The organism is Roseateles sp. NT4 (assembly GCF_051857475.1).
Taxonomy (GTDB): domain Bacteria; phylum Pseudomonadota; class Gammaproteobacteria; order Burkholderiales; family Burkholderiaceae_C; genus Pelomonas.
Window position 1 is genome coordinate 1949751 of sequence record NZ_JBPZGZ010000002.1, and the last position, 52692, is coordinate 2002442.

The following is a 52692-nucleotide window of genomic DNA, read 5'->3' on the forward strand; positions in this document are numbered from 1 at the left end:
GGTGCCGGCGACGCCGGCTTGCGGAGGGTTGGCGTAAGCCTGCGGGTCGAGGCGATGCATTTCGCTCTCGATCCAGTCCTTGACCTCTTTCATCAGCTCGGCGGGTTCGCGGCCAACGGGGCTGATCTGCTTGCCGATGGAGATGTCGACGATGCCGGGGCGCAGCAGGAAGCTCTTGCGCGGCCAGCAGCGTGCGGCGGTGGCAGCGATGGGGACGACGGGCAGGCCGGCCTCGACGGCCAGGCGGGTGCCGCCGGTCTTGTACTCCCCGACCTGGCCGCGCGCGATGCGCGTGCCCTCGGGGAACATGATGATCCAGTTGCCCTGCGCGCCCAGCCGCTTGCCCTGGGCCAGCACCTTGTTCCAGGCCTCGGTGCGGCGGCTGCGGTCGATGTGGATCATGTCGATGCGGCCCATGGCCCAGCCGAAGAAGGGCACATACAGCAGCTCCTTCTTGAACACATAGGCCAGCGGGTGGCTGAACAGCGTCGGATAGGCAAAGGTCTCCCAGGTGCTCTGGTGCTTGGACAGCAGGATGACGCCCGCGGTGCGGTCTTCGGCCGGCGGCAGGTTCTCCATGCCCTGCACCCGCCATTTGATGCCGCAGATGATGCGCGCGCTCCAGATCGCGATCTTCAGCCAATTGGCGCAGGCCCAGTAGATGGGATCACCCCGACGGAAGATGGACAGGATGCAGACGCCCGTCCCCCAGGGGATGACGGTGACGATGAGGACGATGACGAAGATCAGCGAGCGGATGGCGCTCAACACAGTTGCCATCAGGATTTCCAAACGAGTTGCGGTGCGCTCATGGCGGCACCTGGATGCATGACCGAGCAGATGCCGCAGAACCGGCTTGGCCGGGCTGCAGGCGTCGCCCCCTTGAGGGGGCCGGCGTAGCCGGTAGGGGGTGGGCTCATCACTTCAGTGCAGGTCTCCGGCCTGGGTGTCGGGGGTCAAGGCCTGGCCGCGTGCTTCGGCCACGCGGCGGCGCTCTTCCTGGACGATGGTTTCGGCAAAGCTCGTCAGGTCGTCGTGCACCCTGGCATGCGGCACCTGCGCCAGCAGATTGGCCAGTTCGTCGGTGCCGAGGTTGCCGAAGGGCCCGGTCAGCACCAGATGCGGGATGCAGCCGGCGTTCTGGGCCGTCAGCAGGTCGGTCAGCGAGGCGCCCACCATGTGGACGTCCTTGAGCTCGACGTCGAAGCGCTCGCCGATCTGCTGGATCAGCCCCGGCAGGGGCTTGCGGCAGTCGCAGCCTTCCTCAGGCGTGTGCGGGCAGAAGAAGGCGGCATCCAGGCGCCCGCCTTTCTCGGCCAGCAGCTGGTTCAGGCGCAGATGCACGGCATTCAGCGAGGCCATGTCGAGCAGGCCGCGGCCGATGCCGGCCTGGTTGGTGGCCAGCACCGTGTGCCAGCCGGCGTGGTTGAGCCGCGCGACGGCCTCCATCGCGCCCGGCAGCGGGTCGAGCTCCTCTGGCGCCTTGACGTGGTCGTCGCGGTAGCGGTTGAGGGTGCCGTCCCGCCCGAGGATGACGAGCTTCATGCCGTGGGCGTGGTCGGCACGCATCTGGTTTTTAGGCAAGGCGTGACAGGTCGGCGACCCGGTTCATGGCGGCGTGCAGGCGACCCAGCAGGGCCAGGCGGTTGGCACGCAGGGCTGCGTCTTCGGCGTTGACCATCACATCGTCGAAGAAGGCGTCGACCGGTGCCTTCAGCGCGGCCAGGGCTTTCAGCGAGCCGGTGTAGTCATGCTGCTCGAACAGGGTGTCAGCTTGCGGCTGCACCTCGGCAATGGCGGCGGCCAGGGCCTGCTCGGCAGACTCCTTCAGCAGCTCGGCCTTGACCTCGGTGGGCAGCTCACCCTCGACCTTCTTCAGGATGTTGCCGACGCGCTTGTTGGCGGCGGCCAGCGAAGCGGCCTCGGCCAGGGCCGCGAAGGCGCGCACGGCCTCCAGGCGCTTGGGCACGTCGCCGAGTCGCGTGGGAGCCAGCGCCAGCACGGCGTCGACTTCCTGGGCGCTGTAGCCTTGGTCGCGCAGGCTCACGGCCAGGCGGTCGGCGAAGAAGCTCAGCAGGGCCTCGCGAGTGGCTTGCGGGTTCTCGATCAGCTCGCCGAAGGGCGGCAGGGCCGCCTCGATCATGGCGGGCAGGTCCAGCGGCAGGTTCTTCTCGACCAGGATGCGGATGATGCCCAGGGCATGGCGGCGCAGCGCGAAGGGGTCCTTGTCGCCGGTGGGCAACTGGCCGATGCCGAACAGGCCGACCAGGGTCTCGAGCTTGTCGGCCAGGGCCACGACGGTGCCGGTGTGGTTGCGCGGCAGCGCGTCGCCGGCGAAGCGCGGCTTGTAGTGGTCCTCGATGGCGATGGCGACGCCGTCGCGCAGGCCCTCGTGGCGAGCGTAGTAGCCGCCCATGATGCCCTGCAGCTCGGGGAACTCGCCGACCATGTCGGTCAGCAGGTCGCACTTGGCGAGCTGGGCGGCCTGCTTGACCTTGCTGTCCAGCACCTTGAACTCGTCGTCGGCGTCCACCGTGTAGGGCAGGGTGGCCATGCTGAGCTGGTTGACGATGGCGTGAGCTATTGCCGTGACGCGCTCGGCGCGCTCGCCTTGCGAGCCCAGCTTGCCGTGATAGACCACCTTGGCCAGGCCGGGCAGGCGGTCGGCCAGCTTCTTCTTGCGGTCCTGGTCGAAGAAGAACTTGGCGTCGGCCAGGCGCGGGCGCACGACACGCTCGTTGCCCTGCGTGACGGCGCTGGCGTCGGCTGGGGCGATGTTGCTGACGACCAGGAAATGGCGGGTCAGCTTGCCGTGGGAATCCAGCAGCGGGAAGTACTTCTGGTTGGCCTTCATCGTCAGGATGAGGCATTCCTGCGGCACGGCGAGGAACTCGGCTTCGAAGGCGCAGGTCAGCACATTAGGGCGCTCGACCAGGGCCGTCACTTCATCCAGCAGGGCTTCGTCGTCGATGGGCTTGAGGCTGAGGGCATCGGCCGCACCCTTGAGCTGGCGCGAGATCTCGGCGCGGCGCTCGGCAAAGCTGGCGATGACGGCGCCCTGCTCGAACAGCTGCTGGGCGTAGCTGTCGGCCGAGCGAATCGCAAAAGCTTGTACAGGCGATTCGAAGCGATGGCCTTCGGTCATGTTGCTTGCTTCAAGACCCAACGCCTTGACGCCAATGACCGTTTCGCCATGCAGTGCGATCAGTCGATGCGCGGGACGCACAAACTTCACGTCCGTCCAGCCATCGGCCAACTGGTAAGTCATCACCTTGGGGATGGGCAGCCGATGCAGCGCCAGATCGATGGCGCCCTGCAAGGCTATCGACAAATGGCTGCCTGCAGCTTGACCTGGGTCGTGCTTGATAACCCGCTTGCCACCCTCCTCGGCGACGAAGAGTCGGCCCTCGGAGAAGAAAGAGCCAACATCAACGCCTTCGTGATAACCGGCCTTCTGAAGCCGCTTCAATAGTGCCGGTGTCGGGGTACCTTCTTTGAGCCCCACGGCTTCAGGCATCAGCGTTTCCGGCGGCCTCGGCTTCGGCTCTGAAATGGCTCTTACTTTGGAGATGTGTACGCCAAGTCGCCGTGGCGAAGCGAACGACGTGGTCGCCGACTCAGCTTCCAAGAAATCGTTGAGATGCAGGTGTTCGGTGATCGAAGCGGCAAACGACTCGCCCAGCTTCTTCAGCGCCTTGGGCGGCAGTTCTTCGACAAACAGTTCAACGAGCAGGTTGGTCATCACGCGGCCGCCTTCTTGTTGTTCTTCAGTTCGATCTGCGCGACGACTTCATCGGCCCAGGCCTTGGGCGCCATCGGGAAGCCCAGGCGCGCGCGGCTGTCGACATAGCTCTGCGCGACGGCACGGGCCAGGTTGCGGATGCGGCCGATGTAGGCGGCGCGCTCGGTCACCGAGATGGCACCGCGGGCGTCCAGCAGGTTGAAGCTGTGGCCGGCCTTCAGCAACTGCTCGTAGGCGGGCAGGGCCAACTGGTGTTCCATCAGGCTCTTGGACTGCTTCTCATGCGCGGCGAAGGCGCCGAGCAGGAAGTCGACGTCGCTGTGCTCGAAGTTGTAGGTCGACTGCTCGACCTCGTTCTGGTGGAAGACATCGCCATAGGTCAGGCCGTCGGTGTAGACCAGGTCGTAGACCGATTCCTTGCCCTGCAGATACATGGCCAGGCGTTCCAGGCCGTAGGTGATCTCGCCGGTGATGGGCTTGCAGTCGATGCCGCCGACCTGCTGGAAGTAGGTGAACTGCGTCACTTCCATGCCGTTGAGCCAGACCTCCCAGCCCAGGCCCCAGCAGCCGAGGGTCGGGTTCTCCCAATCGTCCTCGACGAAGCGCACGTCGTTCTTCTTCAGATCGAAACCGAGGGCCTCCAGCGAGCCGAGATACAGCTCCAGGATATTGGCCGGTGCCGGCTTGAGCACCACCTGGTATTGGTAGTAGTGCTGCAGGCGGTTCGGGTTCTCGCCGTAGCGGCCGTCCTTGGGGCGGCGGCTGGGCTGCACATAGGCGGCCTTCCAGGGCTCGGGGCCCAAGGCGCGCAGGAAGGTGGCGGTGTGGCTGGTGCCGGCACCGACTTCCATGTCGTAGGGCTGGAGGAGCGCGCAGCCTTGCTTGGACCAATAGTCCTGCAGGGTCAGGATGATTTGCTGGAAGGTCAGCATGGGATCGGGCAGGTGAGGGGTGGTCGATTCTATTGGGCGGCCCTGCGCAGCGCCGTCAGGGCCAACAGGGACAAGATCCACAGCGGCCACAGGCCGACGGTGGCCAGCCAGCGCGCATAGGGCGTGGCGCCGGCGCGGCCTTCGACTTCGGCCTCGAGCACGCCGCGCACCAGCGGCGGCAGGCGCATCGTGACGCGGCCGTGGTGGTCGACGACGGCCGTGGCGCCGGTGTTGGTCGAGCGGGCGACCGGGCGCTGGAACTCCAGGGCCCGCATCTGCGAGAACTGCAGATGCTGGTCCTGGATCATGACGGTGCCGAACCAGGCCAGGTTGCTGACGTTGATGAACATCGTCGCGGCGTCCGGCCCGACGGCGCTCTGCACGACGTCCTCGCCGAACAAGTCCTCGTAGCAGATCAGCGGTCGCAGGCGCTGGCCGGCGACGGCCCAGGGACGCTGGTGGTCGCCGCGGGCCTGGTCGTCCAGCGGGATGTTCATGGCGTGCACGAACCAGCCCAGGCCGGGCGGGATGAATTCGCCGAAGGGCAGCAGGTGGCGCTTGCCGTAGTGGTAGTCGTTGCCGAGGGCGACGACGGAATTGACGAAGCCCTCGTCGGCATTGCCCAGGAAGCTGCCGAGCAGGGCCGGGTGATCGGGCCTGGACAGGCGGGCCAGCGTCGTGCGGTCCAGCTCGGCCAGCGGCAGGGGCACGACGGACTCGGGCGTGATGACGACCTGGCCGCGCGCCGACTCGATCTGCGTCGCCAGCAGGTCGAGGTTGGCCGCGAAGCGGGCCGGGTCGAACTTCTGGTCCTGCGGGATGCTGGGCTGCACCAGGGAGAGGGCCAGCTTGCCGGTGGAGGTCGTGAAGTCCTGCGGCAGCACGAAGCCGGCCAGCGGGATGGCCAGCGCCGGCGCGGCCCAGGCGAGGGCGCCGCGCTTCAGCCACACCAGCCCGGCCGCCGCCAGCGCCGCCAGCGCGCAGATGCCATAGACACCTACCCAGGGCGCCCAGCCCGCCAGCGGGCCGACGGTATGGGCATAGCCCGACGCAATCCAGGGGAAGCCGCTCAGCCAGGTGGCCCGCGCCAGTTCGGCCAGCAGCCAGGCCGGCACCAGGGCCAGCACCCGCCAGCGGCCGGGGGCGATCCAGCGCGCCGTCAGGCCCAGGGCCAGCGCGTAGTAGCCGCTGAGAAAGGCCGCCAGCAGGGCCACTGCGAGGGCGGCCAGCAGCCAGGGGATGCCGCCGAACTGGTGCATGCTGATGTGCAGCCACCACAGGCCCGAGGCCAGCCAGCTGAAGCCAAACAATGCGCCGCCAACGGCCGCCGCCCGGGGCGTGGCCTGCTCGACGACGGCGAACAGCAAGGCCAGCGAGATGAGCTGCAGATACCAGGCCCCCGTCGGGGCAAAGGCGCCGGTGTGCAGCAGGCCGGCGACCAGCGCGACGGCCGCCGCCCTCGCGCCCTTCACGCTTCGGACTCTTCTTCGGGCGCGCGAGTCACCTTGAACCAGCGCACGGCGCCGCCGCGGGTCAGCATGACGGCGAAGTTCAGCCCTTCAACCGTGACGACCTCGCCGCGGCGCGGTACGCGGCCGTGCTCGTGGGCGACCAGGCCGCCGATGGTGTCGAAGTCGTTGTCGGGCAGGGACAGGCCGAAGGCACCGTTGACGGCGGCGATGGTCGCGTCGCCGGCGACGCGCTGGCTGCCGTCGGCCAGGGTGTAGAGGCCGGATTCGCCGTCCTTCTCGTCGAACTCGTCCTCGATCTCGCCGACGATCTCCTCCAGCACGTCCTCGATCGTGATGAGGCCGGCCGTGTTGCCGAATTCGTCGATGACGATGGCGAGGTGGTTGCGGTTGGAGCGGAAGTCGCGCAGCAGCTCGTTGAGCCCCTTGCTCTCGGGCACGAAGACGGTGGGTCGCAGCAGGGCGCGCAGGTTCAGCTCGGGGGCGCGCTGCATCTTCAGCAGGTCCTTTGCGAGCAGGATGCCGATGATGTTGTCGCGCCTGCCTTCATAGACCGGGAAGCGCGAATGGCCGCTGTCGATGACCAGGCCCAGCAGCTCGTCGTAGGGGGCGTCGATGTCCAGCAGGTCCATGCGTGGTGCGGCCACCATGGCGTCGCCGGCCGACAGCTCGGCCATGCGCAGCACGCCTTCCAGCATCTGGCGCGATTCGGGCTCGATCAGCTCGCGCTGCTCGGCCTCGGCCAGGGTCTCGATCAGTTCGGTCTTGGAGTCGGGGCCGGGGTGCAGGAACTCCAGCATGCGCTCCAGCAGGCCGCGGGCCTCGGGCGGGTGTTTGGCGGCCCCGCGAACTGGGGGCCTGCCTGAATGCGGTTCGCTCAAGGGGCGCTGTCAGGGTATTGCGGAAGGGACAGAATAGCCGATTGGTTTGACAAAACTTGATCCGGGGCGCCCCGCCCCCATATCTGTTGCCTTCGAGAAAACGGTCCCCCATCATGTCCAAGCCCCAAGGCCTCATCCCCGCCACCATCCTGACCGGCTTCCTCGGCGCCGGAAAAACCACGCTGCTCAAGCGGGTGTTGACCGAGGCCCATGGCCAGAAGATCGCCGTCATCGAAAACGAGTTCGGCGAAGAGAACATTGACACCGACATCCTGGTGTCGGACACCAACGAGCAGATCATCCAGATGAGCAATGGCTGCGTCTGCTGCACCATCCGCGAGGACCTGCGCACGACGCTGAGCGATCTGGCCGCCAAGCGCCGCAAGGGTGAACTGGACTTCGACCGCGTCGTCATCGAGACCACCGGCCTGGCCGACCCCGGCCCCGTGGCCCAGACCTTCTTCATGGACGACGAGATCGCCGAGAGCTATCTGCTGGACTCCGTGCTGACCCTGGTGGACGCCAAGCACGCCGAGGAGCAGCTGAACACCCGCCAGGAAGCGCGCATGCAGGTGGGGTTTGCCGACCAGATCTTCGTCAGCAAGGCCGACCTGGTCGAGCCGGCGGCCGTCGAGGCCCTGGTGCACCGCGTCAAGCACATGAACCCGCGCGCACCCATCCAGACCGCCCATTTCGGCGAGGTGCCGCTGGCCAAGATCTTTGACCTGCGCGGCTTCAATCTGAACGCCAAGCTGGAGATCGACCCCGATTTCCTGAAGGCCGATTCACATGACCATCATCATCATGATCACGACCACCACGATCATGAGCATGGCGAGCATTGCGACCACCCCCATCACCACGCGCACGACGACGACGTGAAGAGCTTCGTCTTCCGCGCCGACAAGCCCTTCAACCCGGCCAAGCTGGAGGACTTCCTGGGCGCCATCGTGCAGGTCTACGGTCCCAAGATGCTCAGATACAAGGGTGTCCTACACATGAAAGGCACGGACAAGAAGGTCATCTTCCAGGGCGTGCATCAGATGATGGGGTCCGATCTGGGCCCGAAATGGATGCCTGGAGAGAAAAAGCAGAGCAAGATGGTGTTCATTGGCATCGACCTTCCCAAAGAGGTGTTGATGCAAGGCTTGGAAGGCTGCTTGGCGTGATGTTTTGACCTCCGGAGACACCGTTTCCGGGGGGCTACAGACTGTTGGTTCCGCATGGCTACAATCCGCCGCGCTCAAAATTGGGCTGCCGGCTCAAAAGCAGTGGGATCAAGGTCTGACACCGCGCCGATGCAAGCCCTGAGCGAGGAGAAGACTGTGAGCAAGACCCCGGCCTCAAAAACCACCGCCGCATCCAAGGGTGCGAAGAAAACCGATGCCGGCGCTGACGTCGCCACGTTGGAAGCGCCCGCGCCCGCGAATCGCTTTGCCGACCGCTTCGCCCCGCCCAAACCACCCGTGCGTGGTGCCAACCAGGCGGAGGAGACGCCGCGCATTGCCGCCAAGGGGGATCCCAAGCTGGCCAACGCCTGGAAAAGCAAATCGGGTGCCGAGCTGAGTGATGCCGAGGTCCTGGCCATGCCGGACTCGGAATACATGAATGCCAAGCAGATCGAGTTCTTCCGCGCCAAGCTGACCGAGCTGAAGGACGGCGTGCTGTCCAACGCGGGTGAGACGACCGAGCATCTGCGCGAGGACACGACCATCGTCCCCGACCCGGCCGACCGCGCCACCATCGAGGAAGAACACGCCCTGGAGCTGCGCACGCGGGACCGCGAACGCAAACTGCTCAAGAAGATCGTGCAATCCATCGCACGTTTGGACAGCGGCGACTATGGCTATTGCGACGAAACCGGCGAACCTATCGGTCTGGGCCGTTTGATTGCCCGCCCGACGGCGACGCTGTCGCTCGAAGCGCAACAGCGCCGCGAGCTCAAGCAGAAGATGTTCGGGGACTGATACCCTAGCCACGTGACCATGTCCGACTCCAAGCCCGCAGACCCGAAGGAAGGTGACAGCTTCTTCCGCAAGGTTGCGCGCTTCGTGGCCAACCCCACGACGGACTGGTCCGAGATCAACTCGCGCCAGGATGACCCCGAGGGCGACCTGGCCAAGGCCGAGTTGCGCGCCATGGTGGAGCGCAAGCGCCGCAACGACTTTGTGCGCAAGCGCGAGCTCGACATGCTGCGCCGCATCCGCCGTGAGGGCCTGACACCCGAGCAACTGGCCGCCCTGGCCTCGTCGCCGTCCCGCCTGGGTGACGATGAGCGCATCAGCGAGCCCAATTCCAAGATCGATCTCGGCGTGAAGGCCAAGATCGACGAGATCGAGCAGCAGATGGTGGGCGAGAGCTTTGCGACGACGCAGGCCGTGCCCAAGCAGCAGCCCGGTTTCTTCGACACCAGCACCCGGCCGGTGGCCTTTGCGGCCACGGTCGCGTCGCCGCCGCCGCCCGATGGCGGTCGCGTCAGCGAGTTCTCCACGCCCAGCGAGGTGGAGCGCCTGCAGGCCCCGACGCCGCCGGCCTCGGTGACCATGGGTGCCGCCATTCCGCCGCTGTCCGATTCTCCGGCCAGCCGCCTGCCCGATCTGCCGCCGCTGGACCTGTCGCTGTCCTTCACGCTGGCCGAGTCCACGCCCGAGGTCGAGGTGCAGGAGGTCGTGCACGACCCGGAGCTCGACGAGGCCGTCATCGCCTTCGCCAACGCCGACTACGACACCAGCGAGCACGCCCTGACCGAACTGGTGCGCCCGGGGGGCAGCCGCAACCTGCACGGCGAGACCTGGCTGGTGCTGTTCGACCACTACCGGGCCACCGGTGCCCAGGGCAAGTTCGAGGCGCTGGCGGTCGAGTACGCCCAGCAGTTCGGCCTGTCGGCGCCGCAGTGGTTCTCCATGCCCAAGCTGGTGGCCGAATCGACGCGCCAGTCCAACCGCTCCCCCATGGCCAAGGCCAGCCAGGTCAGCTGGACGGCGCCTGGCACCGTGAGGGCCGAGGACGTGGGCATCCTGCAAAAGCGCAGCGAGACCCTGCCCATGCCCTGGGTCTTCGACTGGGGCGCGCTGGACCAGATCGAGATCGAGGCCGCCATCCAGATGCGCCAGCTGTTCCGCCACTGGGCGAACCAGCAGGTCGACCAGCGCTGGGTGGGTGGCGACCGCTTCCTGAACCAGCTCAAGGAACTGGCCCCGGTCGGCGAACGCGATACCGACCCGGCGATGTGGATGCTGCGCCTGGAGGCGCTGCGCCTGGCCAACCGGCCCGACCAGTTCGACGAGGCCGCCATCGACTACTGCGTGACCTACGAGGTCTCGCCGCCGTCGTGGGAGCGCGCCAAGTGCCGCGTGCGTATCGGCGGTGAAGGGTCGTCGACCCACAACCCGCCTACCACCAGCATGCAGGCCGAGGCCCAGTCGACCTTCCTCGACACCAGCGTCGAGGTCAGCCTGGCCCAGCTCGAACTGATGGGCCAACTGAGCGGCGACATCTCCGAGAACCTGCGCATCCTGTCCACCGAGGTCGGCGAGGCCAGCCTCATCAACATCTCCTGCACCAAGCTGATCCGCCTGGACTTCATGGCCGCCGGCGACCTGTTGAACTGGGTGCTGCAGCGCCGCAGCGAAAACCGCATGGTCGTCTTCAACGACGCCCACCGTCTGGTGGCGCTGTTCTTCGGCGCGATGGGCATCAACGAGCACGCCAAGGTCAAGGTCCGTATCAATTGATCCGGCGGCCCTGGGCCGACCTTGCGAAACTCCGGCTGAACCTCAACTGGTACGGCCTATGTCCTCCTCAGAATCTTCCGCCGTCTATCACGGCACCACCATCGTTTCCGTGCGGCGCCAGACGCCCGCCGGCTGGCAGGTCGCCATCGGCGGCGACGGCCAGGTCACGCTGGGCAACACCATCGTCAAGGCCAGTGCACGCAAGGTGCGCAAGCTCTACCGCGACCAGGTGCTGGCCGGCTTTGCCGGTGCGACGGCCGACGCCTTCACGCTGTTCGAGCGCTTCGAAGCCAAGCTGGAAAAGCACCAGGGGCATCTGGTGCGCGCCGCCGTCGAGCTGACGCGCGACTGGCGCACCGACCGCGTGCTGCGCCGCCTGGAAGCCATGCTGGCCGTGGCCGACAAGACGGCCTCCCTCATCATCACCGGCAACGGCGACGTGCTGGAGCCCGAGCAGGGCATCGTCGCCATCGGCTCGGGCGGCGCCTACGCCCAGGCCGCTGCCAAGGCCCTGCTGGCCCACACCGAGCTGAGCGCGGCCGACATCGTCAAGCAGTCCCTCGTCATCGCCGGCGAGATCTGCATCTACACCAACCAGAACCACACGCTGGAGGTTCTGGAATGAGCAGCATGACCCCTCAGGAAATCGTCTCTGAGCTGGACCGCCACATCGTCGGCCAGCAGGCCGCCAAGCGCGCCGTCGCCATCGCCATGCGCAACCGCTGGCGGCGCCAGCAGGTCGACGAGAAGCTGCGCGGCGAGATCACACCCAAGAACATCCTGATGATCGGTCCGACCGGCGTCGGCAAGACCGAGATCGCACGCCGCCTGGCCCGGCTGGCCGGCGCCCCCTTCGTCAAGGTCGAGGCGACCAAGTTCACCGAGGTGGGCTATGTCGGCAAGGATGTGGACTCCATCGTGCGCGACCTTGTGGAGGTGGCCGTCAAGCAGGAGCGCGAGGTGGCCATGCGCCGCTGCCAGACCCGTGCCGAAGACGCCGCCGAGGAGCGCATCCTGGCCGTGCTGCTGCCGGGCAGCGAGCCCGACAACGCCACCCGCCAGACCATGCGCAAGCGCCTGCGCGAGGGCCAGCTCGACGACAAGGACATCGAACTCGACCTGCTGGCGCCCAAGCCGACGATGGAGTTGCTGGGCCCCTTCGGCAACCAGCCCGGCATGGAAGACATGGCCGAGCAGCTCAAGGGCATGTTCAGCCAGTTCGGCGGCAACCAGAAGAAGACGCGCAAGCTCAAGATTGCCGAGGCGATGAAGCTGCTGATCGACGAGGAAGCCGCCAAGCTCGTCAACGAGGAAGAGATCCGCACCACGGCACTGACGAATGCCCAGGAGATGGGCATCGTCTTCATCGACGAGATCGACAAGGTGGCCTCGCGCAATGAGCACGGCGGCGCGGAGGTGTCGCGCCAGGGTGTGCAGCGCGACCTGCTGCCGCTGGTGGAAGGCACGACGGTGTCGACCAAGTACGGCCTGGTCAAGACCGACCATGTCCTCTTCATCGCCAGCGGGGCCTTTCACCTCGCCAAGCCCAGCGATCTCATCCCCGAGCTGCAGGGCCGCCTGCCCATCCGCGTCGAGCTGGACTCGCTGTCGGTGGCCGACTTCGAAGCCATCCTGACCAGCACCCACGCCAGCCTGGTCAAGCAATACCAGGCCTTGCTGGCCACCGAGGGCGTCACGCTGGACCTGCAGCCCGGCGCCATCCGCCGCCTGGCGGAGATCGCTTTCGAGGTCAACGAGCGCACCGAGAACATCGGCGCGCGGCGCCTGGCGACGGTGATGGAGAGGCTGCTCGACGAGATCAGTTTCGACGCGCCGCGCAACGCGGGTCAGACCGTGTCGCTGGATGCAGCGGCGGTGGATGCCAAGCTGGGCGCGCTGGCGGCGAACGAGGATCTCAGCCGCTTCATTCTGTAGTCGTGCCTTCCCAAGCGGCTGCCGTGGAACCGGCTTCGCTGGGCCACTGGCGGCGCCCCTTGAGGGCCGGCGCTGCGGGTAGGGGGTTGGCTAGTGAGGCAGCGCCTGGGCCGAGCCGGTCCAGCGCAGCATCTGCATCAGCGAGGGCGCCCGCGTCTTGCCCAGCAGGTTGCGTACATGGCTGCGCACCGTGCACACGCGCAGGCTCAGATGACGGGCCACGGACTCCACCGGCTCGCCGTCGGCCAGCAGCAGCAAGACCTGGCGCTCGGCGCGGCTGAGCCGGCACTTGAGGGTCAGCACGTCGATACGGGCCGCTTGGGTCAGTGCCGGCTGGTCCAGGTGGACGGTCACCAGCACGCTGTCCTCGGGCCAGCCCGAGGCGTCGGCGATGGCGGGTGCGAGGGAGGCTGCATGCAGCCATCCGGTGGCCAGGCTGGGCGTGAACCACAACCCCGTGCGCGATGACGAGCCGGCGCAGGCCCGCGCCAGCAGCTCAGACAGTTGGGCGGCGTTCAGCTGCCCCAACCCCGCCAGCCGTCCGGACTTCACCCCGCTGGTCAGCAGCGGCTCGGCGCTGGCGTTGGAAAACACCAGCCGGCAATTCGGTTGCAGCACCAACAGGGGCTGGGGCAGCGCGCCCAGCACCTCGCGCGGACGCGTCGCATGGCCGGCCCGCGCGGGCGCCTGGGAAGAAGTGGACTGCAACATGGGGCCCCCTGAGCCTTTGCGGCGCGATGGCGCCGTCTGTTGCAGCCAGTGTGGCCAAGCCCGCGCGGCCCCGCCATAGGCCATTCGGCCGATCCCCCGGGGATCAGCGTCATGCTCAGTGGGGCAGCGCCTGGGCCGAGCCGGTCCAGCGCAGCAGTTGCATCAGCGTGGACGCCTGGGTCTTGCCGAGGAGGTTGCGCACATGGCTGCGCAGCGTGGACATGCACAGGCCGAGATGAGTCGCGGCGACCTCGACTGTCATGCCGTCGCCCAGCAGCATCAGTACGTGGCGTTCGGTGGCGCTAAGCCGGCTGTGCCGCGCCAGTGCGTCGATGCGGGCCGCCTGCGTCAATGCGGGCTGGTCGAGGTGGATGACCAGCAGCACGGCGTCTTCCGGCCAGCCGGCGCTGGCCGCGAGGTCGGCGGGCACCGGCATGATATGCAGCCAGCCGGTACTGATCTGCGGTGTGAACCACAGGCCGACATAGGACGTCGATCCAGCTTGGGCCAGGCGCAGCGGCGATTCCAGCCGCGCGGCGTCGAGCTGGCCAATCTGCATCAGATGCTCGGCTGTGACACCAACGCGGCGATCATGCAGCAGGCCGTCGACCCCGCGATTGCTGAACAGCAAGCGACGGTCCGGTCGCACGACCAGCATGGGCTGGGGCAGGGCGGCCAGCACCTGGCAGGCGCTTCCGAATGGCGTGAAGCCCGGTTGGACACGGTGACCTGTTGTATGGGTCTGGAGCACGTTCAACATGAATATCTCCCCAAGCGACAGCGATGACAGCGGTTGATTTGCTGGCAAGTTTGGTGGGCGGAGCTCGTCCGCGCATCGTCCGCACGGCCCGGCCGTATGGCCCAGCCAACGCATTGACACCGTCCGTTGCGTAGACGCCCAGATGACTCGCAGACCGGCGCTCACGCCGACCCTGGTTGTGACGGTTTGTCAGCATGGCTTGCCACAGAGGCCTATCCAAAAGCCCAATGCCGCATGAGACCTGATACGGTCTTTGCTCGCTAATATCGACTCGTACCTTTTGCGCCCCATGAGAGTCCTGCTCGTCGACGACCACACCTTGTTCAGGGAGGGCATTGCCCTGCTGCTGCGCCCCCTCGTACAGCCCTTGGAGACCTGGGAGGCTGGCAGTTGCGAGGAGGCCGTTGCCGTCATCGAAGCGCGCGGGGCGGCCGATCTCGTCCTCATCGATCTTGGCCTGCCGGGGGCCTCTGGCCTGGAAGGCGTGCGCCAATTGCGCGAGGCTCACCCCGAGATGCCCGTCGTCGTCATGTCGTCGGCAGATGACAAGGACACGGTGCTCGCGGCGCTGGACGCTGGTGCCATGGGTTTCATCCCCAAGAGTTCGACGTCAGCCGTCATGATCGGTGCGCTCAAGCTCATCCTGGCCAAGGGCATCTACCTGCCGCCCAGCGTGTTTCTGGCGGCGCGCAATCCGGCGCCGGCCACGCCGCCAGCCGCGATGACACCTTCTGCAGCCGTGACTCCCATGCTGGCCACCGCTCCGGCGGGGGCGGATGCTGCGGCGGGCAGCCCGCCGCGGCGACCTGCCGACCTGGGCCTCACGTCCCGGCAGGCCGAAGTGCTGCATCTGCTGCTGCAGGGCAAGCCGGCCAAGCTGATCGGGCGTGAGCTCGATCTGTCGTTGAGCACCGTGAAGGCCCACACTTCGGCCGTATTGCGGGCCTTGAACGTCACCACACGCACCCAGGCCATCGTGGCGGCCGGTCGCATAGGCCTGCGCTTCGACGACGTCTAGGTGGTTTCCAACGATTCCTTGAGGGCCAGCAGCAGGCGCTGCAATCCGACGGGCTTGTGCAGCAGGCCGGCGCCCAGAGTTCCGGCTTCGGCCACCAGGCGGGTATCCGTGTTGGCGGTGACCACCAGGGCGGGAATCTCCTCGTCATAGTGGGCGCGCAGTCGTCGGATCACGTCCAGGCCATCGCCCGAGCTGCCTAGCTGGAAGTCCGTGAGGATGAGGTCGGGAGTGCGCAGATGGGCCTGCAGCTGAGCCAGGGCTTCATCACCGCTGTAGGCGATCACGACGTGACAGCCCGCTGCCAGCAGGGCGTCACGCACCGCTTCGCGGTTGGTGGCCTCGTCATCGACAACCACGATGAAATTGCCTTCGAGGGCCTGGGGTGGCGGGTCCATCGTGCTGCTGATGGCATGCGGCACCACGCTGCCCGCCGCCAGCGGCAACGTCACCTTGAACACCGAGCCCCGGCCCTCGCGGCTTTGCACGCTGATCGAATAACCGAGGATGTACACGCAGCGCCGCACGATGGACAGGCCGAGACCCAGGCCTTTCTCCTGGCTCGTACCAGGAGCGCCGATGCGGAAGAACTCCTCGAAGATGGCCTCGCGATATTCCTCGGCGATGCCCGGACCCGTGTCCCAGATCTGCAGCTCGCAGTGTTCGCCGCGACGGCGGCAGCCGACCAGTACACCGCCGCTGCGCGTGTAGCGGATGGCATTGGCGAGCAGGTTGCCGACGATGCGCTCCAGCAGCGTCGCGTCGCCGCGCACGACCCAGCGCCCGGGTCGCACGCGCAGGGTCAAGCCCTTTTCCTGAGCCTGCGGCAGCCAGGTCTGGGCCGCACGATCCAGCAGCCAGCCCAGATCGACGTCCTCGATGTGGGGATGCACGGCGCCTGCGTCGAGCTTGGAGATGTCCAGCAGATTGCCGAACAGGTTCTCCATCGTCGTGACTGAAGACTGGACCTTGTCGGCGATGTCGATCTGCGCCGGATCGTTCAGCCGGGTGCGCAGCACACCGATGAGCAGGCTGATGGAGTGCATGGGCTGGCGCAGATCGTGGCTGGCCGCCGCCAGGAAACGCGTCTTGGCGGTATTTGCACGTTCGGCTTCGTCCTTGCGCAGCGCCAGCTCGGCGGTCCGCTCCACCACCTTGGCCTCCAGGCCAGCGTAGAACTCGCGCAGTCGCTGCGCCAGCAGCGCGACATCGTCGGCCACATCCGTGACCTCGTTGTGCCGCATCAAGGGCCGCGTTATGAGATGCTGTGACTCCAACTGCCCTGAAACGATCCGCTCCGTCAGGTTCCGCAGCGCGACGATGGGGGCGGCCATGCGCCGCGCCATCCACACGCCCAGGACCAATGCTGCAAGGCCACCAACAACCATCAGCACTACGGTGCGGCTGAGTGTCGCGAAGACGGGTTGCAGGGCCGAGCTGCGCGGCTGTTCGACGAACACCATCCAGTCGGTTCGCTTCACGTTCACCGCCGTGGCAATCACGGGGCGTCCCCGCCAATCTTGGCCAGCATGGGCACTCAGCCGCACAGCGCCACCGGTGGCGTCACGAGCCAACGTCAAAGCGTCCGAGCCCATCAGGTTGACGTGCGCCAGGACCTCTGTCGCCCTTGTGTGGGCCACCAGCGTGCCCTCGGCGTCTACGATGTAAGCGACCCCCTGCTCGCCGGCGCGCATGCGCTCGACGATTTCCCCCAACAACCGCAGATCCACCGTTGCAACCACCGCTCCGCGACCATCGTGCGCGGCCAGATACAGAGTCGGCAACTCGCCCTGCCGAAAGAATGTCGAGCCGTAGGCGATCCCATCAATTGCGGCGCGTTGCACCAGCTCTTCAGGCAGGACCGGCAACGGCATGGCCTTGCCTTCCACCAGATCACGCGACAAGCGCATTTGCACCTCGCCAGAGGGGCTCAGCGCCGCCATCTCGATCACTGCGGGCACCGTGCGCATCAGGCGATAAAACTCTTCTCGCCGCAGTTCGTCTCCGAAGCCGGGGCGTCCCCAAGGCAATTTGGCAACGTCGCCCAAGGCGTTTTCAAGGCCCGTCAAATAGGTGTCGATTTCCCGCGCAGCGCTTTCAGCCAGCGTGGCCTGCAGTCTCTCGGTCTGGCGTAGCGTCTCCCTGTAGCCGAAGACCATTTGAACCACACCGGACACCAGCAACACCACCAGAGTGAGGCTGCACAGGCGCAGCGCATACTGGCGTGCCAATGGCGAGAGTTCGTCTGTTGCCTGCGCACTCATCGCAGCACGAGATCTGCACGCCGCACGACTTCTGAATTGAGCGCCGGAAGCCGTGGGTCATCGACCACACGCACCGCCAGCTGGTAGCGTTGCGGCAGCTGAACCGGAATCTGACTTGGCGATTCGCCGTTGAGTACGCGAGCCACGAGGTCGGCCATCGCTGGCGCGACGAAGCTCTTGTCGTGGGCATAAGACAGGTGTGCCGCTTCATAGACGTCGGGCGTGTGTGCGGCCATCACCGCGCGTCCACTCGCCGCCAGGTGCTTGCCCAGCCTTCCGTCCAGGGTCAAGGTGGTTCTGGGTAGGCACCAGGCGCGGATGTCGAGCCCCTCGGGGCCGTCTACGAGAGCGAGGGCAGCGTCCACGTCATGCGCCTGAAACAAGCTCAGTCTGACCCCGCGTGCGTGCGCCTGGGCTTGCATCGCCGACATTTCAGCAGATGCTGCGAGGTACCACTCGTCATCCCCCAGCATGGCCACGCGGCGCACGCTGGGGTAGGCCTGCATCAGCAGTTCCAGACGCTTGGCATCCAAGCTGTCGTTGATCCATAGCCCCGTACTCGGCTGCGAGTGCCTGAGCAAATCCGCAACCAAGCCAAGGTCGCGGGGATCGGCATGACTGGAAAAGATCAGCGGAGCCGTCGCAGTAGCCAGTCGTACAAGACGTGCCTGCGTACCGTTCTGAGCCACGAACAGGGTTGGTCCGCTCGCGGCTGCCTGTTGCACAAGAGGTACCAGGGTCGCTTCGTCGTCCACGACGCTCAGGGCCTCGATGCTTGTCTGGGCATAAAGCGCCGGGTGGCGGCTGGTCAGCGCCGCGCGGAAGCGCTGGTAGGAGCCATCGGCCTGCGGACTGCCGTGCGCCAAAAAAACCACCCGCAGATTTGGTTCTCGCACGAAGCGAGCGCTACCCGTCAGAGTCAGCAACGCACTGATGGCCAGCAACAGGCCACAGGCATGGGCCAAACGACCAATACGCAGCGTCTTCAAGTGTGTCTATCCTATTTGCGCTGGCTAACCCGGTTGGCACTCCATCAAACCCGGAGAAATCATGAGCACACAGTATTGCTGGATCAAGGTCTTGAGGACAGCTGACGTCGAAAATTTGAGTCCGCAGCCGCCGATTTCAGATGTCGGCCTGTGGCCGCAGCCGGCTGCTGCCCCAAACGCGGCCTTCCTCACGCCACTGACCTCCACCAATGACCCGGGCCAACCTCGCAAGCCCTGGAACTTTCCGTCCGTGACCGGGGATGCCTCTCTCATCATGGCCGCCTGCGCGCCTTGTCCCGCGACGCCGCACAAGGCTGGCGCGCGGTTTCTGGACGCGCCACCCCCGCCCCCCAGCTCAGCCTCACCGGTGCCCGGCGCTGGTTGGATGCTGGAATGCGGTCCCGTGGCCGAGAACTACGACCATCCGCCCGAGGTCTACTTCAGCATGCATCCCATGCCGGCCGGTACGGATCGGGCTGCTGCGCTCAATTGGCTGAGAAGTCAGCCAGGCGATGATTGGTCCAAGGGTGCCATGGCGTGCACCTTGATTGCGTACTTCGCTTGAGTAGGGGCGAGCGGTGTAAACCCCGCGCTCCGCCGCATATATCCCAGCATCTGCTGTCATCCCCAAGACAGCTGATTCGCGGGCTGAGCCGAAGACCAGAATCCCCCCATGCCGCTCAAAAAGTCCCGCAAACTCAGCCGCCTGCGCGAGCTGTGTTCGCTGGACCTGCCCACGCCCCTCGTCATGCCCAGCCTGTTGGCCGAGCTGCATGCCCTGGTGCCTTCCAGCCGCAATCTGTTCGATTGGTGCGATGGAGACGGGGCGCTGACGCGCTATTGCATCGAAGGGCCGGTGGACGAGGCCGTTGCCAGGCTCTACTTCGACGAGTTCCATAACAAGCGCGAGGCCGAGGCCATGCCGTCGTTTGCGCAGGCCTTGCGCTCGGGGGCGGTGCTGAACAGCGCGGCGCAGCTGGACACGGCGCGTTTCCTCGGCTCGGCCCTTTATGCCGAGATCTGGCGGCCGCAGGGCTTTCGCTACCGCGTCGAACTCATCGTGCGCTCGCGGGATGGCCGTCCGTTGGGGTCTCTGGTGCTCTATCGCGGCCCCGGTGAGCCTTGTTTCACCGCGGCGGAGGAGGAGCGCCTGCTGCCGCTGCTGCCCCACCTGGCCCAGGCCCTGTCGCGCGACGCCGCGGCGCGCTGCCCTCCCGAGCACTGGCAGCCCGCGCCCGAGCCGGCCGAGGTGCTGCTGCTGGACGAGGCCGGCCGTCTCGGCCACGCCAGCGCCGGTGCCCAGCGCTTGCTGCTGCTGGCGAGGTCAGGGCCGGGTTTGCAGCCGGCCCAGCCACCCACCGAGGAGATGCTGGCCAGCCTGCATGAGTCGGCGCGCGAGGGGCCGGTCACGCGTCTCATCGACAGCCCCTGGGGCCGCTTCGAGTTCAGCGCCCGGCGCCTGAACGCTGTCGATGCCGCCGTGCCCAGTTGGACCCAGGTCCAGTTGCGCCGTCTCGAGCCCCGCGAACTGGCCGATGAGCGCCGGCTGCAGGGCTTCGAGCTGTCCAGCGGCCAGGCCGCCGTGGCGCGGCTGCTGCTGCAGGGACTGGCCCAGAGCGAGGTCGCGCAGCGGCTGAACGTGGCGCCCAGCACCGTCGTCGACCACACCCGCAAGCTCTACCAGCGTCTGGGCGTGCGCTCGGCTCGCGAGCTGGTCGAGAAGCTCAGGTCCGAGCCGAATTGATGGCCAGCAGGCCGTCGAAGATCAGTCCCTCGATGAGCTCGTGAGGCGCGTCCAGCGCCGGGGCCACCTTCCAGCCGGCGCCGCCCGTCATCAGCAGCAGGGGCTCGCGGCCCTCGCGCTTGGTCAGCAGCCGGTGCATGCGCTCGATGGCGCCGGTGATGGCGAAGGTGCCGCCGGTCGTCAGCGCGTCACTGGTGTTGGTCGGGAAATTGCGCACCTCGCCGGTCGGCACGCGCAGGCCGGCCGTGCCGCCTTCCAGCGCGCGCAGCATGATGCCGTGGCCGGGCAGGATGAGGCCGCCCAGGAACTGGCCGTCGGTGGACAGGGAATCCACCGTCACCGCCGTGCCCACCATGACGGTCAGCACCGGGCCGATGAAACCCCGCATGCGTGCATGGGCGTGGGCGCCGATGACGGCGACCCAGCGGTCGGCGCCCAGCCGCGTCGGGTGGTCGTAGCCGTTCCTGACGCCGGCCGTCTCGGGCGCCGGGACGACCCAGCGCGCGCTGAGGTCCCAGTTCTCCATCTGCTCCTCGACGCGACGGCGCACGGCATCGCCGGCGACATTGCTGCCCAGGATGCGCGTCGGCGGGGCCAGGCCTTGCCAGTCCTCGTCGGCCAGTCGGTCAATGTTCTCCAGGAAGACGGCACCGTGCTGCAGCGGCTGGCTGCCGGGCGGGGCGTCGTCCTCATAGACGGCCCATTTCAGTCTTGTGTTGCCAATGTCGATAGCCAGAAAGCTCATGGTGGGTCGTGGCGTGACCAAAGACGTGACTAATGGCGCGAGCCTACCAGCGCATTTGTATCTGGCTGTGCGGGTTTCTGCTTCAATCAGAGGCTACTTCTGATCGCCCTTTCCATCCGGGAGAACCTCCATGCTGCGACGTCTGCGCATCCAAGCCCGCCTCTGGCTGGCCTTCGGCCTCATCCTGGCGATGACGGCGCTGCTGGTGGCGGTGGGCGGTTTTGGCCTGAACGTGTCGCAGAAGGCCATCCAGGGCATCACGCAGAAGCTGATCCCGGCCTCCAACATCACCATGTCGGCGCGCAGCCAGCTGCTGCAGAGCAAGGCGGCCACGTCCACGCTGGTGGCCTCCATCTTCAACAAGGAAGGCATGGCCCGCGCCAAGAAGGAGTGGGATGCCGCCCAGGCGGGCCTGGACAAGGCCATGGACGATTTCGGCGCCATCTCCACCGAAGAGAAGGGCAAGGAAGCCCTGGCCAAGTTCCGCGTCCTGATGGCCGATTACCGCAAGGCCGTCAAACCGGTGGCCGAGAAGATCCTGGCCGACAGCTATCCCGACGCCCAGGCTGCCTTCGAGGACATCAAGACCGCCGACGCGGCCTACGACCCGGCCCTGGCCATGCTCAATGGCATCGAGGGCGACCTGAAGAAGCGCGGCGACGAGGTCTTCACCAAGGTGGACAGCACCATCAGTGGCATCTTTGTCGGCTTCCTGGTCGCCTTTGCCATCTGCGTCATCGTGGGCGGCGCGCTGGCCGTGCTGATTTCGCGCTCCATCATCGGCCCGCTGGTGACGGCCAAGCGCTTTGCCGAGCGCATGGCCGATGGCGATCTGTCGCGCGCGCCCGAGGCCCGCGGCACGGATGAATCCGCCGAGATGATGCAAGCCCTGGCCGCCATGCAGAAGTCGCTGTCCGAGATCGTCGGCCAGGTGCGCGAGTCGGCCGAGAGCATCCAGGTCGCTTCGGCCGAGGTGGCCACCGGCAATATGGACCTGTCGCAGCGCACCGAGCAGACGGCCTCCAACCTGCAGCAGGCCTCCAGCTCCATGACCCAGCTGACCGGCACCGTCAGCCAGAGCGCCGACTCGGCGCAGACGGCCAAGCAGCTCGCCGGCGCCGCCGCCGAGACGGCCGGCCGCGGCGGCGACGTGGTGTCGCGCGTCGTCAGCACCATGGGCGAGATCAACAACGCCAGCCGCAAGATCGCCGACATCATCGGCACCATCGACGGCATCGCCTTCCAGACCAACATCCTGGCGCTGAACGCTGCCGTGGAAGCGGCGCGCGCCGGTGAGCAGGGCCGCGGCTTCGCCGTCGTGGCCGGCGAAGTCCGCTCTCTCGCCCAGCGCAGTGCCGAGGCGGCCCGCGAGATCAAGGCCCTGATCGGCGCCAGCGTCGAGCGCGTCGAGGCCGGCACCCATCTCGTCAACGACGCCGGCGCCACCATGACCGACATCGTCGGCTCGGTGCAGCGCGTCACCGACATCATTGGCGAGATCAGCGCCGCGGCCGTCGAGCAGAGCCAGGGCATCGCCCAGGTCAACGGCACCGTGACGGAGCTGGACCAGATGACGCAACAGAACGCTGCGCTGGTGGAGGAATCCGCGGCGGCGGCTCAGTCGCTGAAGGAGCAGGCCGTGCGTCTGGCAGGGCTGGTGAGCAGCTTCAAGCTGAGCTGAAGCGACGGCCGGCCAGTGGGTGCCGCCACGGCTGCGCCTACATCTCCTTGAACAGATGCAGATAGCTGCGGCTCACCGGCAGCAGCTCCGTGCGGCCCTTGAGCTCGATGTCGGCGGTCTCGTTCTCGCCGCGCGTGACGCGCCGGATTGAGCGCAGATTGATCACCACCGAGCGGTGCACCTGGGCGAAGTGCGCGGGGTCCAACTGGGCCAGCAGGTCCTTGAGCGGCGTGCGGATCAGCGCCTCGGCCGGCTGCCCTTCGTCGCGGTAGGCCACCAGGGTGTATTTGGTGTCGCTCTTGAGGTAGTCGATGTCGGCTATCGGGATCATGCGCAGGGATGACCCCACGGTGGCACGTATCCAGTCCAGCGGCTTGGGCTGGTCGAGCTTGAGCCGCGCGGCCAGCTGGGTCAGCAGCAGCTCGCTGTGCACGGCCGGCTGCGCCTGCTGCAGGCGCGCCTTCAGGCGCTCCACCGTTTCGGCCAGGCGCGCCGCCGTGACGGGCTTGACCAGATAGTCCAGCACGCCGTGCTCGAAGGCTTCGAGCGCGTACTGGTCAAACGCGGTGACGAACACCAGGTGCGCGCGCTTGCCCACATGCCGCGCCACTTCCACGCCACTGACGCCCGGCATGTGCACGTCCAGAAAACAGATGGCGGGCTGATGCTGCTCGAACAGTTCGATGGCCTGGCGGCCGTTGCGGGCCTGGGCCACGATCTGCAGCTCCGGCCAGGCGGCGGCCAGGCGTGCTTCCAGGATCTCCCTCAGCAGCGGCTCGTCGTCGGCGATCAGGGCAGTGGGGTTCATGGCTTCTCGGAAAACTCGATGCTGGCTTCCACGCCGTGCGGCGTGACCTCGTTCAGCGCCAGCGTCGCGCTGCCACCGTAGGCCCACAGCAGGCGCTCGCGCAGCGCCGCCAGGCCGGTGCCCAGGCCCCCACCGCTGGCCTGCAGGCCCACACCGGTATCGACCACGCGCAGCCGGCAGCGCCCACCGGCCAACGCTTCCGCGTGGACGTCGATGCGGCCGCCCTCTTCGCTGGGGTCGATGCCGTGCTGGACGGCATTCTCGACCAGGGTCAGCAGGGTCATGGGCGGGCAGTTCAGCAGGTGAACGGCGGAATCGACATGCAGCGCGAAGGCCAGCCGGTCGGGCATGCGCATCTGCATCAGGTCCAGGTAGGCGCGCACCAGCTCCAGCTCCTGGCGCAGGGTGTTGGCCGAACCATCCAGGCGCGGCACGGCGGCGCGCAAATAGTCGGTCAGGCTTTGCAGCAGCCGGGGTGCCCGCGGCGAGCCGGCTTCCACCAGGGCCTGCACATTGGCCAGGGTGTTGAAGAGGAAATGCGGCTGGGCCTGCGCGGTGAGCAGCCGCATGCGCGCGTCGAGGGCCTGGCGGGCCATCTCGCTGCGCTCCAGTTCGAAATCGATCGCTTGCTTTTCCACCTTGGCCTCACGTTGGCGCAGCAGGGCCGCCAGCGCCGTCCAGGGCGCCACCAGCATGCCCAGGAAGGTGAAGGTCATGAAGCCTTCCAGGCGGGCAGGCTGGGTCCAGAACATCGGCGCACCCGGGGCTGTGTTGGATAGAAAGGCGACAAACAGGGCGGCCGGTACCGTGACGCCGACCGCGCCCACTTGCAAGGCCCAGCGCGCCAGCCACTTCGGCAGCCTGCGCGGCCATTGCTCGAACAGGCCGAAGACCAGCAGCAGGGCCAAGCCGACGCCGAACACCCGCGCGAAGAGCACCCCCCAGCCCGCCTTCCAGCCAAAGCTGAACAGCAGAACGAACAGCGCGCAGATGACGGCGACGGTGCGCACGCGCCGCCAGGCGAACGCGGCGCGCCAATGCGAGGGCGGGTTCGGTGCGCCGAGTTGGGGGACGGAGCTGGAGGTCATGGGGTCAGGGTAAACGGGTTCGTGTCTAGCGGAAGCGCTCGGCGGGTTTGCGGAGGTAGTGGTGCGCGATATAGCGCCAGGGCAGCACCAGGGGCGTCAGCACCAGCCCCATCAGGCAGGCTTCGGAGGTCCCTTGCACGGCGGGCGTGATGGCTCCGGCCCGCCAGAGCGGCCAGGCAATCGCCGCGAGCCAGACGGTCTTCCAGATCAGCTCGAAGATCAGCAGCGGCAGCATCTGCAGCGGGTAGCGCAGGCCCCAGGCGCAGAGGATGGCCAGGCCGCTCAGCAGCGCCGCCGTTTCGCCCTTGCGCTGGGCCCACTGGTCGCTGTGTTGAAACATGGCCGGGCCGAAGCTGAGCGCCAGGCCCACGGTGACCAGCAGGTAGAAGGCGCGCAGCAGATTCAGGCGCCAAAGGGGAACATCGTTCATCAGAGTGTTCTCAGTAAAAAGCGTGAGGGACGCGGTTCAGCCGAGCCTGGCCAGGCTCTTGCGCACTTCCTCGACATTCGCCGGCTTGGCGCGCTTGTTGGCGATGAAGCGCTCGTAGGCCGCCTTGGCCTGCGCCTTGTCGCCCTTGGCCAGCAGGACGTCGCCCAGGCGCTGGTCAAGCGGAAAGTCGTCGGCACCGGCGAGGGTCCTGGCGCGCTCTAACAGGCGAATGGCCTCATCCGGCTGACCCAGGGCGGCCTGGACGCGCGCTGCGCCATAGAAGCCAGCGGCCCGGCCGGGTTGATCGCGTTGCAGGGTCTCGTACAGGCTCCTGGCCTTGGCCAGGTCCTTGCCGTCCTTCAGGAAGAAGAGGGCGAGCTGCATGGTGGCCTCGCGCACTTCTTCGCGCATGGCGGAGTCCTGGGTGGGCTTGAGTGCCAGCAACTCGGCTTCCATGTCGGCCCAATTCTTGGCCTCGGCGGCGATATGCACGCGAATGATGCGCGCCGTCTCGGGTTGGCTGCTGCGCACGGCCGCCTCCAGCTCCCGGGCCTTGGAGGTGCTGCCGCCCATGATGCCGGGCAGCATCACATAGAGCTTAGCCAGCTGCACCCGCGCCGTGAAGCTGCTCGGCTCCAGCTCCAGGGTGCGAATCCAGAGGTCTTTCAAGCTGCCCACGCTGCGCATGGCCTTGGCCATGCCCATGTTGAGCATCTGCAGGCCGAGATTCTGCGCCGCCGCCAGATGGCAGACGGCCGCGTTCGGGTGCTGTTCGATGCAGAGCCTGGCCTGCTGGGCACCGGCCGCCAGGCGCTGGGCGTCTGTGGGATCTGCCAGGCTCAAGGCCAGGGCCAAGGCAGCGCGCGCCTCGGCATCGGCGGCGTTGGCCTTCAATCGGGTTTGGGCCTGCTGTTCGAGTTCGGCGAACTTGCCGGCCTCGTGCAGCGACTCCAGCTGGCCGTCCTTGAAGACCGCAGCCTGGGCGCTGCCTAGTGCCAAGCTAGCGAGGGCGGCCAGGAGGACGGTGATCCAAGGGATGCGGCGGGTGGTGGGTGTTTTCATGGTCGGCGGGCTTTCCAAGAGAGGGTTGCGGCTCGAATTTCGAAGTGACGGGGCCATTGTTTTGAGCCGCTGGCCTGCGCGCACCGCCGTTCAGACCAGCCACGCTGTGCCGGTTCTCAAGCACGGCAGGCTGGGACGAACGACGCAGCGGACGGCTGGGCCAGCGCCGGCGTCGTTCGTCCGTGCCAGGCGTCGCTCGTCAAGGCTGCGTCGTGCCTGGTCGGGTGGCGTGTGGCCGCGGGCGGGGCCTGAGTCACAGTGGCGACCTCACCGCACCCACTGCCCTGCCATGAAAAGAATCGCGCGCTTTCTGTTGATCGGCCTCCTCGGTCTGCTCGCCATAGCGGTGCTGTTGGCCGCCGTGTTTGCCTATTTCCTCTACACCCCCGAGCCCGAGCTGCCGCAGCTCTCAGGCACGATCAGCAAGGCCACCATCGAAGTGGCCGGCCTCCAGCGCAGCTACCGAAGCTATGTGCCCAAGGACCTGCCCAAGGGGGCGCCCCTGGTGCTGGTGATGCACGGCTCGGGCGAAGGCCCGCAGGCCATTCGCGTGGGCACGGGCTATGGCTTCGAGCGCCTGGCCGACCAGCATGGCTTTGCCGTGGTCTACCCCAAGTCCTTTGGCTTTGACTGGAACGATTGCAGCTCCATCGGCAACACGGCAGTGGACGGCGTGCGCGCCGACGATGCCGCCTTCCTGGCGGCGCTGGTGGACAAGCTGGTCGGCGAGATCGGTATCGATCCCCGGCGCGTGTTCGCGACCGGCGTCTCGAACGGCGGCTCGATGGCCCTGCGCCTGGCGCTGGAGCAGCCGCAGCGCTACCGCGCCGTGGCCGCCTCGGCGGCCAACGTGCCGGCATCGCAGAACTTCCAGTGCCAGCCGGCTGCGCGCACCCCTTCGGTCATGATCCTGAACGGCACCGCGGACCCGCTGGTGCCCTATGCCGGCGGCGAGATCAACCTGCTGGGGCTGTTCTACAAGGGCGGGCAGGTCATCTCCTCCACCGCGTCGGCCCAGTACTTTGCGGATCGCAATGCCATCGCCGGCCAGCCCCAGGTCAGCCTGACGCCAACGGCGCAGGGCAGCCGTGTTGAACACGCCCGCTGGCAGGCGGCCGACGGCCGCACCGAGGTCGAGCTGGTGACCCTGCACGGCGCCGGCCACGGACTGCCCCAGCCCTGGGCGCGTCGCCCCCGCCTGCTGGGTCCTTCCCCGATGGAGCCCAACGGGCCGGCCCTGATCTGGGCCTTCTTTGAAAGGCAATCGAAATGAGCGTCCTGCACGTCGCCCCCGACAGCCATGTGCTGGTGCATGCCGCCGCCGCGGTGGTGCTCTATCTGCACATCGGTGCCGGCACCGCGGCTGTGCTGGCCGGCACGGCTGCCTTTGTTTTTCGCAAGGGCTCGCGCCTGCACCGCCAGGTCGGCAACGCCTTCGTCATCGCCATGCTCATCATGTCCGCCATCGGAGCCACGGTGGCGCCGTTTCTGCCCACGCCCGAACGGGGCTCGGTGGTGGCCGGGATGCTGACCTTCTACCTGGTGCTCAGCGGCTGGGCGGCCGTCAAGCGCCAGCCGGGCGAGATCGGCGCCTTCGACTACGGCCTGCTGCTGACCTCATTGACGGTGGTGGCGGCCAGCGCCTGGTTGATGAGCCTGGCGGCGCAAAGCCCGGCGGGAAAGCTGGACGGCCAGCCGGCCGCTGCCTTCGTGATGTTCATGATCATCGGCAGCCTGGCGGCGGTGGGGGATTTGCGGCTGATCCTGAGGCGCGGCGTCACCGGCGCGATGCGCCTGGCGCGCCATCTGTGGCGCATGACGGTGGCGTTCTTCATCGCAGCCAACTCCCTGTTCCTGGGCCAGCAACAGCTGTTCCCGGAGGCGCTGCGGGGCTGGTTGTTTCTGCCGGCCCTGCTGATCCTGGGTTTGCTGCTCTATTGGCTGGGCCATGTCGGCTACAGCGCCTACCGGCGCCGCAGCCGCTCGCGCGCCCTTGCCGCGCCGTCGCCTTGATGCGCGGCGACGAGCACGCTCCTCATTCGCTGAAGGAGCACGCTGTCGCGGGCTTCAATGGACCGCCATGAGAGATGCAGGGCGCCGGGAAAGCAGCTTTGCAGCGCTGGCTGTCATTGATACGGCCAAGTCCGCCGACCACTCATGACAAGCCTCGGCCGCTCATACCTTGGCGAGGAAGGCGGCCGCATCACCCGCTTCACACTTCCAGTCTGCGAAGACCCCGACCAGATTGCATTCCACGCAGCGGCAAGCGATGTAGTACCAGCGCACGTCATGTGTGCCCTCGTACACGGAGACGCCGGACATCAGCTCGAACACCTCGTTCTCGCACACGCACTCGTGCGCCTCGGGCGCGGCTTCTTCAACGTAGTCCGCGCTGTCGCCCATCAGGTGTTCCTGCCCGCAGTCGGTGCAGGTGCGGATCGCCACGCCGGCTTCTTCATCGGTCTGGAGCGCGAAGATCCGGCACCCGCAATCGCATTTGGACGCGGCAAATCGGACGGCCTCATGGCGATTGGCAACGCTGTAGCTGCGCAGCTCGGCTTGGGTGTCACCGGACGTCGTCCCGTACCAGAACTCGCCCTTCTTCGTCAGTGCCATTGACGCTGCTCCATTCTTCAACGTGGGCTTCCCGGCAGGCGTGACGCCTGGCTCGCCCAGCTCATCTGGATTTTGCCTGGAGGTCCGGCGGGTCGTCGTCAAGGGCCTGTGTCGGGGTGGCCTGCCGCGAGCGGCTGCGATCAACCTGAAGCGGTCGCCCTCTTGAGACAGATGACTTCTATTTAAGCCTACGTTTCAGCCCACGTTGCGCCGGTCTCGCTGCACCGCTTCGAGCGCCGCGTGTGCGGCGACCTCGCCAATCACCAGCAGGGCGGGGCTCTTGAGCCCCTCGCGGGCGATGCAGTCGGGCAGGCCGGCCAGCGTCGTCACCGCATGGCGCTGCTGCGCCGTGTGCGCCGCGCTGACGATTGCCGCCGGCAGATCGGCCTTGAGGCCGGCGTCCAGCAGCTTGGCCGTGATGTCCGCCGCGCGGGCCACACCCATGTAGATGACCAGGGTCAGTCCCGTGCGGGCCAGGGCCGCCCAATCGGGCTCGGCCCGGCCTTCACCGGGGTGGCCGGTGACGAGGATGACGCCGGGCGAGGCGCGGCGGTCGGTCACGGGGATGCCGACGGCGGCCGGGCCGGCGATGCCGCTGGTCAGACCCGACACCACTTCCACATCGAGGCCGGCATCGCGCAGCGCATCGACCTCCTCGCCGCCGCGGCCGAAGACGAAGGGGTCGCCGCCCTTGAGGCGCACGACGCGATGGCCGGCCCTGGCCTCGCGGATCATCAGTGCGTGGATGAAATGCTGGTCAGTGCTGATGCAACCGCCGCGCTTGCCGACGCGCAGCAGGCGGCCTTTCACGAGGGCCAGCACGCGCGGGTCGATGAGGTCGTCGGCCAGCACGACATCGGCGGACTCGATGCGCTTCAGGGCGCGGACGGTCAGCAGTTCTGGATCGCCGGGACCGGCGCCGACGAGCGAGACAACTTGGGTGCTCATGCGGTGACCTCTTCACGTGTGGTGGCTACCAGGCGGCGCAGCGTCGGCAAACAGGAGCCGCATTGCGTGCCGCAGCGCTTCTCCGCCTGCAGCTGGGCCAAGCGCTCGGTGGGGCTGCCGCTGCAGTGGGCCAGCGTCAGGCGGATGACGTCCTCGCGCACGTCGAAGCAGTTGCAGACCTGGGGGCTGGCGGCCGCGGTGTTGGTGGGCGGCGCGCCGGGCGACAGCAACCAGCGGCCAACGGTGGAGGCCGCCGTGCGCTCGCGCCACAGGTCGACCAGCCAGGCGCCTTCCTCGTGCTGGCCGACGCGCAGCAGGGCCTGCAGCGGCGCCGCCTGCATGTCGTCGCCCTCCAGCGTCAGCAGGCGCAGCCGGCCGCGCTGGGCGTCGGCATAGCGCAGCACGGCCGGGCTGTTCAGGCCGAGCACGGCGGCGAGTTCTTCGACCAGCTCGGGCGCGGGTGCCTCGGCGCAGGCGGCCTCGAAAGCCCAGCCCACCTGTTCTCCCTTGGCCGGTTCGGGCAGGCAGTGCCCATAGCCGAAGCGCGGCATCAGCGCGCGCAGCTGTTCGCGCAGGCGTGGGCCGTCTTCGGGGGCGACCCAGGCGCAGGCGCTGAGGCGCCAGGGCAGGGAGGCCGGCTCGATGGCCACGGCGCTGAACTTCAGCTCGGGCTGCTTGGAATCGGGGCAGAAGGCGCCCTGCGTGACGGCGTTGACGCCGAGCTGGGCGCCGATGAATTCGTCGCCCCAGTGCATGGCGATGTCGGCACCGGCCGGCGACACATTGACGTCGAGCTTCAAGGGCAGCACGACCTCGCCGCGCTGGGAGCGCACATGCACCAGCTCGCCCTCGGCCAGCTTGCGGCGTGCTGCGTCGACGGGGTTCACGCGCACGACGGGCCGGCCCTCGTGGGCGAACAGCCGCGGCACGCTGCCGCTGCGGCTCATGCCATGCCATTGGTCGCGTAGGCGGCCCGTGGTCAGCGAGAAAGGACGTTTGGGCGAAGCCGTCTCGGCCGTGGCGACATAGGGTTTGGTGATGAAACGGGCACGACCGTCGGCGGTGGCGAAGCGGCCATCGGTGTAGAGGCGGGGCGTCGAGCCGGTGACATAGGGCCACTGCTGAGGGCCTTCGGTGTCCAGCTTCAGCCAGGACAGGCCGGTGATGTCGAGGTCGCGGCCGCGCGTGGCTTCGCGGTGCTCCTTCCACAGGTCTTCGGGGCCGTCGGCAGCGAGGCGAGGCGCGCGGCCCAGGGCGGTGTCGATGAGGGCCGCAACGTCGCGAGCGATGCGCCAGTCGGCGCGTGACTCACCGGCGGCGGGCACGGCAGGCCGCACGCGGCTGATGCGGCGCTCGCTGTTGGTGACCGTGCCTTCCTTCTCGCCCCAGGTGGCGGCGGGCAGCAGATAGTCGGCATAGCGGGCCGTGGCGGTGTGGGCAAAGGCTTCCTGCAGGATGACCAGCTCGCAGCGCTCCAGGGCCTGGCGCACCATGGCCTGGTCGGGCATGGACTGGGCGGGGTTGGTGCAGACAATCCACAGCGCCTTGATGTCGCCGCGCGCCGCGGCCTCGAACATCTCGACGGCGGTGTGGCCGCGCTTGCCCGGCAGGTCCGGGACGCCCCACAGCGATTCGATCTCGCCCCAGTCCTCGGCCTTGCCCGGGTCGCGGTGGCCGGGCAAGAGTGTGGCCATGCCGCCGCTCTCGCGGCCACCCATGGCATTGGGCTGGCCGGTCAGCGAGAAGGGGCCGGCGCCGGGCTTGCCGATCTGGCCGGTGGCCAGGTGCAGATTGATGAGGGCCGTGTTCTTGGCCGTGCCGCTGCTGCTCTGGTTCAGGCCTTGGCAGTAGAGGCTGAGTGCGGAGGGCGAGGTCGCGAACCACTCGGCGGCCTGCCAGATGTCGGCCTCGTTCACGCCGCAGACCTGGGCCGCGCGCGACGGCGCCCAGTCGCGCACCAGTTCCTTCAGCGCGTCGAAGCCCTCGGTCGATTGCTCGATAAAGCCGCCCGCCGTCCAGCCCTGCCAGATGACGGCATGCAGCAGACCATGGCACAGGGCCACGTCGGTGCCGGGGCGGATCTGCAAATGCAGATCGGCCAGCTCGGCCGTCTCGGTCTTGCGTGGGTCGATGACGATGAGCTTGTGCCCGGGCTTGTTGCCACGTGCGGCTTCGAGTCGACGGAACAGGATGGGATGGGCCCAGGCCGGGTTGGCGCCGCTGATCAGCACGCAGTCGGCCAGCTCGATGTCCTCATAGCTGCAGGGCGGCGCGTCGGCACCGAGCGCCTGTTTGTAGCCGACGACGGCCGAGCTCATGCACAGCCGCGAGTTGGAGTCGATATGGGGTGTGCCGATGACGGCGCGGGCCAGCTTGTTGAAGGCGTGATAGTCCTCGGTCAGCAGCTGGCCGGAGATGTAGACGCCGATGGCTTCGGGGCCGTGTTCGGCGCGGATGGCCAGGAGCTTGTCGGCGATCTCGCGATTGGCGCTGTCCCAGCTGATGACCTCGGGCTGGCCGCCGCGAGCGGCACGCTTCTGCGGCTCGCGCAGGCGCTGGTGCTGGATGACGACCGGCGTGGCCGTCAGGTGCAGATTGGTGCCCTTGGTGCACAGGCGGCCGAAGTTGGCCGGGTGGTCGGGGTCGCCGCGGACGCCGGTAATCTGGGTGCCGTCATGCTCGATGACGACACCGCAGCCGACACCGCAGTAGGGACAGGTGGACTTTGTCTCGCTCATGATCTTGTTGTGTGCGGGCCGGCATTCGAGTGCTCAGGCCACGGCAATCGGAATTCGGGGACCGGCGACGGGTGCAGCCAGGTCCAAGGCCAGGGTGTCGAGTTCGGCCTGCAGCAGAAAGACGCTGCCGCCTTCCAGCTTCACCTGGAAGGCCGGCGTGCAGCCCTCGTCGGGCTCGCGGGCCGCGCCATCGGCGAGGCCGATCGTCCAGTTGTGCAGCGGGCAGGCCACGTTCCTGCCGAAGACGATGCCCTGGCTCAGCGGGCCGCCCTTGTGTGGGCAGCGGTCCAGCAGCGCAAAGACCTCGTCGTCGGCATTGCGGAACAGGGCCACGTCCACGCCGGCGGCTCGCCGCACGCGGCGCGAGCCCAGCACGGGGATGTCCTGCAGATCACAGACGTGGGTCCAGCTCATGGGTGGCTCTCAGGCGTTCATGCGGGCGCAGTGCTCGGTGACTGCGTCCATGACGGCGAGCAGGCGCTCGCTGGCGACAAAGACGGGCACGGGGCGGCCGCTGCCGACGCCGTCCTTCAGCGGCGCCCAGGCCGCGTCGGCCAGCGCCAGCTGCTCGCGCAGTGCGGCGTCGCCGGCGTTGCGCAGTGCCTGCTGGCCGGCTTCGAATTCGTAGACGGCGGCCTGGCGCTCACGCCGGACCGACTCGACGCCGGGGCTGGCCAGACCCAGCAGGGCGACGCGCTGCGACAGCAGGCGCTGGCGCGAGGCCAGGCGCGCCTGCCAGGGCAGTGCGGCGCGGGCCGTGTTGGCGAGCTGGGCCAGCGTCAGCATCTCGTTGGCGGTCGACAGCAGCACGCGCTGGCCTTCGAGGCCCGGCGTGCCGCCCAGCAGCCCCTGGTAGTCCTCATAGCGGCGGGCCAGGGCGCGCAGGCTGCCGGCCTGCTCGGGGCCCGTCGGGGTGCGGCTCATCTGCACCAGCTGTTGCTCGAAGGCGGTCTGGCTGGCGGCCAGCACATCGCGGGCCGGTGCGGCCAGTTCGGCGTTGGCCAGGCACAGCCAGGCCTTGCCCATGCGCTGGCTCAATGCACCAAGGCTGGGCGTCGAGCAAGCCGGAATGGGTTGGGCCTTGCTGGCAAATGGGGCGGTGCCCAGGGCGGCGACAAAGAAACGGCGCGAGTACTGCATTCGGGCTTTCAGCGGACAACGGATCAGGCCGGCACTTTTTCGAACTGGCGCAGATCGACGTGGGCCTTGTCGAAGTCGAACCAGGGGTCGGGTTCGCCGTCGAGGCTGAACTGGAGCTGGGCCCACAGCGCCTTGCGGCTGTCGGCGTCCTCCAGGACCTTGCGTTTGACGTGATCGAGACCGACCCGCCCTACGTAATGCACGGTTCGTTCCAGGTACCAGCCCTCCAGCCGGTAAAGCTGCAAAAAGGCACCGCTGACCTCCAGGACCTCCTCCGGCGTCTTGACCTTGCACAGGAACTCGGCCACCTCGGTCTTGATGCCGCCGTTGCCGGCGACGTAGATTTCCCAGCCCGAATCCACGCCGATGACGCCGACGTCCTTGATGCCGGCCTCGGCGCAGTTGCGCGGGCAGCCCGACACGGCAATCTTGACCTTGTGAGGCGCGTACATGCGCCACAGCGCCCGCTCCAGGTCCTTGCCCATCTGCGTGCTGTCCTGGGTGCCGAAGCGGCACCACTCGCTGCCGACGCAGGTCTTCACCGTGCGCAGGGCCTTGGCATAGGCATGGCCCGAGGGCATGGCTATGTCCTTCCAGACGTTGACCAGGTCTTCCTTCCTGACGCCCAGCAGGTCGATGCGCTGGCCGCCGGTGACCTTGACGGTGGGGATGTTGTACTTGTCCACCGCGTCGGCAATGCGGCGCAGTTCCGCGCTCGTCGTCTCGCCGCCCCACATGCGCGGGATGACCGAGTAGCGGCCGTCCTTCTGGATGTTGGCGTGCGAGCGCTCGTTGATGAAGCGGCTCTGCGGATCGTCGACGGCCTCCTTGGGCCACGTCGAGATCAGGTAGTAGTTGATGGCCGGTCGGCAGGTGGCGCAGCCGTCGGGCGCCTTCCAGTCCAGGGCGCGAAAGACCTCTTCCTTGGTCAGCAGGTGGGCCTTGGCAATCGCGTCGCGGGCGTCCTGGTGGCTGGCCTCAGTGCAGGCGCAGATCGCCTTCTTCTTCGGCGTGGCCGAGTAGTCGCCGCCGGCCGTGAACATGATGAGCTGCTCGACCAGGCCGGTGCAGGACCCGCAGGAAGCCGAGGCCTTGGTGTGCTTGCGCACCTCGTCCAGCGTGAACAGGCCCTTGTCGCGGATGGCCTTGCAGATGCTGCCCTTGGCCACGCCATTGCAGCCGCAGACTTCGTCGGTGTCGGCCATGGCGGCGGCACGGTTGACGCCCTGATGGCCGACGTCGCCGATATTGGCGCCGGCCTCGCCGAACATCAGCTTGTCGCGGATGTCAGCGATCTTGCGGCCCTCGCGCAGCAGCTTGAAATACCAGCCGCCGTCCACTGTGTCGCCGTACAGGCAGGCGCCGACGAGCTGGTCGTTCTGGATGACGAGCTTCTTGTAGACGCCGGCGAAGGGGTCGCTCATGACGATCTCTTCCGTGCCCTCGCCGCCGGTGAAGTTGCCGGCGCTGAAGAGATCGATGCCCGTCACCTTGAGCTTGGTGCTGACCGAGGAGCCCAGGTAGCGGCCGATGCCGAACTGGGCCAGGTGGGTGGCGCAGACCTTGCCCTGCTCGAACAGCGGCGCCACCAGGCCATAGGCGATGCCGCGATGGGCCGCACATTCGCCGACCGAGTAGACGCGGGGGTCGGTGACCGTCTGCATGGTGTCGGTCACGACGATGCCGCGGCTGCAATGCAGGCCGGCCTTCTCGGCCAAGGCCGTGTTGGGGCGGATGCCGGCGGCCATGACGACGAGGTCGGCGGGCAGTTCCGTGCCGTCCTTCAATTGCACGGCGCGTACGCGCCCGGCCTCGTTGCCCAGCAAAGCCTGGGTCTGGGTGCCCAGCGCGAACTTCAGGCCGCGGTCCACCAGGGACTTGCGCAGCAGGTCGCCGGCGACCGGGTCGAGCTGGCGCTCCATCAGCGTGTCCACCAGATGAATGACCGTCACCTGCATGCCACGCAGCATCAGGCCGTTGGCGGCTTCCAGGCCGAGCAGGCCGCCGCCGATGACGACGGCATGTTTGTATTGCGTGGCTGCCTCGATCATCGTGTTGGTGTCGGCGATGTCGCGGTAGGCGATGACGCCTTCCAACTCCTTGCCCGGCACCGGCAGCACGAAGGGGTTGGAGCCGGTAGCGATCAGCAGGCGGTCGTATTCGGCCCCAATCTCTTCGCCCTTGCCGTCGGCCGCGATGACGCGGCGGCGCACGCGGTCGATCTCGGTGACCGTCTTGCCCAGATGCAGGGTGATGCCGTTCTCCGCGTACCAGGAGAGCGGGTTGAGGATGATCTCGTCGATCGTCTGCTCGCCGGCCAGCACCGGCGACAACAGGATGCGGTTGTAGTTGGGATGGGGCTCGGCGCCGAAGACGGTGATGTCGTAGAGATCGGGCGTGATCTTCAGCAGCTCTTCCAGCGTGCGCACGCCGGCCATGCCGTTGCCCACCATCACAAGCTTCATCTTCTTCATCTCGACCTCGTACCGCAAAGCTGGTCTGCCCTTTGCTTTGCAAGGCATGTGCCAGCGAAGAAGCTGGCCTCCAGCCCGGCCGCAGCGTGAAAAACGACTGGCGGCGCCCCACGCCGAAGCGCTCGCTAGCACGGTGCGGGTGCACTCATCCTTAAATTGCACCAACATGCAGCCCCTCGTCCAAGGAGTACCTTGGCCGGTCCCCCGTGGGGACGGCGATGCTTGCGGCGTTGAACCGCAAGCACATCGCCACAGGCGGGCCGGCTAGGGAGCGGCCCGGCGCTCGGCCCGCAAATCACTGATACGACTCCCACGCATGCGCTTTGAACTCGATACCGGCCTGTCCAGCCTGCAGGGCAAACGTCCTCGCAACGAGGACTTTGCCGGTGTGCAGGCGCCAGCGCCCCACGAGGCCGAACGCGGCTGGGTGGCGGCGCTGGCGGATGGCGTCAGCGGTGGTGGCGAGGGGCTGATGGCCGCCCAGACCTCGGTGATGAGCCTGCTGCGCGACTTCCATGGCGTGCCGGCCGACTGGGACAGCAGCGTGGCCCTGGATCGCCTGCTTGGCCACCAGAACGCCTGGCTGGTCGCCCACAACCGACGCCCTGGCGCCGATGGCCAGCCGCGCGAAGCGCTGACGACACTGACCGCCGTCGCGCTGCGTGGGCGCCGCTATGCGCTGGCCCATGTCGGCGACAGCCGCGCCTGGCTGCTGCGTGACGGCCAGTGCCTGCTGCTGACCCAGGACCACCGCATGGAGAGACGCGACTTCGCCGGCCTGACGCGCGCCCTGGGCCTGGACGATGCGCTGCGCCTGGACCACAGCGCCGGTGAGCTGAAGGTGGGCGACCGCCTGCTGTTGACCAGCGATGGCGTGCATGGCGCGCTGCGCAGCCGCCAGATTGCCGATGTGCTGCGCACGACGGAGGGCGCCCAGGCCGCGGCCGACGCCTTGACCGCATCGGCACTGGCCGCCGGCAGCAGCGACAACGCGACGGCGCTGGTGCTGGACATCAAGGATCTGGCCGACCCCGGCCTGAACGATTTGGCCGCTCTCGGTCGCACCCTGCCCAGCCCCGGACCGCTCGGCGTGGGCGCGATGCTGGACGGCTACCAGGTCACCGCCGTTGTTGCCGACAACGGCGTGCATCGCCTGCTGCAGGCGCGCGAGCTGGCATCGGGTCGGTTGGTGGCCTTGAAGATGCTGCGCCCCGGCCGCGCCGACGACCCCGAAGAGCGTGCCATGCTGGCCCACGAGATCTGGCTGGGCCTGCGCCTGGCCGAGGCGCCACGACAGCGCCGCCGTGGCGGCGAGAGCGGCTTCGTGCGCGTGCATCCGCCGGCCGATGGCGCCACCCATTTCTATGCTGTCTTCGACTGGCATGGCGGCCACACGCTGGAGCAGCTGCTGGCCAAGGGGCCGCTGGACGTCGCGCAGGCCATGGCCCTGGCGAGCGCCGTGGCGCGTTCCTTGAGCCTGCTGCATGCGGCCGGCGTTGTTCACCGCGACATCAAGCCGGCCAACCTTCACCTCGGTGACGACGGCCAATGGCGGGTGCTGGACCTGGGCGTGGCCCTGAGTGCGCGCGCCCCCGCGGCCTCGCATGAGCTGCATGCCGGCACGCCCAGCTATATCAACCCCGAGCAATGGCAGGACCCGCCGCGGCCGGCCGATGCCGGCTCCGACCTGTTTGCGCTGGGCGTGACGCTCTACCAGGCCCTGACGGCCAAGCTGCCCTATGGCGAGATCGAGCCCTATCAGCTGGCGCGCTACAAGCGCGAGCCGGCCAGCGTCAGCCGGCTGCAGCCCAGCGTGCCCATGCCGCTCGATCGTCTCGTCATGCGCGCCATCGCCCGCGAGGCCAAGTCCCGCTTCGAGACGGCGGATGAATTGCTGCTGGCGCTGGAGCGATTGGCGGCGCGGGATCAGCCTGTGTCCGCCCGCTCTGCGCGTCCGCGCGAGACCGCCGTGTCGGGCTGGCAGATCGCCTTCGGCCTCTCCGTGATCCTCAACCTGCTGTTGATCGCCTGGCTGGCTTTTCTGCCGCGCTAGCGAATCAGAGGCCGAGCCGGTCGCGGTTGATGGCCTGGACCTGGACGTCGAAGCTGCAGATGCCGCGCGTCGTCTCGCTCGTGAACTCCACAGTTCCGACCGCGTGAGCGACCGTGTCCCGCACCTCGAACTGGGTGATGTGGAACTTGCCGCCGCTCACCTTTTCGCGCTGGCCGCGTACGTTCACGAGGGAGCGCCAACCCGGCTCCAGCGACAGTGCGTAGTCGCCGGGCTTGGTCACGTCGGCGGTCTTCAACTCGATGCTGTTGGTGTCGCCCTCGCTGTCGTCCAGCGTCAGCAGGCGGAACAGCGACAGCTTGCCGTTGGCGTCGCGCCTGCCCGCGGGCGAGTGGCTCAAATCGGCCAGACTGTCGGAGACATTGATGGCGGCGCTGCCGAACTTGCAGCTGACGCCGGCCTGGGCGCTGGCCGCGAGGGCGAGGAGGGTGGTCGCGATGAAGATTCTCATGCGCCCCAGTGTGCCGGGCGATCCGCGCCCGGCTGTCCCTCGCCCGAGGGGCAAGGGCCGCTCAGACGCGCTGGTAGTTCACCGGCTCCGCATCCGCGGCCATGGCGGCCGCGCGACGGGCCCGCCCACCCTTCTCCGCCCAGGTCCGCGTCCAGCGGATCTGCATGATGCGCATGACGAAGAGCATCGCCACAGCCAGCACGGCGAAGACGACAAAGCCCCACATATAGGTGCCGGCATGCTGCTTGGACGTGCCCATCAAGTTGGGCACAAGGCCGCCACCCAGGGCGCCGATCTCGCCGATCATCGAACCGGCCACAGCCGTCGCCGCGGGCCAGCGCAGCGGCACCAGCTGGAAGAGGGCGCCATTGCCTGCGCCCAGTGCGGCGAAGCAGACGATGAGCAGCAGCGTCGTCAGCACCAGTGAGCCGCTGGCCAGGCCCACGCCGGCCAGGCTGATGGCGACGACGACCAGCACCAGCGTCAGCACATTGACGCCGCCGAAGCGGTCCGACAGCGCACCGCCGACGACGCGCACCGCCGCGCCCATGAAGGCCGCCAGCATGGTCAGCTGGCCGGCCTGCACCTTGGAGACGCCGAACTGGTCGTAGTAGTAGGTGGGCAGAAAGGTCGTCAGGCCGATGAAGCCGCCGAAGGTCACACCATAGATCAGGCTGAAGGCCCAGCCGTCCTTCTCGAACAGGCAGGCCACATGCTCGCGCAGCGAGGCGTGCGAGTCGACATCGGGCGGCTCCTTGGCGAAGACGACCATGACGACCATGGGCACCAGGATGGCCGCGGCCGCGAAGGCATAGACCGTCTGCCAGCCATAGGCCTGGGCCAGCGGGGGCGCCACCAGCACCGACACGGCGGTGCCGACATTGCCAGCGCCCACCAGGCCCATGGCCAGGCCCTTGTATTGCGGCGGGAACCAGCCCGAACCCAGGCTCAGGGCCACGCCGAAGCTGGCGCCGGCAATGCCCAGCAGCACGCCCATGGCCAGCAGGTCGTCATAGCTCTTCACCATGAAGAAGCCGTAGAGCATGGCGATGGCGATCATGCCCATCTCGACCAGCGTCGCGTTCTTTCGGCCGATGTATTGCGACAGCAGGCCAAGCGGAAAGCGCATCAGCGCGCCGGCCATGATGGGAATCGACAGCATCAACCCCTTCTGGGCCGGCGTCAGCTGGTAGGTCTCGCTGATGAAGGGAGCGAGCGCGCCATTGAGCACCCAGATGCAGCAGGAAAACGCGAAATACAGAAAGGCGGCAAACAGCGTGGGGCTGTGGCCGGCGTTTTTGAAGTTTTGCAGTGCGGACATCTGGGGCTCGATCTTGCTGACCGCAAGCGCCCATAGCCGCCCACCGGTCGTGCCTGGGCGGCAGGACGTCACGGCGGGAGGGCGCACGCACCATTGCGAGCACCATGCGCCGATACTCGCAAGCGCCATGCCACAGCATTTCGTGCAGGCCGGCAAGGCTGCTGGCCTGTTTCTTGCGCCGTTTTGGGGCGTGACTCCCGAAACCATGTCCGATACCGTCGCCGCCTCTCTGTCGCCCAGGCTGTTTTGCAGCCCTGAACTGCCCCCGCAAGCCGCCGCCTTGCAGGCCCAGGACTGGTCGCTGTGCACCGTTTCCGAGCTTGCTGACCCGGTCGACGGGCCGGCTCTGGGCCTGCTCTGGTGCCCGGATCGCACCGCCTTGGCGCAGTTGCTGCACTCCGATCGGGCCTTCGGCCTGCCGGTGGTGCTGCTGTCGCCGGCGCCGGACGAGGCCGAACGCCGTGCCGTGCTGGCCCGCGGCGCCGTGCAATGGCTGCCTGTCGATGTCGACGCCGGCGTGCTGGCCGAGGTCCTGCTGTGGGCCCGTGACCTGGTGGCCCAGCAGCAGGCACGCGAGCAGGCTGTCCAGGCCCGGCTCGATGAACGCAAATGGACGGAGCGGGCCAAGGGTCTGCTGATGCAGGCCCGCGGCATCGACGAGGCCGCCGCCTTCGCCCTGCTGCGCAACACGGCGATGCAAACCCAGTCCAAGCTGCCCGAGGTGGCGCGTGGCGTCGTGCACACCAGCGAGCTGGCCGAAGCCCTGGAGCGCGCCGGCGCCCAGCGCATGCTGAGCCAGCGCCTCGTCAAGCTGCAGGCCCTGCGCCAGTGGCCGAAGCTGTCGCCGCCGGAGCGGCGCGAAGCGCAAGCTCTGCTGGATGCGTCGGCTGAGCGCGTGGCCGGCAATCTGGCGCGGTTGGGTGAGCTGCTGCGCAACGATCTGGTGGAAGAGTTGTCGGCGGTGTCGGTGGCATGGGCGCAGCTGGATGCCGCCCTGGCCAACCGCCAGCCTGACCTGGCGCGCAGCGATCGTGCGGCGCAGCGCTTGCTGGAGAGCAGCGAGGCCCTGGTGGCCAAGTTGTCCGAGCGTGCGGGGCAGCGGCCGGTGGGGCTGCTGGCCCAGGTCACGCGCCTGCGGCTGCTCAGCCAGCGCCTGGCCAAGGAAGGGCTGTTGGCCCAGGTCATACCGGGGCATGACACCAGCGGGCTGGCGGCTGGCTTGGACGAGTTCATCAAGGCCTACGACGAGGTGCGCGCCGCGCCTTTGGCGGGGCCTGCGTTGCAGCCGGCATTTGCGGCGGTCGATGAAGCCTGGCTGCTGCTGCTGCGTGGCCTGCGGGTGGAGCAGGGCGATGCGGTGCAGCGCATGCACCAGGGCAGCGAGAGGCTGCTGCAGGCGCTGGAGGCGTTGATTCAGGCGTTGCAGGGGTCGTTGCAGTTGATCTTGGGGTGAGATGGGGTTGGGTTGCTTTTGCGAAGAGCGCTGCTGATCGATGCATTGCCGGGAGTCCGTCCCGGCGGCCGGGTAACTTTCTTCTGCGGGGCCAGAAGAAAGTCACCAAAGAAGAGGCCCTGAGTTCACACCAGCACCACAGGCCATCACTGCGCATGGCAACAGCCGCTTGTAGAGCGGGAAGAAGCGACCCGCTGCGCTCTCGCTGCTGACCCTATGGACAGCACCAAAGATCGGACTACCAGGCCGCTGAACGCGCGGCTGCACGCCGGGCTCACGAGAAATGCCAAATGCAGCGTCGCTCGGGCGACGCGGCTGTTCTGTATTTCCTGATGAGCCCGGCGTGCAGCCGGCGTTAACGGTGGTGAAGCGGCGGTCAATGATGCTCGTCACAGGGACAGCAGCGAGAGCGCAGCGGGTCGCGTGTAGGCACGGCCCAACTTCGAGCATCGCGAGCGCCTAATCCCACTCGAGTGCGGATTGCATTCAGCGCTCCTCTTTTGGTGACTTTTCTCTGGCGCGTCAGAGAAAAGTTACCCGCCCTGCCGGGGCGGACTCCCGGCTCACTGCACCGAGTCGAAAGGACAAGCGCCAAAGCATCCAACCCGCGTATGTCAACCCCGACACAATCTGCCGATCCCCCCGATACATCCGAGCGATGCAATGCACTCCATCCCACCTCGATGGAGAAATGCAATGCAACACGATCACGACCAGGGCCTGGCCCATGACATCAGCCGCCTGCACGAACAGGCTTTCGAGCGCCGCGTGGCGCTGCGCTGGCTGCTGGGCGCAGGCGCCATGTCGCTGACGGGCGCAGGCGCGATGACGCTGGCCGGCTGCGGCGGTGGCGGCAGCAGCGAGACGACGTCGACAAGCAGCGATTCGTCCTCGGGCTCTTCCGGCTCCAGCAGCGGCGGCAGCACGGGCGGCTCGACCACGACGACAACCTGCTCCGTCATCCCGAGCGAGACCGAGGGCCCCTACCCGGGCGATGGCTCCAACAGCGCCAACGGCAGCGTCGCCAATGTGCTGGCCCTGTCGGGCATCGTGCGCAGCGACATCCGCTCCAGCATCGGTGGCGCCAGCGGCATTGCCACGGGCGTGCCGCTTCAGGTCATCATCGAGCTTGTGAACACCAACGCCTCCTGCGCCGACCTGTCGGGCTATGCCATCTACCTGTGGCATTGCGACGCGCTGGGCCGCTACTCCATGTACTCCAGCGGCGTGACCGGCGAGAACTATCTGCGCGGTGTGCAGGCCACGGCCAGTGACGGCACTGCGAGCTTCCAGACCATCTACCCGGGCTGCTATTCGGGCCGCGTGCCCCACATCCACTTCGAGGTCTACCGCAGCACGACAACGGCCACCAACTGGAACAACAAGCTGCGCACCTCGCAGCTGTGCTTCCCGTCCGACACCAACAGCGCCGTCTACGCCACCAGCGGCTACGGCAACAGCGCCGCCAACAACAATGCCATCAGCCTGTCGACCGATGGCATCTTCAGCGACGGCTATTCGACACAGATGGCCACCATGACCGGCTCGGCCGCGGCCGGCTATGTGGCGCGTTTGAAAGTAGGCATTTCGGTATGAATGGACACTGCCTGGTCGTCGATGACGACGCCGAGATCTGCACCAGCCTGACTGCCTATCTGCAGGGCTTTGGCTGGCAGGTCAGTGCGGCGGCCGATGGCCAGGTGATGCGGCAGGTCCTGTCGGCGGTCAAGGTCGATGCCATCGTGCTGGACCTGATGCTGCCCGGTGAAGACGGCCTGTCCCTGCTGCGCTGGCTGTCCACCCAGGCGGACGCGCCACCGGTGCTGATGCTGACGGCACGTGGCGACACCATGAGCCGCGTCATAGGCCTGGAGCTGGGCGCCGACGACTACCTGGCCAAGCCCTTCGAGCCGCGTGAACTCGTGGCCCGCCTGCAGGCCCTGGTCAGGCGCGCCAGCAAAGGCCAGGCCACCGGTTTGGAAGACGATGCGCGCCTGCTGCGCTTCGGCCGCTGGCGCTTCGACCGCATGACGCGACAGCTCATCAACGAGGAAGACGTCGGCATCGCGCTGTCCAGCGCCGAGTTCCGGCTGTTGGCGGCCTTTGTGCAGCGACCCGGGCGGGTGCTCAGCCGTGACCAGCTCATCGAGCTGACCCGGGCGCCGGGCGTCGAGGTCAACGACCGCAGCATCGACCTGGCCGTGTCGCGGCTGCGCGCCAAGCTGGGCGACACGGCCCGCGAGCCCAGCACCATCCGCACCGTGCGCGGTGAAGGCTATCTGTTCGACGCCGAGGTGAGCCCTTGCTGAAAGCCCTGAAGAACTGGGACCGCCTGGGCCTGCGGCTGTTCCTGCTGATGTGGGTGGCCCTGACCGTCAGCCACCTGGCCGCCTGGAGCCTGGTCACCCAGGCCGTGCGCGGCTTCGGTGACATGCCCGGCCCACCGCCGATGCGCTCCGAAGGCCGGCCCGCCATGCCACCGCCTCGCGACGAGGGGTTTGGCAATGGCCCGCCGCCGCGCCGCGAGCCCGGCGCCCAGATGCCGGGCCGTCTGCCCACCTTCCCGTCGCTGCCACCGGCCTCACTGCCCTGGCGCACCGGCCTTGTCGACTACGGCGTGCGCCTGCTCGTCATCGCGTTGGCAGCCTGGTGGGGCTCGCGCTGGCTGGCCCGGCCGGTGCGCCGACTCGTCGCCGCCGCCCAAGGGCTGACGCCGGCCCTGGCCCAGGGGCGGCCGGCGCCCGAGTTGAACGAGGACGAGGGCACGCGCGAGGTGCGCGATGCCGCGGCCGTCTTCAACCGCATGGCGGCCGAGCTGAGCGGTCAGTTCGAGGAACGCGGCCTGATGATCGCGGCCATCTCCCACGACCTGCGCACACCGCTGACGCGCATGCGGCTGAGGCTGGAGACGGGCGAGGTCGAGCCCGGCGTGCGCGAACGCTGCGTGGAGGACATCCGCGAGATGAACCGGCTGGTGGAGAGCGTCATCGAGGTCTTCCGCCCCGCTGATACGGCCGAGCCGCAACGCGTCGACCTGTCGGCCCTGGCCCAGTCGGCCGTCGACGACCTGGCCGAGACCGGTGCGCAGGTCAGCTTCGAAGGCCCATCCGCCGTCGTCAGCGCCGACCCGGTCGCGCTGCGCCGTGTGGTCGACAACCTCGTCGGCAATGCGCTGCGCTATGCCGGCAATGCCCGCGTGCGCGTCGACCTCGCAGCCGGCGAAACGCGGCTGGTGGTGGAGGACGACGGCCCCGGCATTCCCGAGGCCGAGCTGGAGCGTGTGCGCCAACCTTTCCGCCGCGTCGAGGGCTCGCGCAACCGCGCTACGGGGGGCACCGGCCTGGGCCTCTACATCGCCCAGCAACTGGTGCGGCGTCAGGGCGCGCTGCTGGTGCTGGCCAACCGGCCCGAGGGGGGCTTGCGGGCCGAGGTCGTTTTCTAGGCGGCCTTGGCGTACCGCGCTGGCGGCTGCCCGACATGGCGCGTGAAGGCCACGCTGAAGGTGCTGGCCGAGCTGTAGCCGACGCGCTCGGCGACGGCAGCCACGCCGAGGTTGTCGTCGCGCAGCAGCTTGCGCGCCAGCGCCATGCGCCAGGCCATCAGATAGGCCATGGGTGCCACGCCCACGGCGCGGCTGAAGCGCTCGAAGAAGGCCGAGCGAGACAGCGCCGCCTCCTTCGCCAGCGACTCCACCGTCCAGGCCCGCGCCGGCTGGGCGTGCAGGCCGCGCAGGGCCGCGGCCAGGCGGATGTCGGCCAAGCCGCGCACGAGGCCCGGTGAGGCGGCGAGGCTGGGTGCGCAGCGCAGTGCCTCGATCAGCAGCACCTCCAGCAGCCGCGCCAGCACCTCCTGCCGCGCCGGGCGCTCGGCGCGGGTCTCGTCGATGAGCAGTTGCACCAGGGCCGCCAGGCGCGGCTCGCCGCGCACGTGCACGAGCTGAGGCAGCAGCGACACCAGCAGGGCTGCATCCGGCGAGCCGAACTGGCAATGGCCCACGAGCAGGCGCACGTCGGGCGGGCCTTGCGGATCTCCCACGCGATAGCTGCCGTCGGGCAACTGGGTGGGCTGGGTGTCGGGCAGGTCGGCCGCGGGCGGCTCGAGGCTGCTGTTCGTGAAGGGCTGGGCGGCCGGCACGAGCACGAAGTCGCCTGCCTGCAGCTCCAGCGGCGCCTGCCCGTCGACGGCCAGCCGGCAGCCGCCTGCCAGCACGACGGCATAGAAGGGCAGGCCGGCTTCGGCGCGCCGCACGCGCCAGGCGCCGGCACCGGCCACGACCTTGGAGAAGCGTGCGCCGGGCTGGAGCAGCTCGACGACCTCGCTGAGGGGATCGACCACGGCAGGACGATTGCGAATGTTTTATGGACTTTGAATTGTATTCAGTCCTGCGCTGGCGGCCTAACCTGAGGACATTCGCAACCCCCTTGGAGTTCTCCCATGAAAACCGTCTTGATCACCGGCTGCTCGTCCGGCTTCGGGCTGGAAACCGCCCGCCTCTTCCTGGACCGCGGCTGGCAGGTCGTCGCGACGATGCGCCAGCCGAACGATGACGTGCTGCCCTGCAGCGAGCGTCTGCGCGTGCTGGCGTTGGATGTGACCGACGCGGCCAGCATCCGCGCCTGCCTCGACGCCGCCGGGCCCATCGATGCCCTGGTCAACAACGCCGGCATCGGCCTGCTGGGCGCGCTGGAAGGCATTCCCGTCGAGCGCATGCGCGAGCTCTTCGAGACCAACACTTTCGGCACCATGGCCATGGCGCAGGCCGTGCTGCCGCAGATGCGCGAGCGCCGGGCCGGCGTCATCGTCAATGTGACGTCCAGCGTGACGCTGAAGGCCCTGCCCCTGCTGGCCGTCTACACGGCGAGCAAGGCGGCGGTGAATGCCTTCACCGAGGTGCTGGCGCTGGAGCTGGCGCCGTTTGGCGTGCGAGCCTCCCTCGTGCTGCCGGGCCGCGCGCCCACCACCCGCTTCGGCGAGAACGCGCGCTCGCGCATGGACGGCAGCATTCCCGAGGCCTATGCCGAACTGGCGGGGCGCGTGTTCGCCGAATGGGCGCAGCAGCCGGCCGATCAGGTCACGCAGGCGCAGGATGTGGCCGAGGCGGTCTGGCGTGCGGCCACCGATCCGCAATGCCCGATGCGACTGGCCGCGGGGGCCGATGCGCTGGCGCTGATGGGCTGATCAGGGCTCGCCGATGCTGGCCGCGGCCATCAGCGATTCGACGCGCCAGCCCAGGGCCGTGTAGAGGGCGCGGCCGTCTTCGGTCGCGACCAGCAGGCCGGTGTCGGCGCCCCGCGCCCGCGCAGCCTCAGCCAGGCGGACCATGGCGTAACGGCCCAGTCCGAGGCGGCGGTGCGCGGGCTCGGTGACGACCTGGTCGAAGATGGCATGCCGGCCCGCCAGGCCGACCTGGGCACGCGCGGCCAACTGGCCGTCGGCGGCGAGCAACTGGCAGGCCAGCACATCGCCCCGCTGCGTGAGTTCCGCGCTGTAGCCCGCTGCCAATGCGGGCGGGCTCTCGTCGACCAGCGGCGCGCTCATCAGGTATTCGGTGGCATGCCGTTCCCAGACGGCGGGCAGATGCAGCTCGGCGGGGGCGACCAAGGCCTTGATCCACACGCCCGGCGCGGCAATGCCTTCCGCCCAGGCCTGCACGCGCTCGGCCGGCCAGGCCGGCAGCAGGTCGCGCCGGCGATGGCCTGGCAAGCCCACCTCGATACGCCAGGCGCCGTCGCTCACGGGCATGGGTTCCGAGGTGCCCCGCGACGCGGCCCAGCCGCGGCCCCAGTCCACCAGCAAATCACTGCAATGCGTTGTCATGCGGCGAGTTTGCGCGACCCGATGCAGCGCCTTGTCAGCAGAGCCGGGGTTGCAGGCCGCGTTCGGCGCAGAAGGCTCGGTAGCCGGCCACGACGTCGGCCGTCGCGATGTGGCGCTGCACGCTGCCGTCCGCGGCCACATAGTCCACGTCGCCGCGCACGACGACATGCAGCACCAGCACCTCGTCGCCGACGGCCTCCCAGCTGTCGAGATTCCCGAGCGGCTCGTAGATGTAGTCGCCCGTGCTGACGATGCGGCCATCGTCCAGGCGGCGCTGGCCTTGCAGGTTGAGGCCATGCACCTCGCCGTGATGGCGATGCAAGCTGAGCTTGGTGCCGGGTTCCAGCCGCATCAGCTCCACCCAGCCTCCGCCTTCCAGGAACTGCAGTGGCAGCGACCACTTGCCCGGGCCCTCGGGAATCCAGGCATCCAGGCCGGCGCGCTGCAGGGCGGCGGTGACATGGGGGACGACGTGGGCCTGCAGGCCGTCCAGCGGGTGGGTCAGGGTGTTGTTCATGGTGGGTTGCCTTGGAAGCCGTTGTTGCAGGCCTTAGAGTGCCCGTCGGCATGGCTCCCAAAAAGAGCCAAAACGAAGAGAAGCTATGGATCCAAGCCTGGAACTCGATCTGCAACTTGGGGGCCGCGGCTCGCGCCTGGCCAGCCTGCACGCGGCCCTGCGCGAGGCCATCGCCAGCGGCCGCTTGGCGCCGGGTCTGCGCCTGCCGTCGTCGCGCGAACTGGCGGCCCGGGTGGGCGTGTCGCGCAACACGGCGGTGGCGGCCTACGAGCTGCTGGCGTCGGAGGGCTGGCTGGAGTCGCGCGGCGCGGGCGGCAGCTTTGTTGCCGAGCTGCCCCAGGCGGCTGTGACGGTGTCGGACCGCGCCAGCGTGGCCCCCTGGGCCGACAGCCGCTGGCTGCGCGGCGAGGGCGGCGGCTGGCCGGCCCTGCTGACCAGCGGCCCGGCGCCGGCCTATCAATTCAAGACCGGCATGCCGGAGACGGCCAGCTTTCCCTTCGACGTGCTGCGCCGCCTGCAGACGCGGGCCCTGCAGGTCGCCGCGCGCGAGCCGGCGCGCTATCCCGCCGCCCAGGGCCTGGCCGCGCTGCGCGAGGCCATCGCCGGCCATGTGTCGTCGTCGCGCGCGGTGGCCTGCACGGTCGACGATGTGGTCGTCACGGCCGGGGCCCAGCAGGCCTTCGATCTGATCGCCCGCGTGCTGGTCACGCCGGGCCGCACCGTCGCCGCCGTCGAGAACCCCGGCTACCCGCCGCTGCGCGCGGCTCTGCTGGGCGCGGGGGCGAAGCTGGCACCGGTGCCGGTGGACGCCGAAGGGCTGGTCGTCGAGGCCCTGCCGGCCGAAGCCCGCATCGTCTGCGTGACGCCGTCCCACCAGTCGCCGCTGGGCATGGCCATGTCGCTGGCGCGCCGGCGCGAGCTGCTGAACTGGGCCGCCGCGCGCCAGGCCATCGTCATCGAGGACGACTACGACGGCGAGTTCCGCTTCACGTCGCGGCCTCTGGATGCGCTCAAGACCCTGGACCGCGACGGTCGCGTCTTCTACGTCGGCACCCTATCCAAGAGCATGCTGCCGGCCCTGCGCCTGGGCTATGTCGTCACGCCAGCCTGGGCGCGGGAGGCCCTGCTGGCGGCGAAGCATGCGGCGGGCTTCGGCACTCCGGCGCTGACGCAGGCCGCAGTGGCCGACTTCATCCTCGAGGGCCATCTGCTGCGCCATGTGCGCCGCATGCGGGCCGAGTACGCCGAGCGCCGGCGCGTGCTGGAGCAGATGATCCGGCGCCACCTGGGCGACCGGGCGGCCATCTATCCGGCCATCGCCGGCCTGCACCTGGCCGTGGCGTTGCGGGACGTCGATGCGGACGAGCTGACGAGGCGCGCCTGGGCGGCCGGCGTGGGCGTCGAGCCGCTCAGCCGCTACTGGTGGGGCGAGGGCGGCCTGCAGGGCTTGGTGCTGGGCTACGGCAGCATCACGGCGGCGCGCATTCCTGAGGCCGTGAAACGGTTGGCCAAGGCACTTGGCACCCTGTGAATCGCTGAACTTGGCTCTGTGATGGATCCATCGGACTGCCTAGGCTGCAGGCCTTGGACATCACGGAGCACCCCATGGCCCATTTCATGTGCCGCACCTGCGGAACCGAGCACGCCGACAGCCTGCAGCCACCGGGGCTGTGCCGCATTTGCAGCGACGAGCGCCAGTACGTGGGCTGGCAGGGCCAGGCCTGGACGACGCACGAGGAACTGGCCGCCACCCACCGCAACCGGCTGGAGATGGATCAGGACCTGTTCGGGATCGGCATCGCGCCGGCCTTCGCCATTCCGCAGCGCGCCCTGCACCTGCCCGAGGCGCGCCTGCTGTGGGAGACCACGGCCCTGGTGACCGACGAGGCGGTGGCCGAGATCAAGCGCCGCGGCGGCGTGGAGCGCATCGCCATCTCGCATCCGCATTTCTATTCGGCCATGGTGCGCTGGAGCGAGGCCCTGGGTGGCGTGCCCATCTTCGTGCACGAGAACGACAGGCTGTGGGTCAGCCGGCCCTCGCGCTGGCTGGAGTTCTGGCGTGGCGACACGCTGGACCTGGGCCGCGGCGCCACGCTGCTGCGCTGCCCGGGCCATTTCCCCGGCAGCTCGGTGCTGCACTGGCGCGACGGCCCCAAGGGCAGGTCGCTGCTGCTGGCCGGCGATTCGCTGCACGTGGCCCAGGACCGGCGCCATGTCAGCTTCATGTACAGCGTGCCCAACCACATCCCGGCCAAGCCCGAGCATGTGCGCGAGACGCAGGCGCGCCTGCGCGGCCTGGCTTTCGACGACGTCTACGGCTTCACCTGGGGCCTGAACATCATCGGCGGCGGGCGTGCCGCGGTGGATGCGTCCTTCGAGCGCTATTTCTCGATGGTCAGCCGCTGAAACTCTTGTCCAGGGCCTTGCCTATCTCTTCGGCGACCTCGGCCTGCACGCCCAGTCGATCGGCCGCCGGCCGGTCATAGCTAGACGACCAGACGACGTAGCCGTCGTCCACGCGCACCAGGCGGGCGCTGACCCGCAGCGTGTTGTCGGAGCGGCGCACGCTGCCTTCCAGCACATGCTGCACGCGCAGCTCGCGGCCGAGCTGGGTCAAGGTCGTCTCCTTGCCCTTGTAGGAAAAGACGCGCGACAGCGCGGGGATCTTCCAGCCGGACCGATGGCTCAGCGTGTCGATGATCTGCTCGGTCATGCCGTCGGCGAAAGGCTCCTGGTCCATCGCGTCGGTCAGGTCCAGGAAGGGCATGACGGCCACCGAGTGCGCGTCGGCCGCCGGGCGCGGCCAGGGCAGCAGCCAGGCGGCGGTGCCGGCAGCAGCCACGGCTGTCAGCCCGAGGGCGGCGAGCCATTGGCGTCTGCGAGGCGGTGTTGCGACCGGCTCTGGCGGAACCTCAGGCGCAGGCGGCGCCGCGGCGGTCTCCACATCGGGTTGCGGCGTCGCCACCAGGCGATAGCCCTGGCGCGTCACGGTGGCGATATAGCGCGGCTCCCGGGTGTCGTCGCCCAGGGCGCGACGCAGGCCGGCGATGGCCTGATAGACCGAGTCGGGGCTGACGACCACGCCGGTCCAGACCTCGTCCAGCAGTTCGTCAATGCTGACGACGACGCCCGGCCGTGCCGCCAGGTGCAGCAGCAACTGCAGGGCGCGCGCGTCCGGGCGCAACGGCTCGCCGCCGCCCAGCGGCGTCAACAGGCCGCGCGCAGGGTCGACGCGCCAGTCGAGCAGGCGAAACGGGGCGGCGGTGGTGATGCGGCTGTCCATGCCGGACGCATTTTCCGCACGAAATCAGGCCCGTTCAGAAGATTTCAGCGCGTATTCAGGTCATTCAGGGGGTGGCTGACTACAACGAGCGACCTTTTCAACCGAGCAAGGAAGCTCCCATGTCCCGCCTTCATAACGTCCTGCTGGCCGCCGCCCTGGCCTGTTCCACCGTGACCGCGAACGCCGTGCCGACGACCTACAACATCGTCAGCAAGATCTCGCGCGTCAACTTCAGCCTGCTGCACCAGGGCTTCATCGACCTGATCGGCACGGTGCGCATGACGCCGGGCCGCTTCGTCTTCGACGCCGACGACTGGTCGCGCTCGTCCATCCAGGTCAGCATGCCGATCGCGTCCATCGACCTGGGCGACGCGAAGTGGAACAACCAGGTGCGCGGCGACGACTCCTGGGCCAAGCTCTTCATGGGCCCACGCCAGATCAGCTTTCGCAGCACCAAGCTGGAGAAGATCGACGGCATGCAGGGCAAGCTCTACGGCGATCTGACGCTGGCCGGCGTCACGAAGCCGGTGGTGCTGGACCTGCGCTTCAACAAGCTGGGCCTGAACCAGGTCAGCGAAAAGCCCTCGGTCGGCTTCTCGGCCCGCACGACCATCAAGCGCTCGGACTACGGCCTAGACGCCTATCTCGATCTCGTCGGCGACGAGATGACCATCCAGGTCCAGATCGAAGGCACTGAGGGCGTGGATACCGATGCGGGCAACAACATCAACGCGCTGGGGGTGAAGAGCAAGTCTTGAGGATGTGACTGCGGTGACTGCGGCGGCCCTGGCACACGGGCGAGGAGCGTCTGTTGGGAGGCGCTGCTTGATGCCTTGCCAGGTGACCGCTTTGCAGCGGTAGCAGCATGCGCACCTATAGACTTAATGTCATGTCGAGATTCCATGACCGTTCCCGCCGCCGAATCCCAAGAAGACGTTGGGCAACGCTAGCGCTCGCGCTGCTCCCGCTGACGATGGGCCTAGCTGCTTGTGGCGAACGTCAAGCCGACAAAGAAGCTCGGCTTCGTGGCGAGAGGTACGCCATTGCTAAGGCGGTATTTGAGGAGCGCTGCAAAACATCAGGCGTGCTGGTCAAGGGAGTCGTTAAGGATGTCGACGGCATCGAGTTGACTAAGCTTCGCGGAGAGATTCCTTGGGGCGGTAAAGAGTACTTCGACCCGATGTATCCCGAGGCAGCCATGGCGGCTGAACACCGAGGCGACGACTACATCAAGCAGTTCTTGATGAGCGAATTTCGAGACGCCCTTCATCCAGAGCAGCGTGGACAGCTGGCACCCCATCTAACGCACAACGTCCAACAACTCCTGCCGCCCGTGCGCGGCTATCGATTCGTCGAGTACGTCAACGACGCAGGGACTCGATTTCGATGTGAAGCGACCTGGAAAGACGGGGAGTCGAACTGGACAACCGGCCAGCATCAATGTGCCCCTGTTGCCAGTTCCAGCGCGCGATACGCACTGGACTACGAAGACATTGTTGACTCGGCAGATCGAGAACTTTGGATTGCGGGGACCAAGCTGAAAGTGATTGACAAAGCAAGCGGTGAAGTCATTGCCAAGTTGACACGCTTCGTTTGGGATAGCGGCTTTGGCGGCAGTTCTACAGGCCGTTGGCCGTGGAGTTACGCATCTACATCGGGCAGCGGCGATTGCCCCAATGTGAGCGGAGTGAAGAACGACATAAGCAGAAAGTTTGTGGACACTGTCCTGGTGCCTAGGCGCCAGGAATGACAGCTCACAGCCGATTCTGTTGAAAAACCCGATGGCAATCTGCGTCTGCTGACCTAAGTTCTTGCATCGCGGCGGCGGAGGGCAAGCAGATGATGGGTCAGAGCGGCGGCACGCAGGATCGAC

48 protein-coding genes (1 of these 48 cut by a window edge) are annotated in these 52692 nt (G+C 67.9%); 21 read left to right on the plus strand and 27 right to left on the minus strand.

Annotation, left to right across the window (positions count from 1 at the left end; genetic code table 11):
- The 6 genes from ACS5PN_RS18745 to ACS5PN_RS18770 form a co-directional block, all read right to left on the minus strand.
- Window positions 1-780: the 5' portion of a lysophospholipid acyltransferase family protein gene (locus tag ACS5PN_RS18745; RefSeq protein ID WP_439465502.1), read on the minus strand. 15 nt of this gene lie to the left of the window's left edge; the window shows 780 of its 795 coding nt (coding positions 1-780); the start codon lies at window positions 778-780; its stop codon lies beyond the left edge, outside the window.
- 144 nt (window positions 781-924) lie between these two features.
- Window positions 925-1569, minus strand: a complete 645-nt coding sequence (gene gmhB, locus ACS5PN_RS18750) for a D-glycero-beta-D-manno-heptose 1,7-bisphosphate 7-phosphatase (protein ID WP_439465503.1) — start codon at window positions 1567-1569, stop codon at window positions 925-927.
- Window positions 1570-1576: 7 nt separating this feature from the next.
- The gene (glyS, locus tag ACS5PN_RS18755; protein ID WP_439465504.1) at window positions 1577-3742 is read right to left on the minus strand and encodes a glycine--tRNA ligase subunit beta; all 2166 of its coding nucleotides are present in this window, start codon (window positions 3740-3742) and stop codon (window positions 1577-1579) included.
- Window positions 3742-4674, minus strand: a complete 933-nt coding sequence (gene glyQ / locus ACS5PN_RS18760; RefSeq protein ID WP_439465505.1) for a glycine--tRNA ligase subunit alpha — start codon at window positions 4672-4674, stop codon at window positions 3742-3744. Before glyQ ends, glyS begins: the two co-directional genes overlap by 1 nt.
- Window positions 4675-4703: 29 nt before the next feature.
- Window positions 4704-6146 (minus strand): apolipoprotein N-acyltransferase, encoded by a 1443-nt coding sequence (lnt, locus tag ACS5PN_RS18765; protein ID WP_439465506.1) that lies wholly within the window; start codon window positions 6144-6146, stop codon window positions 4704-4706.
- Entirely contained in the window at window positions 6143-7024 is an 882-nt protein-coding gene (locus ACS5PN_RS18770) for an HlyC/CorC family transporter (RefSeq protein WP_439465507.1), read from the minus strand. The genes lnt and ACS5PN_RS18770 overlap by 4 nt, the downstream gene beginning before the upstream one ends.
- A gap of 113 nt (window positions 7025-7137) precedes the next feature.
- Between ACS5PN_RS18770 and ACS5PN_RS18775 the strand changes: the two genes are divergently transcribed.
- From ACS5PN_RS18775 to hslU, 5 genes are all read left to right on the plus strand, one after another.
- On the plus strand, window positions 7138-8193 hold the full coding sequence (locus tag ACS5PN_RS18775) for a CobW family GTP-binding protein (RefSeq protein ID WP_439465508.1): 1056 nt from the start codon (window positions 7138-7140) through the stop codon (window positions 8191-8193).
- A 156-nt stretch (window positions 8194-8349) separates the two neighbouring features.
- Window positions 8350-8991: an RNA polymerase-binding protein DksA gene (dksA, locus tag ACS5PN_RS18780; protein WP_439465509.1), complete on the plus strand. Its 642-nt coding sequence runs from the start codon at window positions 8350-8352 to the stop codon at window positions 8989-8991.
- 18 nt (window positions 8992-9009) lie between these two features.
- Window positions 9010-10758: a hypothetical protein gene (locus ACS5PN_RS18785; protein ID WP_439465510.1), complete on the plus strand. Its 1749-nt coding sequence runs from the start codon at window positions 9010-9012 to the stop codon at window positions 10756-10758.
- Window positions 10759-10816: 58 nt separating this feature from the next.
- Window positions 10817-11383 carry an ATP-dependent protease subunit HslV gene (gene hslV / locus ACS5PN_RS18790; protein ID WP_439465511.1) on the plus strand — a complete coding sequence of 189 codons (567 nt, stop codon included), beginning with the start codon at window positions 10817-10819 and terminating at the stop codon, window positions 11381-11383.
- Window positions 11380-12693, plus strand: coding sequence for an ATP-dependent protease ATPase subunit HslU (gene hslU / locus ACS5PN_RS18795; RefSeq protein ID WP_439465512.1), 1314 nt, complete (start codon window positions 11380-11382; stop codon window positions 12691-12693). Before hslV ends, hslU begins: the two co-directional genes overlap by 4 nt.
- Window positions 12694-12783: 90 nt before the next feature.
- On the opposite strand, the gene ACS5PN_RS18800 is transcribed toward hslU, so the two are convergent.
- Both ACS5PN_RS18800 and ACS5PN_RS18805 read right to left on the minus strand, forming a co-directional pair.
- The gene (locus ACS5PN_RS18800; RefSeq protein ID WP_439465513.1) at window positions 12784-13404 is read right to left on the minus strand and encodes a response regulator transcription factor; all 621 of its coding nucleotides are present in this window, start codon (window positions 13402-13404) and stop codon (window positions 12784-12786) included.
- Window positions 13405-13519: 115 nt separating this feature from the next.
- A complete protein-coding gene (locus ACS5PN_RS18805; protein ID WP_439465514.1) occupies window positions 13520-14164 on the minus strand; it encodes a helix-turn-helix transcriptional regulator in 645 nt (214 codons plus the stop codon).
- 289 nt (window positions 14165-14453) lie between these two features.
- Between ACS5PN_RS18805 and ACS5PN_RS18810 the strand changes: the two genes are divergently transcribed.
- On the plus strand, window positions 14454-15182 hold the full coding sequence (locus ACS5PN_RS18810; RefSeq protein WP_439465515.1) for a response regulator: 729 nt from the start codon (window positions 14454-14456) through the stop codon (window positions 15180-15182).
- Here ACS5PN_RS18810 and ACS5PN_RS18815 read toward each other — a convergent pair.
- Together ACS5PN_RS18815 and ACS5PN_RS18820 are read right to left on the minus strand one after the other, a co-directional pair.
- On the minus strand, window positions 15179-17443 hold the full coding sequence (locus tag ACS5PN_RS18815; protein ID WP_439465516.1) for a hybrid sensor histidine kinase/response regulator: 2265 nt from the start codon (window positions 17441-17443) through the stop codon (window positions 15179-15181). The genes ACS5PN_RS18810 and ACS5PN_RS18815 overlap by 4 nt on opposite strands.
- On the minus strand, window positions 17440-18432 hold the full coding sequence (locus tag ACS5PN_RS18820; RefSeq protein WP_439465517.1) for an ABC transporter substrate binding protein: 993 nt from the start codon (window positions 18430-18432) through the stop codon (window positions 17440-17442). Before ACS5PN_RS18820 ends, ACS5PN_RS18815 begins: the two co-directional genes overlap by 4 nt.
- A 61-nt stretch (window positions 18433-18493) precedes the next feature.
- Here ACS5PN_RS18820 and ACS5PN_RS18825 point away from each other — a divergent pair, with 61 nt between their 5' ends.
- Window positions 18494-18997 (plus strand): hypothetical protein, encoded by a 504-nt coding sequence (locus ACS5PN_RS18825; RefSeq protein ID WP_439465518.1) that lies wholly within the window; start codon window positions 18494-18496, stop codon window positions 18995-18997.
- Between the two features lie 108 nt (window positions 18998-19105).
- Window positions 19106-20176 carry a helix-turn-helix transcriptional regulator gene (locus ACS5PN_RS18830; RefSeq protein ID WP_439465519.1) on the plus strand — a complete coding sequence of 357 codons (1071 nt, stop codon included), beginning with the start codon at window positions 19106-19108 and terminating at the stop codon, window positions 20174-20176.
- Here the strand turns inward: ACS5PN_RS18830 and ACS5PN_RS18835 are convergent.
- Window positions 20157-20921, minus strand: a complete 765-nt coding sequence (locus ACS5PN_RS18835) for a type III pantothenate kinase (protein ID WP_439465520.1) — start codon at window positions 20919-20921, stop codon at window positions 20157-20159. The two genes, ACS5PN_RS18830 and ACS5PN_RS18835, sit on opposite strands and share 20 nt — an antisense overlap.
- Window positions 20922-21051: 130 nt before the next feature.
- Between ACS5PN_RS18835 and ACS5PN_RS18840 the strand changes: the two genes are divergently transcribed.
- Window positions 21052-22602, plus strand: coding sequence for a methyl-accepting chemotaxis protein (locus ACS5PN_RS18840; RefSeq protein WP_439465521.1), 1551 nt, complete (start codon window positions 21052-21054; stop codon window positions 22600-22602).
- A gap of 37 nt (window positions 22603-22639) precedes the next feature.
- Here ACS5PN_RS18840 and ACS5PN_RS18845 read toward each other — a convergent pair whose 3' ends face one another.
- Genes ACS5PN_RS18845 through ACS5PN_RS18860 form a run of 4 tightly spaced genes read right to left on the minus strand, consistent with a single transcriptional unit; the run spans window position 22640 to window position 25990 of the window.
- Complete coding sequence (locus tag ACS5PN_RS18845; RefSeq protein WP_439465522.1) at window positions 22640-23410, minus strand: LytR/AlgR family response regulator transcription factor; 771 nt, start codon at window positions 23408-23410, stop codon at window positions 22640-22642.
- Window positions 23407-24498, minus strand: coding sequence for a sensor histidine kinase (locus tag ACS5PN_RS18850; RefSeq protein WP_439465523.1), 1092 nt, complete (start codon window positions 24496-24498; stop codon window positions 23407-23409). The genes ACS5PN_RS18845 and ACS5PN_RS18850 overlap by 4 nt, the downstream gene beginning before the upstream one ends.
- Before the next feature lie 25 nt (window positions 24499-24523).
- Window positions 24524-24928, minus strand: coding sequence for a hypothetical protein (locus ACS5PN_RS18855; protein WP_439465524.1), 405 nt, complete (start codon window positions 24926-24928; stop codon window positions 24524-24526).
- Window positions 24929-24964: 36 nt separating this feature from the next.
- Window positions 24965-25990 (minus strand): tetratricopeptide repeat protein, encoded by a 1026-nt coding sequence (locus ACS5PN_RS18860; RefSeq protein ID WP_439465525.1) that lies wholly within the window; start codon window positions 25988-25990, stop codon window positions 24965-24967.
- A 289-nt stretch (window positions 25991-26279) separates the two neighbouring features.
- Between ACS5PN_RS18860 and ACS5PN_RS18865 the strand changes: the two genes are divergently transcribed.
- Entirely contained in the window at window positions 26280-27263 is a 984-nt protein-coding gene (locus ACS5PN_RS18865) for an extracellular catalytic domain type 1 short-chain-length polyhydroxyalkanoate depolymerase (RefSeq protein ID WP_439465526.1), read from the plus strand.
- Window positions 27260-28003, plus strand: a complete 744-nt coding sequence (locus ACS5PN_RS18870) for a DUF2306 domain-containing protein (RefSeq protein ID WP_439465527.1) — start codon at window positions 27260-27262, stop codon at window positions 28001-28003. Before ACS5PN_RS18865 ends, ACS5PN_RS18870 begins: the two co-directional genes overlap by 4 nt.
- Window positions 28004-28165: 162 nt before the next feature.
- Here the strand turns inward: ACS5PN_RS18870 and ACS5PN_RS18875 are convergent, their stop codons facing one another.
- The 6 genes from ACS5PN_RS18875 to nirB form a co-directional block, all read right to left on the minus strand.
- Window positions 28166-28606: a hypothetical protein gene (locus ACS5PN_RS18875; RefSeq protein ID WP_439465528.1), complete on the minus strand. Its 441-nt coding sequence runs from the start codon at window positions 28604-28606 to the stop codon at window positions 28166-28168.
- A gap of 195 nt (window positions 28607-28801) precedes the next feature.
- Window positions 28802-29554 (minus strand): uroporphyrinogen-III C-methyltransferase, encoded by a 753-nt coding sequence (cobA, locus tag ACS5PN_RS18880; protein WP_439465529.1) that lies wholly within the window; start codon window positions 29552-29554, stop codon window positions 28802-28804.
- Window positions 29551-32292, minus strand: coding sequence for a nitrate reductase (locus tag ACS5PN_RS18885; protein ID WP_439465530.1), 2742 nt, complete (start codon window positions 32290-32292; stop codon window positions 29551-29553). The genes cobA and ACS5PN_RS18885 overlap by 4 nt, the downstream gene beginning before the upstream one ends.
- 33 nt (window positions 32293-32325) lie before the next feature.
- The gene (gene nirD, locus ACS5PN_RS18890) at window positions 32326-32706 is read right to left on the minus strand and encodes a nitrite reductase small subunit NirD (protein WP_439465531.1); all 381 of its coding nucleotides are present in this window, start codon (window positions 32704-32706) and stop codon (window positions 32326-32328) included.
- A 9-nt stretch (window positions 32707-32715) separates the two neighbouring features.
- On the minus strand, window positions 32716-33432 hold the full coding sequence (locus tag ACS5PN_RS18895) for a hypothetical protein (protein WP_439465532.1): 717 nt from the start codon (window positions 33430-33432) through the stop codon (window positions 32716-32718).
- Window positions 33433-33455: 23 nt separating this feature from the next.
- Window positions 33456-35906 carry a nitrite reductase large subunit NirB gene (gene nirB / locus ACS5PN_RS18900; RefSeq protein WP_439465533.1) on the minus strand — a complete coding sequence of 817 codons (2451 nt, stop codon included), beginning with the start codon at window positions 35904-35906 and terminating at the stop codon, window positions 33456-33458.
- 316 nt (window positions 35907-36222) lie between these two features.
- On the opposite strand from nirB, the gene ACS5PN_RS18905 reads away from it, so the two are divergent.
- The gene (locus ACS5PN_RS18905; RefSeq protein ID WP_439465534.1) at window positions 36223-37959 is read left to right on the plus strand and encodes a bifunctional protein-serine/threonine kinase/phosphatase; all 1737 of its coding nucleotides are present in this window, start codon (window positions 36223-36225) and stop codon (window positions 37957-37959) included.
- A gap of 4 nt (window positions 37960-37963) precedes the next feature.
- Here the strand turns inward: ACS5PN_RS18905 and ACS5PN_RS18910 are convergent, their stop codons facing one another.
- On the minus strand, window positions 37964-38428 hold the full coding sequence (locus ACS5PN_RS18910; RefSeq protein WP_439465535.1) for a hypothetical protein: 465 nt from the start codon (window positions 38426-38428) through the stop codon (window positions 37964-37966).
- A gap of 61 nt (window positions 38429-38489) precedes the next feature.
- The gene (locus ACS5PN_RS18915; protein ID WP_439465536.1) at window positions 38490-39749 is read right to left on the minus strand and encodes an MFS transporter; all 1260 of its coding nucleotides are present in this window, start codon (window positions 39747-39749) and stop codon (window positions 38490-38492) included.
- Between the two features lie 205 nt (window positions 39750-39954).
- Here ACS5PN_RS18915 and ACS5PN_RS18920 point away from each other — a divergent pair, with 205 nt between their 5' ends.
- The 4 genes from ACS5PN_RS18920 (at window position 39955) to ACS5PN_RS18935 (ending at window position 44644) form a co-directional block, all read left to right on the plus strand.
- Window positions 39955-41202, plus strand: coding sequence for an ANTAR domain-containing response regulator (locus ACS5PN_RS18920; RefSeq protein WP_439465537.1), 1248 nt, complete (start codon window positions 39955-39957; stop codon window positions 41200-41202).
- Window positions 41203-41898: 696 nt separating this feature from the next.
- On the plus strand, window positions 41899-42798 hold the full coding sequence (locus ACS5PN_RS18925; RefSeq protein ID WP_439465538.1) for an intradiol ring-cleavage dioxygenase: 900 nt from the start codon (window positions 41899-41901) through the stop codon (window positions 42796-42798).
- On the plus strand, window positions 42795-43511 hold the full coding sequence (locus tag ACS5PN_RS18930; protein WP_439465539.1) for a response regulator: 717 nt from the start codon (window positions 42795-42797) through the stop codon (window positions 43509-43511). The genes ACS5PN_RS18925 and ACS5PN_RS18930 overlap by 4 nt, the downstream gene beginning before the upstream one ends.
- Window positions 43505-44644, plus strand: a complete 1140-nt coding sequence (locus tag ACS5PN_RS18935; RefSeq protein ID WP_439465540.1) for an ATP-binding protein — start codon at window positions 43505-43507, stop codon at window positions 44642-44644. The genes ACS5PN_RS18930 and ACS5PN_RS18935 overlap by 7 nt, the downstream gene beginning before the upstream one ends.
- Here ACS5PN_RS18935 and ACS5PN_RS18940 read toward each other — a convergent pair.
- A complete protein-coding gene (locus ACS5PN_RS18940) occupies window positions 44641-45537 on the minus strand; it encodes an AraC family transcriptional regulator (RefSeq protein ID WP_439465541.1) in 897 nt (298 codons plus the stop codon). The genes ACS5PN_RS18935 and ACS5PN_RS18940 overlap by 4 nt on opposite strands.
- A gap of 99 nt (window positions 45538-45636) precedes the next feature.
- Here ACS5PN_RS18940 and ACS5PN_RS18945 point away from each other — a divergent pair, with 99 nt between their 5' ends.
- Window positions 45637-46380 carry an SDR family oxidoreductase gene (locus tag ACS5PN_RS18945; protein ID WP_439465542.1) on the plus strand — a complete coding sequence of 248 codons (744 nt, stop codon included), beginning with the start codon at window positions 45637-45639 and terminating at the stop codon, window positions 46378-46380.
- Here the strand turns inward: ACS5PN_RS18945 and ACS5PN_RS18950 are convergent, their stop codons facing one another.
- Entirely contained in the window at window positions 46381-47019 is a 639-nt protein-coding gene (locus ACS5PN_RS18950; protein ID WP_439465543.1) for a GNAT family N-acetyltransferase, read from the minus strand.
- 34 nt (window positions 47020-47053) lie between these two features.
- Window positions 47054-47536 carry a cupin domain-containing protein gene (locus tag ACS5PN_RS18955; RefSeq protein WP_439465544.1) on the minus strand — a complete coding sequence of 161 codons (483 nt, stop codon included), beginning with the start codon at window positions 47534-47536 and terminating at the stop codon, window positions 47054-47056.
- A gap of 85 nt (window positions 47537-47621) precedes the next feature.
- Between ACS5PN_RS18955 and ACS5PN_RS18960 the strand changes: the two genes are divergently transcribed.
- Both ACS5PN_RS18960 and ACS5PN_RS18965 read left to right on the plus strand, forming a co-directional pair.
- Window positions 47622-49067: a PLP-dependent aminotransferase family protein gene (locus tag ACS5PN_RS18960; RefSeq protein WP_439465545.1), complete on the plus strand. Its 1446-nt coding sequence runs from the start codon at window positions 47622-47624 to the stop codon at window positions 49065-49067.
- Between the two features lie 74 nt (window positions 49068-49141).
- Window positions 49142-49942, plus strand: a complete 801-nt coding sequence (locus tag ACS5PN_RS18965) for a hypothetical protein (protein ID WP_439465546.1) — start codon at window positions 49142-49144, stop codon at window positions 49940-49942.
- Here the strand turns inward: ACS5PN_RS18965 and ACS5PN_RS18970 are convergent.
- Entirely contained in the window at window positions 49932-50819 is an 888-nt protein-coding gene (locus ACS5PN_RS18970; RefSeq protein WP_439465547.1) for a FlgO family outer membrane protein, read from the minus strand. The genes ACS5PN_RS18965 and ACS5PN_RS18970 overlap by 11 nt on opposite strands.
- A 119-nt stretch (window positions 50820-50938) precedes the next feature.
- Between ACS5PN_RS18970 and ACS5PN_RS18975 the strand changes: the two genes are divergently transcribed.
- Together ACS5PN_RS18975 and ACS5PN_RS18980 are read left to right on the plus strand one after the other, a co-directional pair.
- Window positions 50939-51577 (plus strand): YceI family protein, encoded by a 639-nt coding sequence (locus tag ACS5PN_RS18975; RefSeq protein WP_439465548.1) that lies wholly within the window; start codon window positions 50939-50941, stop codon window positions 51575-51577.
- 107 nt (window positions 51578-51684) lie between these two features.
- Window positions 51685-52569 carry a hypothetical protein gene (locus tag ACS5PN_RS18980; RefSeq protein WP_439465549.1) on the plus strand — a complete coding sequence of 295 codons (885 nt, stop codon included), beginning with the start codon at window positions 51685-51687 and terminating at the stop codon, window positions 52567-52569.
- Window positions 52570-52692 lie beyond the last annotated feature (123 nt).

Bases quoted from the DNA above. Each gene is read 5' to 3' on its own strand.
- ACS5PN_RS18810 (WP_439465515.1), top strand. From the start codon at position 14,454: ATGAGAGTCCTGCTCGTCGACGACCACACCTTGTTCAGGGAGGGCATT.
- ACS5PN_RS18825 (WP_439465518.1), top strand. From the start codon at position 18,494: ATGAGCACACAGTATTGCTGGATCAAGGTCTTGAGGACAGCTGACGTC.
- cobA (WP_439465529.1), bottom strand. From the start codon at position 29,554: ATGAGCACCCAAGTTGTCTCGCTCGTCGGCGCCGGTCCCGGCGATCCA.
- nirB (WP_439465533.1), bottom strand. From the start codon at position 35,906: ATGAAGAAGATGAAGCTTGTGATGGTGGGCAACGGCATGGCCGGCGTG.
- ACS5PN_RS18835 (WP_439465520.1), bottom strand. From the start codon at position 20,921: ATGAGCTTTCTGGCTATCGACATTGGCAACACAAGACTGAAATGGGCC.
- ACS5PN_RS18840 (WP_439465521.1), top strand. From the start codon at position 21,052: ATGCTGCGACGTCTGCGCATCCAAGCCCGCCTCTGGCTGGCCTTCGGC.
- ACS5PN_RS18865 (WP_439465526.1), top strand. From the start codon at position 26,280: ATGAAAAGAATCGCGCGCTTTCTGTTGATCGGCCTCCTCGGTCTGCTC.
- hslU (WP_439465512.1), top strand. From the start codon at position 11,380: ATGAGCAGCATGACCCCTCAGGAAATCGTCTCTGAGCTGGACCGCCAC.
- gmhB (WP_439465503.1), bottom strand. From the start codon at position 1,569: ATGCGTGCCGACCACGCCCACGGCATGAAGCTCGTCATCCTCGGGCGG.
- ACS5PN_RS18830 (WP_439465519.1), top strand. From the start codon at position 19,106: ATGCCGCTCAAAAAGTCCCGCAAACTCAGCCGCCTGCGCGAGCTGTGT.
- ACS5PN_RS18960 (WP_439465545.1), top strand. From the start codon at position 47,622: ATGGATCCAAGCCTGGAACTCGATCTGCAACTTGGGGGCCGCGGCTCG.
- ACS5PN_RS18800 (WP_439465513.1), bottom strand. From the start codon at position 13,404: ATGTTGCAGTCCACTTCTTCCCAGGCGCCCGCGCGGGCCGGCCATGCG.
- ACS5PN_RS18930 (WP_439465539.1), top strand. From the start codon at position 42,795: ATGAATGGACACTGCCTGGTCGTCGATGACGACGCCGAGATCTGCACC.
- glyQ (WP_439465505.1), bottom strand. From the start codon at position 4,674: ATGCTGACCTTCCAGCAAATCATCCTGACCCTGCAGGACTATTGGTCC.
- ACS5PN_RS18915 (WP_439465536.1), bottom strand. From the start codon at position 39,749: ATGTCCGCACTGCAAAACTTCAAAAACGCCGGCCACAGCCCCACGCTG.
- ACS5PN_RS18905 (WP_439465534.1), top strand. From the start codon at position 36,223: ATGCGCTTTGAACTCGATACCGGCCTGTCCAGCCTGCAGGGCAAACGT.
- ACS5PN_RS18870 (WP_439465527.1), top strand. From the start codon at position 27,260: ATGAGCGTCCTGCACGTCGCCCCCGACAGCCATGTGCTGGTGCATGCC.
- ACS5PN_RS18850 (WP_439465523.1), bottom strand. From the start codon at position 24,498: ATGACCTCCAGCTCCGTCCCCCAACTCGGCGCACCGAACCCGCCCTCG.
- ACS5PN_RS18975 (WP_439465548.1), top strand. From the start codon at position 50,939: ATGTCCCGCCTTCATAACGTCCTGCTGGCCGCCGCCCTGGCCTGTTCC.
- ACS5PN_RS18950 (WP_439465543.1), bottom strand. From the start codon at position 47,019: ATGACAACGCATTGCAGTGATTTGCTGGTGGACTGGGGCCGCGGCTGG.
- ACS5PN_RS18855 (WP_439465524.1), bottom strand. From the start codon at position 24,928: ATGAACGATGTTCCCCTTTGGCGCCTGAATCTGCTGCGCGCCTTCTAC.
- ACS5PN_RS18945 (WP_439465542.1), top strand. From the start codon at position 45,637: ATGAAAACCGTCTTGATCACCGGCTGCTCGTCCGGCTTCGGGCTGGAA.
- hslV (WP_439465511.1), top strand. From the start codon at position 10,817: ATGTCCTCCTCAGAATCTTCCGCCGTCTATCACGGCACCACCATCGTT.
- ACS5PN_RS18775 (WP_439465508.1), top strand. From the start codon at position 7,138: ATGTCCAAGCCCCAAGGCCTCATCCCCGCCACCATCCTGACCGGCTTC.
- ACS5PN_RS18875 (WP_439465528.1), bottom strand. From the start codon at position 28,606: ATGGCACTGACGAAGAAGGGCGAGTTCTGGTACGGGACGACGTCCGGT.
- ACS5PN_RS18970 (WP_439465547.1), bottom strand. From the start codon at position 50,819: ATGGACAGCCGCATCACCACCGCCGCCCCGTTTCGCCTGCTCGACTGG.
- glyS (WP_439465504.1), bottom strand. From the start codon at position 3,742: ATGACCAACCTGCTCGTTGAACTGTTTGTCGAAGAACTGCCGCCCAAG.
- ACS5PN_RS18805 (WP_439465514.1), bottom strand. From the start codon at position 14,164: ATGTTGAACGTGCTCCAGACCCATACAACAGGTCACCGTGTCCAACCG.
- ACS5PN_RS18910 (WP_439465535.1), bottom strand. From the start codon at position 38,428: ATGAGAATCTTCATCGCGACCACCCTCCTCGCCCTCGCGGCCAGCGCC.
- ACS5PN_RS18895 (WP_439465532.1), bottom strand. From the start codon at position 33,432: ATGCAGTACTCGCGCCGTTTCTTTGTCGCCGCCCTGGGCACCGCCCCA.
- ACS5PN_RS18815 (WP_439465516.1), bottom strand. From the start codon at position 17,443: ATGAGTGCGCAGGCAACAGACGAACTCTCGCCATTGGCACGCCAGTAT.
- ACS5PN_RS18785 (WP_439465510.1), top strand. From the start codon at position 9,010: ATGTCCGACTCCAAGCCCGCAGACCCGAAGGAAGGTGACAGCTTCTTC.
- ACS5PN_RS18925 (WP_439465538.1), top strand. From the start codon at position 41,899: ATGCAACACGATCACGACCAGGGCCTGGCCCATGACATCAGCCGCCTG.
- ACS5PN_RS18920 (WP_439465537.1), top strand. From the start codon at position 39,955: ATGTCCGATACCGTCGCCGCCTCTCTGTCGCCCAGGCTGTTTTGCAGC.
- ACS5PN_RS18845 (WP_439465522.1), bottom strand. From the start codon at position 23,410: ATGAACCCCACTGCCCTGATCGCCGACGACGAGCCGCTGCTGAGGGAG.
- ACS5PN_RS18885 (WP_439465530.1), bottom strand. From the start codon at position 32,292: ATGAGCGAGACAAAGTCCACCTGTCCCTACTGCGGTGTCGGCTGCGGT.
- ACS5PN_RS18955 (WP_439465544.1), bottom strand. From the start codon at position 47,536: ATGAACAACACCCTGACCCACCCGCTGGACGGCCTGCAGGCCCACGTC.
- nirD (WP_439465531.1), bottom strand. From the start codon at position 32,706: ATGAGCTGGACCCACGTCTGTGATCTGCAGGACATCCCCGTGCTGGGC.
- ACS5PN_RS18980 (WP_439465549.1), top strand. From the start codon at position 51,685: ATGCGCACCTATAGACTTAATGTCATGTCGAGATTCCATGACCGTTCC.
- ACS5PN_RS18965 (WP_439465546.1), top strand. From the start codon at position 49,142: ATGGCCCATTTCATGTGCCGCACCTGCGGAACCGAGCACGCCGACAGC.
- ACS5PN_RS18860 (WP_439465525.1), bottom strand. From the start codon at position 25,990: ATGAAAACACCCACCACCCGCCGCATCCCTTGGATCACCGTCCTCCTG.